This is a genomic window from Amycolatopsis sp. NPDC051102, from assembly GCF_040682815.1.
Classification (GTDB): Bacteria; Actinomycetota; Actinomycetes; order Mycobacteriales; family Pseudonocardiaceae; genus Amycolatopsis.
The window spans coordinates 1-43907 of the sequence record NZ_JBFBBT010000019.1 but is presented as its reverse complement, the minus strand read 5'-3'; the positions used below and the strand labels follow the sequence as shown (position 1 = coordinate 43907).

The 43907-nt window shown below is 71.3% G+C and carries 43 protein-coding genes and 1 pseudogene; 27 read left to right on the top strand and 17 right to left on the bottom strand.

Annotation, left to right across the window (positions count from 1 at the left end; genetic code table 11):
* Positions 1-97 precede the first annotated feature (97 nt).
* From AB0M93_RS36610 to AB0M93_RS36600, 3 genes and pseudogenes are all read right to left on the bottom strand, one after another.
* Positions 98-799: pseudogene (locus tag AB0M93_RS36610) on the bottom strand (FadR/GntR family transcriptional regulator); the annotation flags it as partial.
* A 50-nt stretch (positions 800-849) separates the two neighbouring features.
* Positions 850-1854, bottom strand: a complete 1005-nt coding sequence (locus tag AB0M93_RS36605; protein WP_364282651.1) for a beta-propeller fold lactonase family protein — start codon at positions 1852-1854, stop codon at positions 850-852.
* A complete protein-coding gene (locus tag AB0M93_RS36600) occupies positions 1847-2464 on the bottom strand; it encodes a bifunctional 4-hydroxy-2-oxoglutarate aldolase/2-dehydro-3-deoxy-phosphogluconate aldolase (protein WP_364282648.1) in 618 nt (205 codons plus the stop codon). Before AB0M93_RS36600 ends, AB0M93_RS36605 begins: the two co-directional genes overlap by 8 nt.
* Positions 2465-2546: 82 nt before the next feature.
* On the opposite strand from AB0M93_RS36600, the gene AB0M93_RS36595 reads away from it, so the two are divergent.
* The 9 genes from AB0M93_RS36595 (at position 2547) to AB0M93_RS36555 (ending at position 10783) form a co-directional block, all read left to right on the top strand.
* Positions 2547-3224: an SDR family oxidoreductase gene (locus tag AB0M93_RS36595; protein ID WP_364282645.1), complete on the top strand. Its 678-nt coding sequence runs from the start codon at positions 2547-2549 to the stop codon at positions 3222-3224.
* A 13-nt stretch (positions 3225-3237) separates the two neighbouring features.
* Positions 3238-4383, top strand: a complete 1146-nt coding sequence (gene dgoD / locus AB0M93_RS36590; protein ID WP_364282642.1) for a galactonate dehydratase — start codon at positions 3238-3240, stop codon at positions 4381-4383.
* A gap of 46 nt (positions 4384-4429) precedes the next feature.
* Positions 4430-5857 carry an adenylosuccinate lyase gene (gene purB / locus AB0M93_RS36585; protein WP_364282639.1) on the top strand — a complete coding sequence of 476 codons (1428 nt, stop codon included), beginning with the start codon at positions 4430-4432 and terminating at the stop codon, positions 5855-5857.
* Positions 5858-5971: 114 nt separating this feature from the next.
* Positions 5972-6793 (top strand): transporter substrate-binding domain-containing protein, encoded by an 822-nt coding sequence (locus tag AB0M93_RS36580; protein WP_364282637.1) that lies wholly within the window; start codon positions 5972-5974, stop codon positions 6791-6793.
* A gap of 1 nt (position 6794) precedes the next feature.
* The gene (locus tag AB0M93_RS36575; protein WP_364282634.1) at positions 6795-7559 is read left to right on the top strand and encodes an ABC transporter substrate-binding protein; all 765 of its coding nucleotides are present in this window, start codon (positions 6795-6797) and stop codon (positions 7557-7559) included.
* Between the two features lie 7 nt (positions 7560-7566).
* Positions 7567-8349, top strand: a complete 783-nt coding sequence (locus AB0M93_RS36570) for an ABC transporter substrate-binding protein (RefSeq protein WP_364282631.1) — start codon at positions 7567-7569, stop codon at positions 8347-8349.
* A gap of 7 nt (positions 8350-8356) precedes the next feature.
* Positions 8357-9121, top strand: coding sequence for an amino acid ABC transporter permease (locus AB0M93_RS36565; RefSeq protein WP_364282628.1), 765 nt, complete (start codon positions 8357-8359; stop codon positions 9119-9121).
* A complete protein-coding gene (locus AB0M93_RS36560; RefSeq protein WP_364243819.1) occupies positions 9118-9858 on the top strand; it encodes an amino acid ABC transporter ATP-binding protein in 741 nt (246 codons plus the stop codon). Before AB0M93_RS36565 ends, AB0M93_RS36560 begins: the two co-directional genes overlap by 4 nt.
* A 43-nt stretch (positions 9859-9901) precedes the next feature.
* The gene (locus tag AB0M93_RS36555; RefSeq protein ID WP_364282625.1) at positions 9902-10783 is read left to right on the top strand and encodes an MOSC N-terminal beta barrel domain-containing protein; all 882 of its coding nucleotides are present in this window, start codon (positions 9902-9904) and stop codon (positions 10781-10783) included.
* On the opposite strand, the gene AB0M93_RS36550 is transcribed toward AB0M93_RS36555, so the two are convergent.
* Positions 10666-11472, bottom strand: a complete 807-nt coding sequence (locus tag AB0M93_RS36550; RefSeq protein WP_364283020.1) for an SAM-dependent chlorinase/fluorinase — start codon at positions 11470-11472, stop codon at positions 10666-10668. The genes AB0M93_RS36555 and AB0M93_RS36550 overlap by 118 nt on opposite strands.
* A 47-nt stretch (positions 11473-11519) precedes the next feature.
* Here AB0M93_RS36550 and AB0M93_RS36545 point away from each other — a divergent pair, with 47 nt between their 5' ends.
* From AB0M93_RS36545 to AB0M93_RS36535, 3 genes are all read left to right on the top strand, one after another.
* The gene (locus tag AB0M93_RS36545) at positions 11520-12524 is read left to right on the top strand and encodes a phosphoribosylaminoimidazolesuccinocarboxamide synthase (RefSeq protein ID WP_364282622.1); all 1005 of its coding nucleotides are present in this window, start codon (positions 11520-11522) and stop codon (positions 12522-12524) included.
* On the top strand, positions 12445-12909 hold the full coding sequence (locus AB0M93_RS36540) for an NADPH-dependent FMN reductase (protein WP_364282619.1): 465 nt from the start codon (positions 12445-12447) through the stop codon (positions 12907-12909). Before AB0M93_RS36545 ends, AB0M93_RS36540 begins: the two co-directional genes overlap by 80 nt.
* 66 nt (positions 12910-12975) lie before the next feature.
* Positions 12976-13680 carry a DUF2334 domain-containing protein gene (locus AB0M93_RS36535; protein ID WP_364282616.1) on the top strand — a complete coding sequence of 235 codons (705 nt, stop codon included), beginning with the start codon at positions 12976-12978 and terminating at the stop codon, positions 13678-13680.
* Here AB0M93_RS36535 and AB0M93_RS36530 read toward each other — a convergent pair.
* Entirely contained in the window at positions 13677-14312 is a 636-nt protein-coding gene (locus AB0M93_RS36530; protein ID WP_364282613.1) for an MBL fold metallo-hydrolase, read from the bottom strand. The genes AB0M93_RS36535 and AB0M93_RS36530 overlap by 4 nt on opposite strands.
* 80 nt (positions 14313-14392) lie before the next feature.
* Entirely contained in the window at positions 14393-15331 is a 939-nt protein-coding gene (locus AB0M93_RS36525) for a DUF5937 family protein (protein WP_364282610.1), read from the bottom strand.
* Positions 15332-15392: 61 nt separating this feature from the next.
* Between AB0M93_RS36525 and AB0M93_RS36520 the strand changes: the two genes are divergently transcribed.
* Together AB0M93_RS36520 and AB0M93_RS36515 are read left to right on the top strand one after the other, a co-directional pair.
* Positions 15393-16532: an MFS transporter gene (locus AB0M93_RS36520; protein ID WP_364282607.1), complete on the top strand. Its 1140-nt coding sequence runs from the start codon at positions 15393-15395 to the stop codon at positions 16530-16532.
* 33 nt (positions 16533-16565) lie between these two features.
* On the top strand, positions 16566-18062 hold the full coding sequence (locus AB0M93_RS36515) for an aldehyde dehydrogenase family protein (RefSeq protein WP_364282604.1): 1497 nt from the start codon (positions 16566-16568) through the stop codon (positions 18060-18062).
* 93 nt (positions 18063-18155) lie between these two features.
* Here AB0M93_RS36515 and AB0M93_RS36510 read toward each other — a convergent pair whose 3' ends face one another.
* Complete coding sequence (locus tag AB0M93_RS36510) at positions 18156-19730, bottom strand: GMC family oxidoreductase N-terminal domain-containing protein (protein ID WP_364282601.1); 1575 nt, start codon at positions 19728-19730, stop codon at positions 18156-18158.
* A gap of 248 nt (positions 19731-19978) precedes the next feature.
* On the opposite strand from AB0M93_RS36510, the gene purS reads away from it, so the two are divergent.
* Together purS and purQ are read left to right on the top strand one after the other, a co-directional pair.
* The gene (purS, locus tag AB0M93_RS36505; protein WP_003056885.1) at positions 19979-20218 is read left to right on the top strand and encodes a phosphoribosylformylglycinamidine synthase subunit PurS; all 240 of its coding nucleotides are present in this window, start codon (positions 19979-19981) and stop codon (positions 20216-20218) included.
* Positions 20215-20892, top strand: a complete 678-nt coding sequence (gene purQ / locus AB0M93_RS36500; RefSeq protein ID WP_364282598.1) for a phosphoribosylformylglycinamidine synthase subunit PurQ — start codon at positions 20215-20217, stop codon at positions 20890-20892. The genes purS and purQ overlap by 4 nt, the downstream gene beginning before the upstream one ends.
* A gap of 101 nt (positions 20893-20993) precedes the next feature.
* On the opposite strand, the gene AB0M93_RS36495 is transcribed toward purQ, so the two are convergent.
* Both AB0M93_RS36495 and AB0M93_RS36490 read right to left on the bottom strand, forming a co-directional pair.
* Positions 20994-22739: an ABC transporter ATP-binding protein gene (locus AB0M93_RS36495; protein ID WP_364282595.1), complete on the bottom strand. Its 1746-nt coding sequence runs from the start codon at positions 22737-22739 to the stop codon at positions 20994-20996.
* Positions 22736-24370: an ABC transporter ATP-binding protein gene (locus AB0M93_RS36490; RefSeq protein WP_364282592.1), complete on the bottom strand. Its 1635-nt coding sequence runs from the start codon at positions 24368-24370 to the stop codon at positions 22736-22738. Before AB0M93_RS36490 ends, AB0M93_RS36495 begins: the two co-directional genes overlap by 4 nt.
* Before the next feature lie 502 nt (positions 24371-24872).
* Here AB0M93_RS36490 and purL point away from each other — a divergent pair.
* Entirely contained in the window at positions 24873-27155 is a 2283-nt protein-coding gene (gene purL, locus AB0M93_RS36485; RefSeq protein WP_364283017.1) for a phosphoribosylformylglycinamidine synthase subunit PurL, read from the top strand.
* Between the two features lie 171 nt (positions 27156-27326).
* Here purL and AB0M93_RS36480 read toward each other — a convergent pair whose 3' ends face one another.
* The 5 genes from AB0M93_RS36480 to AB0M93_RS36460 form a co-directional block, all read right to left on the bottom strand.
* Positions 27327-28430 carry a pentapeptide repeat-containing protein gene (locus AB0M93_RS36480; RefSeq protein ID WP_364282589.1) on the bottom strand — a complete coding sequence of 368 codons (1104 nt, stop codon included), beginning with the start codon at positions 28428-28430 and terminating at the stop codon, positions 27327-27329.
* Between the two features lie 4 nt (positions 28431-28434).
* Complete coding sequence (locus tag AB0M93_RS36475; RefSeq protein WP_364282586.1) at positions 28435-29337, bottom strand: hypothetical protein; 903 nt, start codon at positions 29335-29337, stop codon at positions 28435-28437.
* 200 nt (positions 29338-29537) lie between these two features.
* Entirely contained in the window at positions 29538-30407 is an 870-nt protein-coding gene (locus AB0M93_RS36470) for a lysozyme (protein WP_364282583.1), read from the bottom strand.
* Positions 30408-30599: 192 nt separating this feature from the next.
* Entirely contained in the window at positions 30600-31409 is an 810-nt protein-coding gene (locus tag AB0M93_RS36465; RefSeq protein ID WP_364282580.1) for a lysozyme, read from the bottom strand.
* A gap of 90 nt (positions 31410-31499) precedes the next feature.
* Positions 31500-32204: a type VII secretion system-associated protein gene (locus tag AB0M93_RS36460; RefSeq protein ID WP_364283014.1), complete on the bottom strand. Its 705-nt coding sequence runs from the start codon at positions 32202-32204 to the stop codon at positions 31500-31502.
* A gap of 56 nt (positions 32205-32260) precedes the next feature.
* Between AB0M93_RS36460 and AB0M93_RS36455 the strand changes: the two genes are divergently transcribed.
* Entirely contained in the window at positions 32261-32641 is a 381-nt protein-coding gene (locus AB0M93_RS36455) for a sterol carrier family protein (RefSeq protein ID WP_364282577.1), read from the top strand.
* Between the two features lie 16 nt (positions 32642-32657).
* Here the strand turns inward: AB0M93_RS36455 and AB0M93_RS36450 are convergent, their stop codons facing one another.
* Positions 32658-33491 carry an SAM-dependent methyltransferase gene (locus AB0M93_RS36450; RefSeq protein WP_364282574.1) on the bottom strand — a complete coding sequence of 278 codons (834 nt, stop codon included), beginning with the start codon at positions 33489-33491 and terminating at the stop codon, positions 32658-32660.
* A gap of 164 nt (positions 33492-33655) precedes the next feature.
* Here AB0M93_RS36450 and AB0M93_RS36445 point away from each other — a divergent pair, with 164 nt between their 5' ends.
* The 6 genes from AB0M93_RS36445 to arfB all read left to right on the top strand — a co-directional run bounded on the left by AB0M93_RS36445 (position 33656) and on the right by arfB (position 38523).
* Positions 33656-34534 (top strand): helix-turn-helix transcriptional regulator, encoded by an 879-nt coding sequence (locus tag AB0M93_RS36445; RefSeq protein ID WP_364282571.1) that lies wholly within the window; start codon positions 33656-33658, stop codon positions 34532-34534.
* Between the two features lie 248 nt (positions 34535-34782).
* Positions 34783-35022, top strand: a complete 240-nt coding sequence (locus AB0M93_RS36440; protein ID WP_103347895.1) for a DUF397 domain-containing protein — start codon at positions 34783-34785, stop codon at positions 35020-35022.
* Positions 35009-35314, top strand: coding sequence for a hypothetical protein (locus tag AB0M93_RS36435; protein WP_364282568.1), 306 nt, complete (start codon positions 35009-35011; stop codon positions 35312-35314). The genes AB0M93_RS36440 and AB0M93_RS36435 overlap by 14 nt, the downstream gene beginning before the upstream one ends.
* Before the next feature lie 117 nt (positions 35315-35431).
* Complete coding sequence (purF, locus tag AB0M93_RS36430) at positions 35432-36958, top strand: amidophosphoribosyltransferase (protein ID WP_364282565.1); 1527 nt, start codon at positions 35432-35434, stop codon at positions 36956-36958.
* Positions 36959-36987: 29 nt separating this feature from the next.
* On the top strand, positions 36988-38058 hold the full coding sequence (gene purM, locus AB0M93_RS36425; RefSeq protein WP_364282562.1) for a phosphoribosylformylglycinamidine cyclo-ligase: 1071 nt from the start codon (positions 36988-36990) through the stop codon (positions 38056-38058).
* A 48-nt stretch (positions 38059-38106) separates the two neighbouring features.
* The gene (gene arfB / locus AB0M93_RS36420) at positions 38107-38523 is read left to right on the top strand and encodes an alternative ribosome rescue aminoacyl-tRNA hydrolase ArfB (protein ID WP_364283011.1); all 417 of its coding nucleotides are present in this window, start codon (positions 38107-38109) and stop codon (positions 38521-38523) included.
* Here arfB and AB0M93_RS36415 read toward each other — a convergent pair.
* Positions 38520-39254, bottom strand: coding sequence for a GNAT family N-acetyltransferase (locus AB0M93_RS36415; protein WP_364282559.1), 735 nt, complete (start codon positions 39252-39254; stop codon positions 38520-38522). The genes arfB and AB0M93_RS36415 overlap by 4 nt on opposite strands.
* Before the next feature lie 373 nt (positions 39255-39627).
* Positions 39628-40536, bottom strand: coding sequence for a Gfo/Idh/MocA family oxidoreductase (locus tag AB0M93_RS36410; protein ID WP_364282556.1), 909 nt, complete (start codon positions 40534-40536; stop codon positions 39628-39630).
* Positions 40537-40613: 77 nt separating this feature from the next.
* Here AB0M93_RS36410 and AB0M93_RS36405 point away from each other — a divergent pair, with 77 nt between their 5' ends.
* Genes AB0M93_RS36405 through AB0M93_RS36395 form a run of 3 tightly spaced genes read left to right on the top strand, consistent with a single transcriptional unit; the run spans position 40614 to position 43886 of the window.
* On the top strand, positions 40614-41237 hold the full coding sequence (locus AB0M93_RS36405) for a hypothetical protein (RefSeq protein ID WP_364282553.1): 624 nt from the start codon (positions 40614-40616) through the stop codon (positions 41235-41237).
* A complete protein-coding gene (locus tag AB0M93_RS36400; RefSeq protein ID WP_364282550.1) occupies positions 41227-42291 on the top strand; it encodes a CbiQ family ECF transporter T component in 1065 nt (354 codons plus the stop codon). The genes AB0M93_RS36405 and AB0M93_RS36400 overlap by 11 nt, the downstream gene beginning before the upstream one ends.
* Positions 42288-43886: an ATP-binding cassette domain-containing protein gene (locus AB0M93_RS36395; RefSeq protein ID WP_364282547.1), complete on the top strand. Its 1599-nt coding sequence runs from the start codon at positions 42288-42290 to the stop codon at positions 43884-43886. Before AB0M93_RS36400 ends, AB0M93_RS36395 begins: the two co-directional genes overlap by 4 nt.
* Positions 43887-43907 lie beyond the last annotated feature (21 nt).

The following is a 43907-nucleotide window of genomic DNA, read 5'->3' as shown; positions in this document are numbered from 1 at the left end:
GGGGCCCCGCTGCGGCCCGCGGGGGCCCGCGCGCGCCCCCCCCCGGGCGGGGGGGGGGGGGTGTGTCCGGCCGGAACCCCCCCCCAAACCCCCCCCACGACCGCGTGCGCTGAGCTTTCTCCAGGTCCTCGCGGGCCTTCGTGACGAGGGCGAGCATCGCCTGTTCGGCCGCGGCCGGGTCGCCCGCGACGATCGCGTCGAACACCTTCCGGTGGTTCGGCACCGGGTCCTCCGCCACCGCGGAGCCGTGCACGAGCTTGTCGCGCTCGGCCAGCCCGATCGCGATGACCCGTTCCATCCGCATCAGGAAGTTGTTGTGGGTGGCGGCCATCAGCCGCCGGTGGAAGGCGAGGTCGGCCTGGACGCTCGCCTCCGGGTCGTCGCCCGCGGCCGCCATGTCGGCCAGCGCCTCCCGCAGCGCTTCGACGTCCTCTTCCGTCGCGCGCCCGGCGGCGATCCGCGCGGCGGCGGGCTCGACGACCGCGCGCACCTCGGTGAGCTCGTCGAGCAGGACCGGGTCGTCGGCGGCCGCGGTCTGCCAGCGCATGACGTCGGTGTCGAGCATGTTCCACTTCTCGCGCGGCTGGACGAAGGTGCCCCGCTTCTGCCGCGCGTCGATCATGCCCTTGGCGGCCAGCACCTTCAGCGCCTCCCGCAGCGCGGTCAGGCTGATGTCGAGCTCTTCGCGCAGGGCAGGCAGGTCCAAGACCGTGCCCTCGCCCCACTCGTCGGAGAGGATCCGGCTGGCCAGGGTTTCGACGGTCTGGCCGTGCAACCCGCGTGGCCGGTGTTCGCTCAATGGAGGGACCCTCTCAGCCGGCAGGTGATGTCCGCATTATGAATGCCGGGTCAAGGCAGCGACACCGGCAGCACGAACGTCGGCGACCCGGTCGGGTAGTACCGCAGTTCGGCGTCGCCGGACGCGCTCAGCGTGAACGCCGTGATCGCGTCCTCCGATTGTGCTGCCACGTAACAAGTCCCGTCCAGCAACGCGAAGTGCCGCGGGTTCGCGCCGCACGGCTGGTCCGCCACCGCGGCCGCGTCGTCCAGCGCGAACTCCGTCACGCAGTCCGGCCCGCGGTTCGACACGTACAGCCGCGAGTCGGCCAGTTCCAGGTGCGCCACCAGGTTCGGTTTCACCGGGGACAGCGTCGAAGGCGTCGACGAGACCACCTCGAACGCGCCCGGTGAGGTCTCGCGGACCGTCACCAGCGTCCCCGCCAGCTCGCCGACGACGTAGGCCAGGTTCGTGCCCGGCCGCCGCACCAGCTGACGCGGTCCCGTGCCCGGCGGCAGCGACGACACCGCCAGCGGTTCCAGCTCGCCCGACGACGTCAGCGTGTAGCTGCGGATCTCGTCGGTGCCGAGGTCGACCGCGCTCACGACGGAACCGTCCGGTGACGGCACCGCCATGTGGACGTGCGCGGCTTCCTGGCGGTCGGCCACCGGGCCGCTGCCGCTGTGCCGGACCAAAGCCGTCCGGGCCACCAGCTCGCCGGACGCTGACAGCGAGAACACCGCCACGCTGCCGCCGGTGTAGTTGGCGCACAACAGGAACCGGCCGTCCGGCGTCACCGCCAGGTGACACGGGTGCGCGCCGCCGGTCTCCGCGGTGCCCAGCACCGACAGCTCACCCGACGGCGAGAAGGTCAACGCCGTCACGCCGCCCGCCTCGGTTTCGTTCGCCGCGTACAGCACCGGCAACGACGGGTGCCGTACGAGCCACGACGGCGATTCCAGTGGCAGGGAACCGATCTCGCCGAGCGCACCCGAAGGCGACCGCGTGAGCGTCGTGATCCCCGTGCCGTTCCCGGCGTCACCGGTGTAGCACCCGACGAAGACCAGTTCAGCCATGCGCGCTCCTCAACAGCGTCTCGACCCGGGCGGCGATCTCCGCCGCGGTGCCGCGGGTCAGCGCCGAGCCGATCCCGCAGGCCACCGCCCCCGCGGACAGCCAGCCTGGCACGTCCTCGGGCGCGATGCCGCCGGTGGGTACCAGCGGCGCCTGCGGCAGCGCCGCCTGTACGTCCGACACCCACGACGGCCCCAGTGCCGAGGCCGGGAACACCTTCACCGCGTCGGCGCCTGCCTCCAGCGCGCGCACGATCTCGGTCACCGAGCCGGCGCCGGGGAAGGCCGCCGCGCCGTACCGGTGCGCGGTCCGGATCACTGCGGTGTCCACCGACGGCGACACCAGGAACCGCGCGCCCGCGCGGATCGCCAGCACCGCGGACGTCTCGTCGAGCACCGTGCCCGCGCCGATCGTCGCGTCCGGGTAGGCGGCGGCGAGCCCGGAGATCGCGTCCAGCGCGCCGGGGTTGGTCAGCGGCAGTTCGATCGAGCACAGCCCGGCTTCGAGGGCCGTGCGGGCCGCTTCGACCGCGGACTCCGCGTCCCGCGTGCGCACGATGCCGACGACGCCCTGGCACAGTGCGTCCGCGGTGATCTCCCAGCGATACCTCATGGGCGCACCCTACCTTGTGAAATCTTATATTAGGAATTATTGTCGCACCGGCTGGAGCGCCCGTGCGGGAAGGAGTTCGGCGATGCCCACAGCGGTGGTGACCGGAGCGGCGTCCGGGATCGGCAAGGCGACCGCCCGGAGACTGCTCGACGACGGCTACCGCGTGCTGGGCGTCGATGTCGCCGAACTCCCCGGCGGCGTCACGCCGATCCGGGGTTCGGTGGCCGACGAGGCGACCTGGGCGGCGATCGGCGAGGTGGACGCCCTGGTCAGCAACGCCTACGTGCCCAGTACCGGGCCGCTGCACGAGATCGATCGCGCCGAGTGGCAGCGCCAGCTCGACGTCAACCTGACCGGGACTTACCTGGCCGTGAAGGCGTGCCTGCCGTCGTTGCGGGAAAGGCGGGGCGCGATCGTGCTGGTTTCGTCGGTGCACGCGCACTTCGGGCTCCCGGGCCACCCCGCGTACGCCGCGAGCAAGGGCGCGCTCGTCGCGCTGGCCCGGCAGCTCGCCGTCGAATACGGGCCCGAGGTGCGGGTCAACTCCGTGCTGCCGGGCCCGGTGCTCACCGCGGCGTGGGACCGCATCCCGCCGGCGGACCGCGAACGCAGCGCGCGGGCGACGCCGGCGGGGCGGCTCGGCCGGCCGGAGGAGGTCGCGAACGTCATCGCGTTCCTGCTGTCGGACGCCGCGTCGTTCGTCACCGGGGCCGAACTGACCGTCGACGGCGGCTGGTCCGCCGCCAAGGATTCCGCGTAGCTGGGAGACACGGGTGAAGATCACCGCCGTTGAGACGTTTCTGGTCGCGCCGCGCTGGCTGTTCCTCAAGGTCAGCACCGACGAGGGGATCAGCGGCTGGGGCGAGCCGGTGGTCGAGGGCCGCGCGGGGACCGTGCGCGCGGCCGTGCACGAGCTGTCCGAGCTGCTGATCGGCCAGGACCCGCTGCGCATCGAGGACCACTGGCAGGTGTTGCGCCGCGGCGGTTTCTACCGCGGCGGCCCGGTGCTCTCCAGCGCGCTGGCCGGGTTCGACCACGCGCTGTGGGACATCGCCGGCAAGGTCCGCGACGCGCCGGTGCACGAACTGCTCGGCGGCCCGGTCCGCGACCGCGTCCGGGTGTACAGCTGGGTCGGCGGCGACCGGCCCGCCGGCATCCGCGAAGCCGTGTCCGCGCAGGTGGCGGCCGGGTTCACGGCGGTGAAGATGAACGTCGCCGGCCCGCTGACCGCGATCGCGTCGCCCGCGGAGGCCGATGCCGCGGTGGCCCGCGCGTGGGAGGCGCGGGAGGTGCTCGGCCCGCACCGCGACCTGGCGATCGACTTCCACGGCCGGGTTTCGCCCGCGATGGCGCGGCGGCTGGTCAAGCTGCTCGAGGACGTCCAGCCGATGTTCGTCGAGGAGCCGGTCCTCCCGGAAACCCAGGGCGACGCGCTGCGGTCGGTCGTCGAGGCGTCCACGGTGCCGGTCGCGGTCGGCGAGCGGCTCTACTCGCGCTGGGAGTTCAAGCCGGTCCTCGACGCCGGCGTCGCGGTGGTCCAGCCCGACCCGTCGCACGCCGGCGGCATCTCCGAACTGCGGCGGATCGGGGCGCTCGCCGAGATGTACGGCGCTTCGCTGGCGCCGCACTGCCCGCTCGGGCCGATTTCCCTGGCGGCGTCGCTGCAAGTGGCCTTCGCGACCCCGAACTTCCTGATCCAGGAACAGAGTGTGGGCATGCACTACCACGAGGGCCGCGAACACCGGTACCTCGCCGATCCGTCGATCTTCGCCTTCCAGGACGGCTACGCGGCCCGCCCGCTCGGCCCCGGTCTCGGTATCGAAGTGGACGAAGAGGCGGTGCGCCGCGCGGACGAGGTCGGCCACGCCTGGCGCTCGCCGGTGTGGCGGCACGACGACGGTGGCTTCGCCGAGTGGTGAAACCCCGGGCCACCGCCGCGCTGACCTGCGCAGGTATCGTGAGGGCGTGACGGACAAGCCCCGCATTCCCAACGTGCTCGCCGCCCGCTACGCCTCGCCGGAGCTGGTCTCGCTCTGGTCGCCGGAGCAGAAGGTCGTCCTGGAGCGGCAGCTCTGGCTGGCCGTCCTCAAGGCGCAGAAGGACCTCGGCGTCGACGTGCCGGACGGCGTCGCCGAGGCGTACGAGCGCGTGCTGGAAGACGTGCGGCTGGACTCGATCGCCGCCCGCGAGCGCGTCACGCGGCACGACGTCAAAGCCCGGATCGAGGAGTTCAGCGACCTCGCCGGGCAGGAGCACATCCACAAGGGCATGACCTCGCGCGACCTCACGGAGAACGTCGAACAGCTGCAGCTGCTCCGCTCCCTGGAGCTCGTGCGCACCCGCGTCGCCGCCGTGCTGGCGCGGCTGGCCGCTCTCGCCGTCGAGCACACCGACACCGTCATGGCCGGCCGCTCCCACAACGTCGCCGCGCAGGCCACCACCCTGGGCAAGCGGTTCGCCACGGCGGCCGACGAACTGCTGGTCGCCTTCGAACGGCTCGACAACCTCATCGAGCGGTACCCGCTGCGCGGCATCAAGGGCCCGGTCGGCACCGCACAGGACATGCTCGACCTGCTCGGCGACGAGTCCACTTTGGACCAGCTCGAAGACCGCGTGATGCAGCACCTCGGCTTCAACCGCCGGTTCGTCAGCGTCGGCCAGGTGTACCCGCGCTCGCTCGACTTCGACGTGCTGTCCACTGTGGTCCAGCTCGCCGCGGCGCCGTCCAGCCTGGCCAAGACGATCCGGCTGATGGCCGGCCACGAGCTGGTCACCGAGGGCTTCAAACCCGGTCAGGTCGGCTCGTCCGCCATGCCGCACAAGATGAACACCCGTTCCTGCGAGCGCGTCAACGGCCTCGCCGTCGTGCTGCGCGGCTACCTGTCGATGATCGGCGAGCTGGCCGGCGACCAGTGGAACGAGGGTGACGTCTCCGATTCCGTTGTCCGCCGGGTCGCGCTGCCGGACGCGTTCTTCGCGCTCGACGGCCTGCTGGAGACGTTCCTCACGGTGCTCGCCGAGTTCGGCGCCTTCCCGGCGGTGATCGAGCGTGAGCTGGATCGCTATCTGCCGTTCCTCACCACGACGAAGGTGCTGATGGCGTCGGTGCGCGCGGGTGTCGGACGTGAGACGGCCCACGAAGCGATCAAGGAGCACTCGGTCGCCGTCGCGCTCGAGATGCGCGAAGGCCGCGCCGAGAACGACCTGCTCGACCGGTTCGCCGCCGACGACCGCATCCCGCTCGACCGCGGTGAGCTGGACAAACTCTTCGCGGACCGGATCTCGTTCACCGGGACGGCCGGGCGGCAGGTGGCGCAGGTGGCCGAGCGCGTCGCGGCGGTGCTCGAGCGGTTCCCCGAGGCCGCGGGCTACGCGCCGCAGCCGATCCTGTGAGCTGACGCACCCGTCCACGGAGTGGAACAAATCCACTCGAACGGGCGAAATCCCTAATCTCGATCGCTGACCACGGAGCGCTGCGAAGCGCCAGTCCCCACCATGGAAGAAGCGATGAGATCCACGCTGTCCAAGATCACCGCCGTCCTCACCGCGGGCGCGCTGACCATGACACTGGCCGCCTGCGGTGGTTCGAGCGCGGGAGCGACCACCCTGCGCGTCGGCACCCTGAGCGACGCCCCGCCGTCGATCTACCTGGAGAACGGCCGCTTCACCGGCTACGACAACGAGCTGCTGCGCGACATCGCCAAGCGTGAGGGCTTCGAGGTCGAGTTCGTCGGCACGGAGTTCGCCGGGCTGCTGGCGGGCGTCGCGAACGGCAAGTTCGACATCGGCAGCTCGACGATCTCCAGCACCGAGGCGCGCAAGAAGACCGTGGCCTTCTCCAACGGCTACAACACCGGCTTCACCACGGTCGTCACGGCGAAGGGCGCGAACCTGAAGGACGTCGCTTCGCTGTCCGGCAAGCGCCTCGGCGTGGTCCAGGGCTCGGTGCAGGACGAGTTCGCCGGCGGCAAGGTGGCCGGCGCCCAGGTCGTCCGCTTCCCCGACTACAACGCGGGCTTCGCGCAGCTGAAGAACGGCACCCTCGACGGCTGGGTCGTGCCGCAGGACATCGGGCAGAAGTACCTGGACCAGAACCCGGCTGTGCCGCTGGAACTCGGGTACACGGTCGAGGACAAGGACACCCCGTCGGCGTTCGCCGTCGCGAAGAAGAACGTGGACCTGCTGAACAAGCTCAACGACGGGCTCGCGAAGGCCGTCGCCGACGGCACGGTCGCGCGCATCTACGCGCAGTTCTACAAGAACACGCCGCTGTCGAAGGAACTCCAGCAGGGCGGCCCCGGCCTGCCCGTGAAGAACCTGGGTGCGTGACATGAAGAAGCTGATCGTCACCGTGCTGGCCGCCGCTCTCACGCTGACCGCGTGCGGCGGTTCGGACAGCGCTTCCCCGGCCCTGCGCGTCGGGACGCTGAGCGACGCGCCGCCGAACATCTTCCTCAAGGACGGCAACTACACCGGCTTCGACAACGAGCTGCTCAAGGCCATCGCGGCCAAGCAGAACCTGAAGCTGGAGTTCGCCGCCACCGACTTCTCGGCGCTGCTCGGGCAGGTCGCGTCCGGCCGCTACGACATCGCCAGCTCGGCGATCGCGCAGACCGACGAGCGCAAGAAGACCGTCGACTTCTCCGCGGCCTACGACTTCGAGACCATGAGCATCCAGGCCAAGCAGGGCACCCCGGTGACCGACGAAAAGGGCCTGGCGGGCAAGCGCGTCGCCGTCATCCAGGCCACCGTCGGCGACCACTGGCTGACCAGCACGGTCCCGACCGCGCAGGCCGTGCGGTTCCCCGACTACGCCGCCGCGCTGACCGCGCTCAAGACCGGCGCGGTCGACGCGTACATCCTGGACCAGAGCATCGCCGAGAAGAACGTCACCGACAACCCGGACGCCAAGCTGGTCGTCGTGAAGAGCTTCACCACCGACGTGCCGCACGGTTTCGCCGTGAAGAAGGGCAACAGCGAGCTGCTCGGCAAGATCAACGACGGGCTCAAGCAGGTGATCTCCGACGGGACCTGGCTTAAGCTGCACCAGCAGTTCCTGCCGACCGCTCCGGTGCCGGCCGGGTTCCAGGGTTAGGAGAAGCATGAAGAAGACACTGGTCACGGCGATCGCGGCGACGCTGCTCGCGGCGCTGACCGCGTGCGGCGGGGGTTCGGGCAGCGGCGGTGACAAGACCCTGCGCGTCGGCACGCTCAGCGACTCCAAGCCGAACGCCTACCAGGAGAACGGCACCTTCACCGGCTTCGACAACGAGCTGCTGAAGGCCATCGCGGCGAAGGAGAACCTGAAGCTGGAGTTCGTCGCGACCGACTTCTCGGCGCTGCTCGGCCAGGTCGCGAACGGCACGTTCGACATCGGCAGCTCGGCGATCTCCCAGACCGACGCCCGCAAGAAGACGGTCGACTTCTCGGCGCCGTACAACTACCAGGCCCTCGGCATCGAGGCGAAGGAAACGGCCGGCATCACGGACGAGAACTCCCTGTCCGGCAAGCGGATCGGTGTCGTCCAGGGCACGGTCTCGGACACCTGGCTGGGCACCAACGCCCCGGCCGCGCAGGCCGTCCGGTTCCCCAACGACGCCGCGGCCCTGGCCGCGCTGAAGACCGGCGCCGTCGACGGCGCGGTGTTCGACCAGGCCACCGCCGAGGACTACGCGAAGAACAACCCGGACGCGAAGCTCAAGGTGACCAAGGCGATCACCACGACCATCCCGCACGGGTTCGCGTTCAAGAAGGGCAACACGGACCTCATCAACAAGGTCAACGACGGCCTGAAGAAGGTCATCGCGGACGGCACCTGGGTCAAGGTGCACGACCAGTTCGAGCCCAGCGCGCCGGTGCCGGCCGAGTTCAAGCCGGGGCAGTAATCCCCTCATGGAGCAATTCTTCGACACCTTCCTGAACTGGGAGTACATCTGGCAGGTCTTCCCGGACCTGCTGAAGACCGGCCTGCTCAACACGCTGATCCTGGCGGTCACGTCCGCGCTGATCGGCACCGTGCTCGGCATGGTGCTGGCGGTGATGGGCCTGTCCACGAAGATCTGGCTGCGCTGGCCGGCGCGGGTGTACACCGACATCTTCCGCGGGCTGCCGGCGATCCTGACCATCCTGGTGATCGGCCAGGGTCTCGGCACGCTCGCGCGGGACGTCGTCGGCACCAACCCGTACCCGCTGGGCATCCTGGCGCTGAGCCTGATCGCGGCCGCCTACATCGGCGAGATCTTCCGGTCCGGCATCCAGAGCGTCGACAAAGGACAGCTGGAGGCCAGCCGCGCGCTGGGGATGAGCTACGGCAAGGCGATGCTGCTGGTGATCATCCCGCAGGGCGTGCGGCGGGTGCTGCCGGCGCTGGTGAACCAGTTCATCTCGCTGATCAAGGACTCCAGCCTGGTGTACTTCCTCGGCCTGCTGTCCGAGCAGCGCGAGCTGTTCCGGATCGGCCAGGACCTGGCGGCCAACACCGGCAACCTGTCGCCGCTGGTCGCCGCCGGGTTCGTCTACCTGGTGATCACCGTGCCGCTGACGCACCTGGTGAACTACATCGACAAGAAGCTCCGGACCGGCCGCAAGGTGCGCGCGGACGAGCCGGGCGAAGGTGATGAGCTGGACCTGGTCGCCAGCGGGAAGGTCAGCTCGTGACGACGGCGGTGCGTTCGTCCAGTGTGGAACTGCGGGACATCCACGTCAGCTTCGGCACGCTGGAGGTCCTGCGCGGGGTGGACCTGCGCGTGGAAAGCGGCCGGACGACGTGCGTGATCGGGCCGTCGGGCTCGGGCAAGTCGACGTTGCTGCGCTGTGTGAACCGCCTGCAGGAGCCGGATTCCGGCGACCTGCTGCTCGACGGCGAGTCGGTGATCCGGTCGGACCCGGACGCGCTGCGCCAGCGCGTGGGCATGGTGTTCCAGCACTTCAACCTGTTCGGCCACCGCAGCGTGCTGGACAACATCGTGCTGCCGCTGCGCAGCGTGAAGAAGCTGGGCAAGGAGGAGGCGGCCGAGATCGCCCGCGCCCGCCTGGCCGAGGTCGGCCTCGCGGACAAGGCCCCGTACCGCCCGAGCGCGTTGTCGGGCGGCCAGCAGCAGCGCGTGGCGATCGCGCGGGCGCTGGCGATGGACCCCGAGGTGATGCTGTTCGACGAGGCCACCAGCGCGCTCGACCCCGAGCTCGTCAAGGGCGTGCTGAACCTGATGGCCGGCTTGGCCGAGCGCGGCCTGACGCTGATCGTGGTGACGCACGAGATGGGCTTCGCCCGCAGCGTCGCCGACGAGGTGGCGTTCATGGACGCGGGCCGCATCGTCGAGCAGGGGCCGCCGGCCAAGATCTTCGACGAGCCGCAGAGCCCGCGCCTGCAGCGGTTCCTTTCGCAGGTCCTCTGAAACGGAGACGCTTCGACGGCCGCGACCCGGGTAACCTGCGGAGATGGCGAGAATCGCGCGGCTGACGTACTACCCGGTCAAGGGCTGCGCCGGCACCGACGTGCCGTCCGCCGAGGTGACGCCGGCCGGGCTCGCGCACGACCGGGTCTTCCAGCTCGTCACGCCGGAAGGCGGCGTGCTCACCCAGCGGCCGCACCCGGTGCTGGCGGCGGTCCGCCCGCGGGTGCTCGGTGACCGGCTCGCGCTGTCCGCCCCGGGCCGGGACGACGTCGTCTTCCCCATCCGGCTCGACGGCCCGCGCCGCCCGACGTCGACGTACGGCTGGCAGGGCGACGGCGTCCGCCAAGGCGAAGCGGCCGACGAGTGGTTCTCGGACCTGCTCGGCCGGCCCGCGGAGCTGATCCGCATCGCGCCCGGCCACGACCGCGTCACCGGCGGCCACACCCCGGGCACGGCCGCGTTCGCCGACGGGCACGCGCTGCTCATCACCTCGGAGTCCTCATTGGACACCCTGAACGAGCGGATCGCCGCCGGGCAGGGCGACCCCATCCCGATGGACCGGTTCCGCCCCAACATCGTCATCGCCGGCTGGGCGGAACCGCACCGCGAAGACGGTGCCCGCGAACTGTCCGCGGGCACCGCGAAGTTCGGCTACGCCCAGCAGTGCGTCCGCTGCACGGTCCCGATGATCGACCAGGAAACCGGCGCCAAGGCCGGCCCCGAGCCGATCCGCACCCTCGCGACCTACCGGCGCGGCCCGGACGGCGGGGTGGTCTTCGGAGTGCAGGCCGCGGTGCTGCGGCCGGGTCAGGTCGCCGTCGGTGACGCGGTGATCGTGCACTCCTGGGCCGGCCCGAGCCCGAGCACCGCGGACGCGGAGCCGCCGTTGACCGCGACGGCGAGCCGTCCGGCCGAATCGGTGTAGAGCACGCTCGCGCCCGGGGGCACGTCCGCGAACGTCCGCCCGATCACCGTCGTCACGGCCACCCGCTCGCTGTGCACCGAAACCGCACCCGACAGGCCCGAAAGCTCGAGGTCGGCCGGGGTCGCGGCGAGCTGGACGTTGCCGAAGTGGTCGACCGTCAGCACCTCCGACACGAGCTTCCCGGGGAACGCCGCCACGAACGGCTCCGGCATCGAGACCAGGTCGTCCACCGGGTCGCCGAAGTCGGCCGGTGCGACCCCGAGCGCGAGGTGGGCGGCCGCGGGCGCGAAGACGTCCCGCCCGTGGAAGGTCGCCGACGTCGCCGACAGCCGCAGCGAGGGCTCGGCCAGCTCGTAGGCCGCCTGGACCCCGCCGAGGGCCTGGGCGGCCGGCAGCAGAAGGCCGTTGTCCGGCCCGACCAGCAGGCCGTCCCGGGCGACGACGACCACGCCGAGCCGGCTGGTGCCGACGCCGGGGTCGACGACGGCCACGTGGACCGCCGCCGGCAGGAACGGCACCGTCTGGGCCAGCGCCATCGCCCCGTGCCGCACGTCCTGGGGCGGCACCTCGTGCGTCACGTCGATCACCCGCACGGCGGGTGCCAGCCGCGCGATCACGCCGTGGCAGGCCGCCACGAAGCCGTCGCGCAGGCCGTAGTCGGTCGTCACCGAGATCCAGTCGTACGCCATGCCAGCATCATCCATGGTGGCAGAGGGTGCCCGTTAGGGTTCGGTGCGTGACACCCCTCCCCACGACCCGGAGGCTCGCTTCCGGCAAGGTTCGTGACCTCTACGCCGTGGGCGACGACCACCTGCTGGTCGTCGCCTCCGACCGCATTTCGGCCTTCGAACGCGTCTTTCCCACCCAGATCCCGGACAAGGGCCGGGTGCTCACCGCGATGAGCGTGTTCTGGTTCCGCGAACTCGCCGACGTCCTCCCGAACCACCTGGTGGCCTGGGACGGGCCGCTGGTTCCCGCGCCGGTCCGCGGCTGCGCGCTGCTGGTCGAGCGGCTCGACATGCTGCCGGTGGAGGCGGTCGTCCGCGGCTACCTCACCGGAAGCGGGTACTCCGATTACCGCAGGTGGGGCAAGGTGTGCGGGCTGACGCTGCCGCCCGGGCTCGCCGAGTCGGCGCGGCTGCCCGAGCCGATCTTCACGCCGTCCACCAAGGCACGGTCGGGGGACAAGGACGAGAACATCGACTTCGGCACGTGCGTGTCGGTGCTGGGCCGGGCGCTCGCCGAGGAGGTCCGGGAGGCGTCCCTGGAGCTGTACCGCCGGGGCGCCGCGCACGCGGCCGACCAGGGCCTGCTGCTGGCCGACACGAAGTTCGAGTTCGGCATCGGGGCGAACGGCGGGCTCGTCCTCGCGGACGAGCTGCTGACGCCGGATTCGGCGCGCTACTGGCTCGCCGACGGCCACCGGCCCGGCGTTCCGCAGCCGTCGTTCGACAAGCAGCACGTCCGCGACTGGCTGGTCGACCCCGCGTCCGGCTGGGACTGCGTGTCCGCGTTGCCACCGCTGCCCCCCGAAGTGGTGACGGCCACCCGTGACCGCTACATCGAGGCGTACCAGCGCATCACCGGGCTTTCCCTGGCAGACTGGCCCCGTGATCCTGCTGATCTGCGGCAGCCTGCGAGCAGGCTCGGTCAATGCGGCGGTGCTGGGGACCGTCGCGACGCTCACGCCGACCACGACCTACACCGGCCTCGGCGAGCTGCCGCACTTCAACCCCGATGACGACCGCGACCCGCTGCACCCGGCGGTCGCGGCCCTGCGGGCGGCGATCGAGGAGGCGTCCGCGCTCCTGATCTGCACCCCGGAGTACGCGGGCGGGCTGCCCGGCTCGTTCAAGAACCTGCTGGACTGGACGGTCGGCGGCGGCGAGATCTACGGCAAGCCGGTGGCCTGGATCAACGCGTCGTCGATCGCGGCCCCGACCGGCGGCAAGGACGCGCACGACTCGCTGCGCAAGGTCCTGACGTACGCGGGCGCGAAGATCGTCGAAGAGGGTTGCGTGCGGATCCCGATCTCGCGCGCGGACGTGGCCGACGGCCAGGTCGCCGACCCGGACCTGCGCGGCCGGATCGCCGTGGCGGTCCAGCGGCTGCGCGAAGGGGTCTGACCCTTCCGGTAACGGTCGCCCGCCCGTTCTGCGCAGTTCACGGCGACGTCAGCCGCGTGCGTCCCAATGGTGGTCGTGGATGCTCGCTTGCTGGTTTCGCTGTCGGGAATCACCCCGCGCACGCTGCACCGGTGCGCCGACCTCGCGGCCGAGCTCGACCGCCGCCGGGTGCCGCTCTCGCTGCTGTACGCCGCCCGCACCGGCGAAGGCCCGGTGACGGAGTGGGTGCGCACCCGCGCCCGCGGCGGTGATTCCGTGCTCCTGCACGGCTACGACCACACGGTGACGCCCACCCACCGCACGGTGTACCTGGGCAAGAAGGCCGAGTTCGCGACGCTGCCGGCGCACGAGGCCCGGCTGCGGCTGATCGCGGCGAAGGCGTCGCTGGACACCGCGGGGCTGGCGGTCGACGGCTTCGCCCCGCCGCGCTGGATCGCGTCCCAGGGCACGCTGCAGGCGCTGGCCGAGCACGGCTTCCGGCTGTGCGCGGACCTCGGCGCGGTGCGCGACCTCGTCACGGGCGAGGTGCGCCGCGCGCGGGTCCAAGAGTTCACGAGCCAGTCGCACCGCACGGAGACGGTGCGCTGCTTCGCGCTGGTACTGGCGGCGGCGCGCGCGGCCCGCCGGGGCGGGTTGGTCCGGCTGGGGGTGGAAGCCACGGACCTCACCCGCCCCGGTCTCCGCCAGGCCCTGCTCGACGCGGTGGACGTGGCGCTGGAGAACCGCGCGTTCGGCGCAACCTACGGTTCGCTGCGCACGGTGGCGGCCTAGAACTTCGCCGGTTCGCCGCGGTCGAGCACCTTGACCTCGGTGCCTTCGGGCGCGAGGTTCCCGAACAGCCCGTAGTGCATGGCCGGGTTGGCGAGCACGGCTTCGTGGATGGGCACGGCCACCCGCGGCGCAACGGCCCGCAGGTAGTCGACGGCTTCCCCGGCCTTCAGCCACGGCGCCCCGGTGGGCAGCCCCAGCACGTCGATCTTCTGCTCGGGCACGAAGAACGAGTCGCCGGGGTGGAAGAAGGCCCCGTGGTCGAAGACGTACCCGATGTTCGGGATGACGGGGATGTCGGAGTGGATGACGGCGTGCTCCCCGCCGACGGCGTTGATCGAGGTCTCGCCGATGGTGAAGGCGGCACCCACGTCGGCGACGTCGAACTCGAGCCCGAGCTTCTCGACCTCGGGCGCGGAACCGGGATCGACGATCAGCTTGGCCCCGGGGTTGGCTTCGAGCACCTTGGGCAGCCGCTCGACGTCGAGGTGGTCGAAGTGCTGGTGCGTGACCAGCACGGCGGACAGCTCCCGCTCCCCCTCGAAGCCGGTGGAGAACACGCCGGGATCGATCAGGATCCGCTCGGAGCCGGTCTCCAGCAACAGGCAGGCGTGTCCGAAATGGACGATACGCATCGATGGCTCTCCTTCACAGGTAACCATTTCAGCCTAGTCCTGATCGCCGCCACCTGGCCAACACGCGCGGCCGCCGACGTTCACAGGCTCCCGGCGAGCAGCGCGTCGCCCAGGTCGGTCCGCCGGTACAGCACCCGGTGCCCCCGCCGCTCCGACGTCAGCAACCCCGCCGCGCGCAACGCCGTCAGGTGCGCCGAAACCGTTGCCGGGGCCAGCCGGTACCGGCGGGCCAGCTCGGTTGTCGCCGACGGGGTGCCCAGCGTCGTCAGCAGCAGCGCCCGCGTCCGGCCGAGGACCTCCACCAAGGGGTCCGGGGGCGTCGTCGCCGACGTCCACAGCGATGCCACGCCGCGGGCCGGGTACAGGACCGAAATCTGCCACGGCGGCACCGTCACGACTCCGACGTTCGGCCACGCGAACACCGCCGGGATCAGCAGCAACCCGCGTGAATCGATCTCCAGCCGCTCGCGGGCGCGGACGTCGACCAGCACCGACGTCCCGGTGAGGCGGATCCGCGGGTGCAGGCCGGCCAGCATCGACGCGAGGCCGCCCGAACCCAGCCGGCTCGTCCGGTGCGCGATGTCCGCCGCCAGGAGTTCGCGCAGGCGCGGCCACTCCGGGGCGAGCAGCGCGAGCCACACCGTCTCCAGCTGGTCGGCCAGCAGGTCGCGGGCGGCCGCCGGGTCGTCCGGGAGCGCCGACAGATCCGCGTCGACCATGCCGAGCTCCAGCGCCACCTGCGCCGGCGGGGTCGCCCGGACCACTCGCAGCTGCGCTTCGGCCGTCGTCTCCGGGCCGTCGGGCGGCGGGCTCAGGAACTCCGTGATGTAGTGCCGCGCGCTCAGGACCGCGGCCAGCTCCGGGACGTCGAGCGCGGGCGCGTCGGACACCCACGGCAGGTGCGCCGGGTGCCCGCGGACGCCCAGCAGCGTCTGGACGGCGCCCAGCACCTCCTCCAGCGGCGAAATCGCGAACCGGACGCGCTGGCTCCCGGCCGCCGTCAGCACGAGTTCGATCACCGGTGATTCGCTCTCACCCGAATCAGTGTGCCGCAGGACGCCGGCCGGAGAGCGTGGTGCCATGTCGTTGTTCACCCACCGCGCCTACTGGCGCTGGTCGGCCGGGGTGCAGTTCGCGCGGCTCCCGGCGACCATGGCGCCGCTCGCGTTCACCCTGCTCACCACGGCCACGACCGGGTCGTACCGGCTGGGCGGTGTGCTGATGTCGGCCTACGTCGCCGCCGAGATGGCGTGCGCGGTGCCGGTCGGCCGGCTGCTCGACCGCGTCGGCCCGGTCCGCGGTCTGACCGCGCTGTTGCTGCTGACCGCGGCCGGGTTCGCCGCCCTCGCCATGGCCGCCGGCGCATCCGCCCCGGTGCTCGTCGCGCTCGTCCTGCTGCCCGGGATCTCGGCCGGAGCGTTGTCCGGCGGGTTCCGGACGCTTTTGGCCGACACCGTCGACGACGCCCTGCTGCCGCGCGCCATCTCCGTCGACGCGATGCTCCTCGAGGGCGTGCTCATCGGCGGCCCGGCGCTGGTCGCGCTGCTCGACCTGGCCGGCACGGTCGTCCCGCTGGTCGCCATGGCCGCGGCTTGCGTAGTGGCCGCCATGCTCGTCCCGCGCCGCGCGGCGGCGCACGATCGGGTGGACTCCGCCGGCGACGTCCCGCCCGCACGGCTCGGCACGTACCTGCCGTGGCTGTGCTGCGCGTTCACCGTCGGGCTGCTGCTGTCGACGATCGAGGTCGCGCCGCTGCCGCTGGTGCAGCGCCTCGGCGCGCCGGAGGCGGCCGCACCGGTGGTGATCGCCGTGCTGAGCGGAGCGAGCATCGCGGGCAGCGCGCTCTACGCGTGGCGCGGCAAGACCGGCGACCCCCGGCTGTTCCTCGGCGGGTTCGTCGTCGGCGGGCTCGCGCTCGCCGCGGATTTCGGCTGGCCGGGACTGGTCGCGTCGGTCGCGGTCATCGGCGGCTGCACCGGCCCGCTGGTCGCCGCCACCTCGGTCAACCTGCAGCGTCTGCTGCCGAAGAACCGCAGGTCAGCGGGGTTCTCGCTGAGCTTCACCGTGCAGGCGGCCGGCTTCGGGCTCGGCTCGCTGGCGGTCGGCGTGCTGCCGTTGTGGCTCGCTCCGTTGTTCGGTGTCTTTGCCGCGGCGATCGCCGGTGCAATGCTGGTGCGGAAGCCCGCACGAGCTATTGGCACGGTGTCAGTAACGTCGTAACCTGGGCTGACCCTCGAACCACGGGAGACGCCGATGACTGCCGTCCAGCCGAAGCCGACGTCGGTCGGCGAGACCTTCGACTCGCTCAGCCCGGCGACCGACGAGGTGGTCGGAACGTACCCGATCCACTCCGCGGAAGACGTCAAGGCGGCCGTCGAACGGGCGCGCGTCGCGGCGGAGTGGTGGGCGGGCCTCGGGTTCGCCGGACGCGCCGAGCGGCTCAAGGGCTGGAAGGGCGTGCTGACGCGGCGGCTGCCGCAGTTGTGCCAGGTCGTCCGCGACGAGACCGGCAAGCCGATCGCCGACGCGCAGCTCGAGAGCGTGCTGGCCATCGAACACATCGCGTGGGCGGGCAAGCACGCGAAGAAGATCCTCGGCAAGCAGAAGCGCTCGGCCGGCCTGCTGATGTCGAACCAGGCGGCGACGGTGGAGTACCAGCCGCTGGGCGTGGTCGGCGTGATCGGCCCGTGGAACTACCCGGTGTTCACCCCGCTGGGCTCGATCGCGTACGCGATCGCGGCGGGCAACGCGGTCGTGTTCAAGCCCAGCGAGTACACGCCGGGCGTCGGGAAGTGGCTGGTCGACGCGTTCGCCGAGATCGTGCCGGAGCAGCCGGTGCTGCAGCTGGTCACCGGCTTCGGCGAGACGGGCGCGGCGCTGGTGACGTCGGGCGTGGACAAGATCGCGTTCACCGGTTCGACGGCCACGGGCAAGCGCATCATGGCGGCGGCGGCCGAGACCCTGACCCCGGTGGTGATCGAGGCGGGCGGCAAGGACCCGGTCCTGGTCGACGCGGACGCCGACCTCGACGCGGCGGCCGACGCGACGGTGTGGGGCGCGTTCTCGAACTCGGGCCAGACCTGCATCGGCGTCGAGCGGGTGTACGTCCACGAGAAGGTCCACGACGAGTTCGTGGCGAAGGTGGTCGAGAAGTCCAAGGACGTCCGCGCGGGCTCGGACGAGGCGGCCCAGTACGGCCCGGTGACGATGCCGTCCCAGCTGGGCGTGATCAAGCGCCACATCCACGACGCGCTGGCCCGCGGCGGCAAGGCGGTCCTGGGCGGCGAGGACGCGGTCGGCGACCGGTACGCGCAGCCGACGGTGCTGGTGGACGTCCCGGAGGACTCGGAAGCGGTCACCGAGGAGACGTTCGGCCCGACGGTGACGATCGCCAAGGTCCGCGACATGGACGAAGCGGTCGAGCGCGCGAACAACACGAAGTACGGCCTGGGCTCGACGGTGTTCTCGAAGTCCCGCGGCGTGGAGCTGGCGGAGAAGCTGCGCACGGGCATGACGGCGATCAACGCACCGCTGTCGTTCGCGGGCATCGCCTCCCTGCCGTTCGGCGGCGTCGGCGACTCGGGCTTCGGCCGCATCCACGGCCCGGAGGGCCTGCGCGAGTTCGCCCGCACGAAGGCGATCGCCCGCCAGCGTTTCACGGCCCCGCTGACGTTGACGTCGTTCACCCGCAAGGAATCGACGGACGCCCTGGTGGCCAAGCTGGTGACCATCCTCCACGGCAAGCGTTGAGCCGTCCGGGGCTGTGGACAACTCCCGTCCGCAGCCCCGGAACTGTCGGTCCCCGCCGCTAGACTGGATACCGGGGGGCCGAGGCCCGCGCCGCTACACCGACCGCCCCCGGATCAAGTCGGCCGCCTTCTCCGCAACCATGATCGTCGGCGCGTTCGTGTTCCCCCGCGGCACCACCGGCATCACGGACGCATCGACCACCCGCAACCCCTCCACGCCCCGCACCCGCAGCTCCGGATCCACCACCGAACCGATCGCACAAGTCCCCACCGGGTGGTAGAGCGTCTGCGTGTTCTCCCGGATGTGCTCCGCCAGCTCGGCATCACTCAAGTCGTGCCGCGAAGGCAGGAACGGCTTGTCCAGGAACCGCCGCAACGGCCCTGACTTCCCGATCTCGATCAACGCCCGCAACCCGGCGATCATCGTCTCCATGTCGCGGGGCTCCGAGTAGTAAGCCGGGTCGATTTCCGGCTTCCACAACGGATTCGCCGACTTCAGCCGCAGCCGTCCACGGCTCGCCACGTCCACCAGCGTCGCCGCCGACGTGAAGCCCGGGACGGTCGGTTCGCGCAACCCGTTGTCGTAGAACAACGTCGGTGCCACGTGGATCTGCATGTCCGGCGCCGGCAGGCCGTCCGTGGTCGGGTAGAACGCGCCCGCTTCACCGATGTTCGACGCCAACGGGCCGCGTTTCGTCAGCTGGTACCGGATCAAGCCCCGCGGAGTGGCCGCGTCGACCAGGTCGGTCGTGCCCCGCGTGGACCAGATGATCCCGCACGCCGGGTGGTCGTGCAGGTTCTCGCCGACGCCGGGCAGTGCGGCGACGACGTCGATGCCGTGCTCCCGCAGGTGTTCGGCCGGTCCGACGCCGGAAACCATCAGCAGCTGTGGCGAGTTGACCGCCCCGCCGCTCAGGATCACCTCCGCCGAAGCGCGCGCCGTGCGCTCCACGCCGTTGTCCAAATAGGACACCCCGACTGCGCGGGTGCCCTCGAAGACGACGCGGGTCGCGGGCGCGAGGGTCTTGACCGTGAGGTTCGGCCGCTCGAGGGCCGGCCGCAGGTAGGCGTCCGCCGTGGACCACCGGCGGCCCTTCTTGCAGGTCACCTGGTAGACGCCGGCGCCTTCCTGGCTCTCGCCGTTGAAGTCGTCGGTGCGCTTGAGGCCCCACGCGACGGCGGAGTCGACCCAGGCGTGCGACAGCTCGTGGGTGAACCGGCGGTCCTCGACGTGCAGCGGGCCGTCGGTGCCGTGCAGCGGCCCGCCGAGCCGCTGGTTGCCTTCGGCGCGCTTGAAGTACGGCAGGACGTCGTCCCAGCCCCAGCCTTCGGCGCCGTGGGAATCGCGCCAGCCGTCGTAGTCGGCGCGGTTGCCGCGGATGTAGATCATCGCGTTGATCGACGAGCAGCCGCCGAGCATCTTCCCGCGCGGCCAGTACGACGTCTTGCCCGTGTGCTTCTGCTCGACGGTCTCGTAGTTCCAGTCCCACTTGGTCTTGAACAGCGACGCGAACGCGGCGGGGATGTGGATCTCGTCCGCGGTGTCCTCCGCGCCCGCTTCGAGCAGCAAGACCTGGGCCGCGGGGTCTTCGGTCAACCGGTTCGCCAGCACGCAGCCCGCGCTGCCGGCGCCGACGATGACGTAGTCGTAGGACTCCTGGACGGCCACGGTGCCTCCTGTTGGCGAGAAGTCAACGACCCATCATGGCGCAGCCCCGCGCCTGGAGCCAGTGAGGCTTATTCAGCCGTCGGCCGCCGCATGGCTTTTGCGGTGACCAGCGGCCCGCGTGCGGGGCGCGGCGGCCTAGCCAGAATAAGCCTCAGTCTAGGTTTCCCGGTGGGGCCCGCCAGGGGGACGAGAGGGTGAACTATGCTCGCGGGGTATCCACGACCTGCGTGAATAAGGAGCAGCCTGCCGTGGCCCGAGTCGTCGTCGACGTCATGCCGAAGCCCGAAATCCTCGACCCGCAGGGACAGGCCGCGCTCGGCGCCGCCGGCCGCCTGGGGTTCACCGGGATCACCGAGATCCGCCAGGGCAAGCACTTCGAGATCGAGGTCGACGACACGGTCGACGACGCGACGCTGGAGAAGATCGCCGAAGGCTTCCTCGCGAACCCGGTCATCGAGCAGTGGACCATCAAGCGGGTGGACGCGTGAGCGCGCGCATCGGCGTCATCACCTTCCCGGGCACGCTGGACGACGGCGACGCGGCGCGCGCGGTCCGCTACGCCGGCGGCGAGGTGGTGCCGCTGTGGCACGCCGACGAAGACCTGCACGAGGTCGACGCCGTGATCGTCCCCGGCGGGTTCTCCTACGGCGACTACCTGCGCGCGGGCGTGATCGCCCGGTTCGCGCCGGTCATGACGCCGGTGATCGAGGCGGCACGCGCGGGCATGCCGGTGCTCGGCATCTGCAACGGGTTCCAGATCCTGTGCGAGGCCGGCCTGCTACCGGGCGCGATGATCCGCAACCAGGGCCTGCACTTCATCTGCCGCGACCAGTGGCTGCGGGTGGAGAACACCGACACGGCGTGGACCACCCGGTACGAGGCCGGCGCCGAGATCCTCATCCCGATGAAGAACATCGACGGCTGCTACATGGCCGAGCAGTCCACTTTGGACGAGCTGGAGGGCGAGGGCCGCGTGGTGTTCCGGTACGTCGGCGGCAACCCGAACGGGTCGCGCAACGACATCGCCGGGATCCGCAGCGAGAACGGCCGGGTCGTGGGCCTGATGCCGCACCCGGAGCACGCGATCGACGCGCTGACCGGGCCGTCGGACGACGGGCTGGGCATGTTCTTCAGCGCGGTGGACGCGCTCGTCAAGGCCTGAGGGCGGCCCTCGGCCCCCGGTAACCATTCTACCGGCGGGCACCGACAGTTCCGGGGCTGCGGACGCGGGTTGTCCACAGCCCCGGGCCCTGTCCCCGGGCCTCAGCTGGCCGCCGCCACCAGCCGTGCGTACGAACCGCCCGCGGAGAGCAGCTCGTCGTGCGCGCCCAGCTCCGTGATGCGGCCGCCTTCGACCACCGCGACCCGGTCGGCCGCCGCGGCCGTGTGCAGGCGGTGGGCGATCGCGATGACCGTCCGGCCCGACAGCACGTTGTTCAGCGACCGCTCGAGGTCCCGCGCCGAGCCCGTGTCCAGCAGCGACGTCGCCTCGTCGAGGACCAGGGTGTGCGGGTCCGCCAGCACCACCCTGGCCAGCGCCAGCTGCTGCGCGATCGCCGCCGGCACCGGGTGCTCGCCCGAGCCCAGCTTCGTGTCGAGCCCGGACGGCAGGGACGCCACCCAGTCCGACGCACCCACCGAGTCCAGCGCCGCCAGCAGCTCGTCGTCCGTCCAGTCACCGCCTTCGCGGCGGGCGGGCAGCGCCAGGTTCTGCCGCAGCGTCCCCGAGAACACGTGGTGCTCCTGGGTCAGCAGCAGGACCTCGCCGCGCAGCACGTCGTCGGCCAGCGCCGAGACGTCCTGGCCGCCGATCCGCACCGAGCCCGACGACGGCGCCGCGATGCCGGCCAGCAGCCGGCCGAGCGTCGACTTGCCGGCACCCGACGGCCCGACGATCGCGAGCCGCTCGCCGCGTGGCACCCGCAGGTCGATGCCGTGCAGCACCTCGCGGTCCGCGGTGTAGGCGAACCGGACGTCGTGCACGTCGATGTCGCGGCCGCGCGGCACGTCGGTCACCTTCGGCGTCTCCTCGGCCGTGACCGTGTGGACGCCGAGGATCCGGCGCGCCGCGGCCGCCGCGACCTGCAGGTCCTCCAGCCAGAACAGCGCCTCGTTGAGCGGCGCCGCCATCGCCTGGACGTACAGCAGCATCGTGGTGATCTCGCCGAGCCCGGCCCAGCCGCGCGTGTACGCGAGCAGCCCGAGCGGCAGCATGACCGCCAGCGGCAGCACGTAGCTGATCTCCAGCGACGGCAGCCACCGCAGCTGCAGCACCCGCATCCGGCGCTCCCCGAAGATGCTCTGGTCCAGCGCGTCGTACGCGGCGCCGATCCGCCGCTCGGCCAGCCCGAGCGCCTCGACCGTGCGCGCGCCCTCCGCCGTCTCGTGGACGCTGGTCGTCAGGTCCGCCCAGCGGTCGAGCATCCACTGCATGACCGCCGGGATCCGCCGCTGGTACCAGACGTTGACCGGCACCAGCAGCGGCAGCGCCACCAGCAGGCCCAGCGCGAGCAGCGGCGACGTCAGCACCATCGCGACGACCGTGAACACCACGGTCACCGCCGCGACCAGGATCTCCGGCCCCGCGAACCGCGCCGCGTGGTCGATCCGGCCGAGGTCGGTGGTCGCCCGGCTGAGCAGGTCACCCGTCCCGGCCGCCTCGACCGTGCCGAGCGGCAGCTGCAGCGCCGTCCCGACGAACTCCTCGCGCGTCTCGGCCAGCACCAGCTCGCCGAACACCGCACCGCGCATCCGCGCGATCTTCCGCGCCAGCGCCTGCAGCACGAGGATCCCGACGAACGCCGCCGCCAGCACGTCGACGCCCCCGGTCGTGGTGCCGGCCGCGACGTCGTCGACGAGCGCGCCGAGCAGCTGCGGCCCGGCCAGCCCGATCAGGGTGGCCACGGCCAGCGAGCCCAGCAGCAGGCCGAACTCGCGTTTGTGGATCGCCGCCGTCTTCAGCGCCCAGCGGCGGACGTCCCGCCGGGACGCCGTGGGAAGCCGTTTCATACTGTCACTACCTTCGCCGTGAAGACTTCGTCGGCCACGTGTGTCCACAAGGGACTCTGGCTGAACACCACCGTCGTCCGGCCGCGGCGCAGCGCCGCAACGCGTTCGGTGATGCGGGCCTCCGTGTGCGCGTCGACCGCCGACGTCGGTTCGTCGAGCACCAGCACGTCGGCGTCGGTCGCCAGCGCGCGGGCCAGGTTCAGCCGTTGCCGCTGGCCGCCGGACACCTCGCGCCCGCGTTCGCCGATCACCTCGTCGACGCCGTTGGGCAGGGCGTCGACGATGTCGTCGGCGTCGGCCGCGTACAGCGCTTCGGTGATGCTCACGTCGCCAGGGCGCGCCGGGGCCAGCTGCTCGCGCAGCACGCCCGAGAACCAGATGTCCTGGTTGTGCGCGTAGACGACCCGCCGCCGCAGCTCCGCGAGCGCGACGTGGTCCGCCCGCACCCCGCCGACCAGCACTTCTTCGCCCTCGGCCGGGTCGGCGAACCGGGCCAGCCGGTCGGCCACCGCTTCGCCGTCGGCGCCGAAGTCGACCACCGTCAGCCGACCCGGCGCGACCCGGACACCGGACGCGGTGTCCACCAGCTCCAGCGCCCCCTCGGGCAGCGGTACCGGCGTCTCTGGGTCCGCCAGCTTGGGGCGGATGGCCAGCAGCGCGACGACCTTCCGCGACGCGACCAGCCCGGACGTGATCGAGCCGACCGCCTCGGTCGCCGCGGTGACCGGCCAGATCAGGAACGCCGAAACGCCGTAGAAGGACACCAGCTGCCCGACGCCGATCTCGCCCGCCACGGCCAGCCGCGCGCCCAGCCAGGTGATCACCACGGTGACCAGGCCGGGCAGCGCGATTTCGGCCGCGGCCAGCCACGCCTCGGCCTGGCCGACCTCGATGCCGGACCGCCGCACCCGCTGGCTCGTCTCGCGAAAGCGCGCGAAGAACCGCCGCTCACCGCCGATGCCGCGCAGGATCCGCAGTCCCGACACGATGTCCGCGCCGAGCGCGTTGACGTCTCCGCGCTTCTCGCGCTGCTTCGCCTTGCGCTTCTGCAGCGGCGCGAGCAGCGGCCCGATGCCCAGCACCGCGAGCGGCACGCCGATCAGCGCGACCACGCCGAGCAGCGGCGACGTCGAAATCAGCCACACCGCGACCACGACGAACGCCAGCAGCGAGCCGAACGCCCGCCCGGTCATTTCGATGGTGTTCCCGATGTGGTTGACGTCGGTGGTGCTGATCGCGACGAGGTTGCCGGTGGTGGTGTGTTCGCGAAGCGCGGCGCCGACGCGCGTGGTGTGCGCCGACACCGTCCGCTGCGTCGAGCCGGCGCCGTGCAGCCACAGGCCGTAGTTGAGGAAGTGCAGCCAGGTCCCGGACAGCGCCTGCACAACGCCGAGCGCGGCCGCGGCCAGCGCCCAGCGCCAGACGGCGGCACCGTCGTGCGCACCGACCGCACCGATGCCCTGGCCGATCACCAGCGGCACGAGCGCACCCGGAAGTGCCCAGACGACACCGATCGCGGCCGCACCGAGCACCGAGCCGAGCCGGGCCCGGAACACGGCGAGCAGGAACCGGCTCGCGGTCGGCCGCGCGGGCAGCCGCAGCGGCGGGAAGGGATATGTGGCGGAAAGCACGATTCCCGACGGTAAGCCGACGCCCGGGAGAAGGCGACCGATTTTCCGGGACCACGCCCACCGGGGCGACCTTTCGCGCCCACACGTGCACCCGCTCGGGGACTCCCCGTGCACCCGCCGCCGGCGCTGTCCGCCGGGCCTCACCGCCCCGCCCGCCTTGGGGGACCCCCGAATTCAACGCTACTCGCGGGCACCGACAATTCCGGCCCCGCGCACGCGCGTTGTCCCCAGAGTGCGCCAATGCGCCCGAGTTGTCCCCAGCGGCGCCGCCCAGCCGCCCGGGGGACCCCCGGTTTCAACGTTACTCGCGAGCACCGACAATTCCGGCCCGCACAGCGCCCCCACACGCGAGTTGTCCACAGGAGGCGCCCCGCCCCCGACCTTCCTCGATGTCGCCTCGCTCACACCGCACCCGGCCCGTCCGATTTCGGCGGCCCACCGTCCGGGGCACCACCGGGCGGCACGTATCCTGACGGCCGTGGCGAACCCTGACACGGACACCGTGACCAGCACCGTTGACACCACCGAGCGCGCCGGGGCGACCCCGGACCACACCCAGCCCTACCGCGAGCTCGGGCTCGCCGACGACGAGTACGCGCGCATCCGCGAGATCCTCGGCCGCCGGCCCACCGACGCGGAGCTGGCGATGTACTCGGTGATGTGGAGCGAGCACTGCTCCTACAAGTCGTCGAAGAAGCACCTGCGCTACTTCGGGGAGACCGCCACCGACGAGATGAAGGCCAAGATGCTGGCCGGCATCGGCGAGAACGCGGGCGTCGTCGACATCGGCGAGGGCTGGGCGGTCACCTTCAAGGTGGAGAGCCACAACCACCCGTCCTATGTGGAGCCTTATCAGGGCGCGGCGACCGGCGTCGGCGGCATCGTCCGCGACATCATGGCGATGGGCGCGCGGCCGCTGGCGGTCGCCGACGCGTTGCGCTTCGGCCCGGCCGACGCCCCCGACACCAAGCGCGTGCTGCCCGGCGTGGTCGCCGGCGTCGGCGGCTACGGCAACTGCCTCGGCCTGCCGAACATCGGCGGCGAGCTGGTGTTCGACCCGTCCTACTCCGGAAACCCGCTGGTCAACGCCCTGTGCGTCGGCGCGATGCGCGTCGAGGACCTGCACCTGGCGTTCGCGTCCGGCACCGGCAACAAGATCATCCTGTTCGGCGCCCGCACCGGCCTCGACGGCATCGGCGGCGTTTCCGTCCTGGCGAGTGACACCTTTTCGGGTGACGAGTCGGCGTCGGGCCGCAAGAAGCTGCCGAGCGTCCAGGTGGGCGACCCGTTCACCGAGAAGGTGCTCATCGAGTGCTGCCTCGAGCTGTTCGCGCAGAAGCTCGTCGTCGGCATCCAGGACCTCGGCGGCGCCGGCCTGTCCTGCGCGACGTCGGAGCTGGCCGCGGCCGGCGACGGCGGCATGCACATCTATCTCGACCGGGTTCCGTTGCGCGCCACGGGAATGACGCCCGCGGAGGTGCTCTCCAGCGAGTCGCAGGAGCGCATGTGCGCGGTCGTGTCGCCGGAGAACGTCGAGGCGTTCATGGCGGTGTGCCGCAAGTGGGACGTCATCGCGACCGACATCGGCGAAGTCACCGACGGCGAGCACCTGGTCATCACCTGGCACGACGAGGTCGTCGTCGACGTCCCGGCGCACACGGTCGCTCACCAGGGCCCGGTGTACGACCGGCCGATCGAGCGTCCGTCCACTCAGGACGCATTGGTTGCGGACACGTCGGCGTCGCTGCCGCGTCCGTCCACTCCGGACGAACTGCGCGCGGACGTGCTGAAGCTGATCTCGTCGCCGAACCAGGCGTCGAAGGAATGGGTGACGTCCCAGTACGACCGGTACGTGCGGGGCAACAGCGTCCTGGCGCAGCCGTCGGACTCCGGCATGATCCGCATCGACGAGTCGACCGGCCGCGGCGTCTCGGTGTCGACGGACTGCAACAGCAAGTTCGTGTACCTGGACCCGTACCGCGGCGCGCAGCTGGCGCTGGCGGAGGCGTACCGCAACGTGGCGACGGGCGGCGCGACACCGGTGGCGGTGTCGGACTGCCTGAACTTCGGCGCCCCGACCGACCCGGGCGTGATGTGGCAGTTCGAGCAGGCGGTCCACGGCATCGCGGACGGCTGCGTCGAGCTGGGCATCCCGGTGACGGGCGGCAACGTGAGCTTCTTCAACCAGACGGGTTCGACGGCGATCCTCCCGACCCCGGTGATCGGCGTCCTCGGCGTGATCGACGACGTGACCCGCCGCATCCCGACGGGCATCGGCGCGGAGGCGGGCGAAACCCTGCTGCTGCTGGGCGAAACGCACGACGAACTGGACGGCTCGGCCTGGGCCCGCGAGCTCCACGGCCACCTCGGCGGCGTGCCGCCTCGCGTCGACCTGGCTCGCGAGAAGCTGCTGGGCGAAATCCTGGTGGCGGGTTCCCGCGACGGAATGATCTCGGCGGCCCACGACCTTTCCGACGGCGGCCTGATCCAGACCCTGGTCGAGACGGTCCTCATCGGACAGTGCGGCGCCCGGGTCTTCCTGGACGCGGACCAGGACCCGTTCGTCCAGCTGTTCTCGGAGTCGTCGGCCCGCGTACTGGTGGCGGTCCCGCGCACGGAGGAGCTGCGCTTCACGGAGATGTGCACGGCCCGCGGGCTGCCGTGGCGCAAGACGGGCGTGGTGGACCCGGAGTCGGGCACGCTGGAGCTCCAGGGCATCACGGAGTTCACGCTCGACGAGCTGCGCGAGGCATGGGAAGGCACGCTCCCGGCCCTGTTCGACTGACGTTGCCGACCTGTCCACAGCCCGGTGCGGTTGTGGACAGGTCGAGGACGCCCGGGCATTTCCGGGGGTTTCGTCGGCACCCACCGATAGACTGGACTTGGGGACGCCCCCCTAGGGAGGGCGGGGGCCGCTTGAGGGCCTCCGAGGACCGCGGCGGCGCAGGTCCGCTACTCAACCCACCTTCGCCACGATCCGAGCCTCCCCATCGCTCAGCTCCTCCAGTCGCCAAACCCCCGGCAGCCGAACATCCTTCTCCGCCCGCACAAGCGTGTTGTACAGCGAAACCGACTCCGGCAGCGTCCCGAATCGCAGGTCGGTCTGCCCGTGGAAGCAAGCTCGCCGGAGATCAAGGGAGCTCGTCACCTTCACCCCGGTGAACAGCGCGTCGTCGGCGAACTGTGCGTCCTTGAACGTGGTCGGGCCGGCGAAGGTCGTGTCCGTGAAGTCGGTGAGCTCGGCGAAGTGGGTTCCGCTGAACCAAGCGTGGCTCTCGAAGACCGCGCCCCGGCAGCGGAAGTACCCGATGAGCCGGCCGACGTCGGTGCCCGCCGCCGTGAAGTACACCTTGTCCTTGAAGCGGCAGCCACTCAGGTTGGTGCTGCTGTGCAGGGCTGCGTACCTCAGCAGCAGTCCCCCGATCCGGCGGCCGGAGAAATCCAGGTACTCGACGACGGCCCCGGTGAGGTCCAGGTCGTAGTCCGGGGCGTCCGGCGCGTCGGCCGGCGGGAGCAGATCCTTGATGAGGCGCTGCGCGGTGAGGCGCACCTGGAGCTCCTCCTCCTGCTCCGGCGTGCCCCGGGTGCCGCCGCGTTCTTTGCGGTCGAGTTCCTTGTTGTACCGCGGGTGCTCGAACGGACGGCGCAGGTACGAACACAGCACGTCCAGCACCGTCTGCGTGTATTCCGGCCGGCTGCGCGCCAGGCCCGCCAACGCGTGCAACGCGCCCACCCGCACCTGGTCCGCCGCGTGGCCGAGCAGCTCGACCGCTTTCGCGAACCGCTCGTCCGCGACCCGGGCACGGTCCTGCTCCGCCCGCTGCGACTCGAGTTCGTGGCGCTGCCGCTCGATGTCCTGGCGTCGTTCCTCGACGCGGCGACGCCGGTCGTTGAGCCAGAGCGCGTACAGCGCCACGATCGCGCCGCCCGCCAGGCCGCCCGTTTTCAGCGCGTCACTGCGGCTGGTGGCGGGGTCGGTCAGCAGCCAGCCGCCGACCCCGAGCAGCAGCACCACCGATGCGAGGAACGTCCACGCCAGCGGCGATCGCCACAGCTTCACCGGCTCAGGACACCAGCATGGTGCTGACGCAGAAACCCTTGTTGTCGAAGTTCGTCGCGCTCAGCGTGCCCTTGACCGGCTTGCCCGCGGCCGTCCCGGTCACCTGGCCCTCGACCAGGTACTTGTCGGTCGGCACGTCGCCGAGCTGCAGCTGCAGCGGCGGCTTGAGGAACGTCGAGAGCCACGACTCGAGCAGCTCCTTCGAGTCCGCGCAGCCCAGCGCGACGGCGCCGGCGTTGTCGCCCGCGTTCAGCTTGTCGATGAACCCCTGCAGCACGACCTTGGCGTCCGCGCCGCCGCTACCACCGCTGTCGGGCGGCGTCACCTTCGCGGAGGTAGCCGTCTTCCGGGGGGCAGTCGGCTTCGTCGGCTGGGCGGACGTGCTCGACGCCGGGGCCGCGGCCGTGTTCTCGTCCTTCGACAGGAAGAACCCGGGCGCGACGAACCCGGTGATGCCCAGGGCGAGCACGACGACCACGGCGGCGCCGATGGCGATCCACATCCCGGTCTTGCTCTTCTTCGGCGGCGCGGGCGGCCCGCCGAAGCCCTGCGAGTAGCCGCCGGTCGCCGGGTCCCAGCCGGACACCTGGCCGCCCGCGTTCGGGTCCCACGCCTGCTGGCCGTACTGCTGCGCGTTCGGGTCCGCCCACGCCGACTGCTGCTGCGCGTTCGGGTCGGCCCAAGCCTGCTGCGCGTACGGGTCACCCCACGCCGGCTGCGGGTTCGCCGGGAAGCCGCCCGACGGCTGCGGGTACCCCTGCTGCGGGTACTGCTGCGTCGGGTACGGCTGGTTGGGGTCCCACCCGCCCTGCTGCGGGTACGGCTGCTGCGGGTAGCCGCCGGACTGCGGCTGCTGGCCGTAGGGGTCGGGCTGACCGGGCTGGCCCGGCTGAGGCGGGTAGGTCATCTGTCCATGCCTTCCGGGCGCTGGGGGGTGTTCGTGCGCTTCCGACGTCCGGTGGACGCGTGCGGTTCCCCCGGGCGTGGCTGCAGCATTCTGCAAGCTCGGACGGTACGGCATGGAACCGGCTCCCGGTCGTGGCGACGCGAAACCGCGTTCCGGGTGGCGGAGCCCGGTCGGCACGATCCGGGAGCCGGTGGGGATGGTCAGCCGTTGGCGAGTGCCTGGAGCCGGTCGTAGGCACCGTTGAAGGTGTCCTGGTCGAGCGGGCTCGAGGTGTACTGCCAGACGGTGTAGAAGCCCCAGTTGTAGGGCAGGGCGCCGACTGTCGACGAGTACCGGGCGACCCACAGCGGCGCTGTGCTGGAGAAGTCGCCGCTGACGCACTGGCCCCACCAGTTCGCCGACGTGTAGATCACCGGGTACCGGCCGGTCTTCGCGTGGTAGGTGTCGTGGAAGTCGAGGATCCACGCCGTCATCGCCGCCGGGCTCAGCCCGTAGCAGGTCGCGCCGTACGGGTTGTACTCCATGTCCAGCGCCCCGGGCAGCGTCTTGCCGTCCTTCGACCAGCCGCCGCCGTGGGCGACGAAGTACGTCGCCTGCGCCGCGCCGCTCGAGGTGTTCGGCGTGGCGAAGTGGTACGCGCCCCGGATGAAGCCCTGGTTGTAGGAGCCGTTGTACTGCTGCGCGAAGTACGGGTTCGTGTAGCTGGTGCTCTCCGTGGCCTTGGTCCAGACGAACCGCTTGCCCTGGTTCCACCAGCTCGCCCAGTCGACGTTGCCCTGGTAGCTGGCGACGTCCATACCGGCCACTGTGGCCAGCACCTGGTTCGGGATGGCCTGCGCCGGTTGCGGTTGCTGCGCGGCCTGCTGCGTCTCCGGCGTCGACTTGTCACCTTCGACGCGCCGGATCTGCGACCCCAGCTCGTGGTTGTGCGTGGCGATGTCCGCGTTGATCGCGGCCACGGGGTCGACTTCGGGGGAGAAGGTCGTCGCCTGGGCCGTGCTGCCGAGCAGGAGCAGCGTGGCCGGGACGACCAGGGCGGCGAACAGCCGCCTTCTTCGGGAAGTGGACATGTCGGATCCCTTCACAGATACCCTCGCGACGAGCGGCTTACTGCAGGTAGCCGCCCGTGCACGATTGTTAGGGACGACGTGCCGTTTGTCACTCAGTTCCGTGAAATTGGGTATACGTGTGGGTGATTTTCTCCGGAAGTCGATCTTCAATTGGTTGGTGGTTAACACCTATTATTCGCAACTTTCGGCCGTTCAGCCCAGTGCGAGCGCGAGCAGCCGGTCCGCCGGGCCGTTGAACCAGTTCTGGTCGCCGGGCAGCGGGCCGCTGTCGGCGAACTGCCAGATCGTGTGGATGGTCCAGCTCGCCGGCAGCTCGCCGATGAAGGTGTTGTAGCGCGCGATCCACAGCGGATTGCCGCCGAAGCCGGCGCTGTTCGCGGTGCAGCGCTTCCACCAGCTCGTCGACGTGTAGATCGTCGGCAGCCGGCCGGTCACCGAGAAGTAGGTGTCGGAGAACTCGCGGATCCACGCGACCATGCCCGCGGCGTCCTTGCCGTAACAGGTTTCGCCGTAGGGGTTGTACTCCGCGTCGAGCGCGCCCGGCAGCGTCTTGCCGTCGGCCGACCAGCCGCCGCCGTGGGCCAGGAAGTACCGCGCCTGCGACGCGCCGTCGGAGATGTCCGGCCGCGCGAAGTGGTAGGCACCGCGGATGATGCCGGCTTGGTAGGAGCCGTTGTACTGCTGCGCGAACTGCGGGTTGACGAACCCGGTGCCCTCGGTCGCCTTGACGTAGACGAACTTGGCGCCCGACCCCGCCGCGCCGGACCAGTCGACCGGGCCCTGGTGCCCGCTGACGTCGTGGCCGAGCTGCTGGTCGTCACCCCCGTACAGCACGTCGGGGGCTTCGCCGACGCCCTCGACCTTGGCGATCTGCGAACCCGCGTAGTGGTCCTCGGCGCCGGCGTAACCGTCCGCGGCGGTCGCCGGGGACTGCCCGGCGAGCAGCAGCACAGCGGCGGCGAAGGGGACCAGCGAACGACGTTTCACCCTCTTGCACCCCATCGCTTTCGAGAGACTTCTTCAGCCTCACGATGCACCCGAGCCGCCGGATCGGCGACTCGGGTGGTCACCCGATGGAGTTGGATCCGCAGGTCAGCGGCGTTCCTCGGCGAGCGCCTTCAGCAGGTGCTCCGCCGGCACGACGGCGGTGATCAGGTCGTGCGGGTTGATCGCGACGGGGTGGCCGCCGAGCAGGCCGACGATGTCGCGGCCGAGCACGGCCCGCGCGTGCGGCCACTCGCTCGGCACCAGCGACTTGCGCGTGTACGCGGGCACCATGACCCGGCCGTCGGTGTTGTGGAAGCCGATGACGGTCCGCTGCACCGGCGACATCGCGTAGACGAACAGCGTCGCGTCGAGGACGACCTTCGGCAGGTCCGACGGCGGGCGGTGCTCGGTGCGGACGAGCTGCAGCAGGTGCTCGAGGTCGTTCGCCGGGTCCGGGAAGCCGAGCGCCTTGGGCGAAGGGCGGTAGCGGTCGTTGGGGTGGAAGTCCGCGACGACGTCGCCGGCGCCGTTCACCGGGTAGGCGCCGACGACCGCCCAGGACGGCACCGGGCCGTTCGGGTCGAAGGCCTCGTCGATGACGTAGAGCCAGCTGTTGGGGTTGGTGCGGGCGTTCGCCCGCATCTCCGCGGTGATCTCGGGCGTGCCGTGCTTGCCGGTGCGGCGCGCCTGCTGGCCTTCGCGCCGCGCGGCGCGGTTGTGCTTGCCGTGCCTGCCGGGGCGATCGGCTCCGCTTCCGGTGGGCTGCTGCGAAACCATCCGATCCGCCTCGTCCCGCTGCGCCATCGTCATCCCCACGTTCTCGGGTGTACCTGCCAAGTCTTGGTGCGCCACTCTACTGTTTGCCCATGGCCTCTTCGCGTTCGGTCGACCCCGGACAGTTACGTGCGGCGGTGCTGGCGATTTCCCCGTGGCTGCAGGGCGATGCGCCCGATCCGGCGCGCCCGGAACTGGCCGCGGCGGTCCGGCTGTCCCTGCGCGCGCTGGCGGCCGACGCGCCGGGCCGGACGGTCGAAGTGCGGGTGCCGCCCTTCGCCGCGGTGCAGTGCGTCGAGGGTCCGCGCCACACGCGGGGCACCCCGCCGAACGTGATCGAGACCGACCCGCGGACGTGGCTCGAACTGGCGACCGGGCGACTGGACTGGACCACGGCGGTGGGGGACGGCCGGGTGTCCGCGTCGGGCACCCGGGCCGACCTGTCCCACTGGCTCCCCCTCGTCCGGCTCTGACGGAGGGGAGCGCGGGTCACGGCTTGCGGCCGACTCCGCCGGCGATGGTCCGCTGCGCGACGTTGAGGTCCTTGAGCCGCGGGCCGTCCGGCCACCAGTCGGCGCACAGGGTCACGCCCGGGTCGACCATTTCGAGCCCGGGGAACAGCGCCTCGATCTCCTTCTGCGTCCGGAAGGTGCCGGAGCCCATCGGGCTGTGCAGGAAGAAGTCCTCCATCCGGCGCGCGGTCGCGGAGTCCTCGTTCTCGGGGTCGAAGAAGTGGCTGATCCCGACGAAGGAGCCGGATGGCAGCGCGTCGACGTACTCCCGCATGATCTGGGCGGGCCGGTCGTGGTCGCCGTTGTAGTGGTGCAGCGTGCCCATCTGCAGCAGGACGAGCGGCTGGCTGAAGTCGATGTGCTCGCGGACGACCTCGTTCTCGAGGATCCGCTGCGGCTCGAAGATGTCCTCGGAGACGAAGTGGGTGTGCTCGTTCTCCTCGAGCAGCGCCCGGCCGTGGGCGAGGACCACCGGGTCGTTGTCGACGTAGACGACCTTGGTCTCCGGGTTGATCCGCTGGACGACCGAGTGGGTGTTCTCCGCCGTCGGCAGGCCGGAGCCGAGGTCGAGGAACTGGGTGATGCCCGTCTGGCTGGCGAGGAAGCGGCAGGCGCGGATGAGGAAGCCGCGGTTCTCGAAGGCCAGGTCCTGGGCTTCCGGGGCGGCCTTCTGCACCTTGTGCAGGACCTCCCGGTCGATCTCGTAGTTGTCCTTCCCGAGCAGGAAGGCGTCGTACACCCGGGCGATGCTCGCTCGGGTCGGGTCGACCCCGACGGGAACTCGTTCGGTCCGGGTCGCGGCGTCGGGCATCTTGAACCTCGCAAGTTCTGTGTCGAAAGTCTCGTACTGTACGTAGAGTAGGACTCCACACGCATGCGGTAAACCGGGTCACCTCTTTGCGCAGGACGGCCCAACGTGTACTTTCGGTAGTCGGGCTAGAACCCCCTGGTGACGTGAGCGCGGAAGGTCCGGGAATGAACGCGGTGAACGCGTCCGCAGGTGAACAGAACATCGGCCCCACGGCACGCCGGATGATCCTGGGCTCCCAGCTCCGCCGGCTCCGTGAAGAGGCCGGCATCACCCGTCAGCAGGCCGGTTACAACATCCGTGGGTCCGAGTCGAAGATCAGCCGGCTCGAGCTGGGCCGCGTCGGCTTCAAGGAACGCGACGTCACCGACCTGCTCACGATGTACGGCGTCGACGACCCGACCGAGCGCCGGACGTTCCTCGAGATGGTCAAGCAGTCGAACGAGCCGGGCTGGTGGCGGCGCTTCGGCGACACCATGCCGAACTGGTTCACCGACCTCGTCGGCCTCGAAGAAGCCGCCGCGCGAATCCAGATCTGGGAGCCGATCTACGTCTCGGGCCTGCTGCAGATCGAGCCGTACGCGCGGGCGATCTTCAGCCACGGCCGCCCGGAGATGGCCGACGAGCGCGTCGACCAGCTGGTCGCGCTGCGCATGCGCCGGCAGAAGATGTTCAGCAGGCCGGACGCCCCGCGGGTGTGGATGGTGCTCGACGAGTCGGTGCTTTATCGCCCGATCGGGGGAATGAAAGTCCTCAAGCAGCAGATCGAATTCCTGCTCGAGATGAGCGCGCTGCCGCACGTGTCGGTCCAGGTGCTGCCGTTCACGCGCAGCGGTCTGTCCGCCGAGCACGCGTTTTCGCTGCTGCGGTTCGGCGAGCCGGAACTGCCGAACATCGCGTACGTCGAATACCTCACCGGCGCGCACTACATCGAGAAGCGCGAAGAGATCGAAAAGTACAGCCGCGCGCTCGACATGCTGGCCGTCGACGCGGAGACGCCGGAGAGAAGCCGGTCGATGCTCGCGAAGCGGCGTCAGGAGATCTGAAACCGCCGTACCAGCGCCGGGGGCCGCAAGATCGGTGACTAACGGTAGCGATTGCGCCATTCGTGCGGGCGTCACTCACCTATTGGGTTAACCGGAACCGTCGGATTCTTTACCGTCAGAGAACTTTGCAAGAACTTCTGCACGTGCATTTACCGCTGCATGCGAACGTGCTAGCCTCCGACACGCGGGCAAATGCACATGCAGATGCATCGGCCCGAAAGGATCTTCCGCATCGAAAGGTGGGAACCATGGCTGAGCGATTCGAAAACGGCATCCCGGCCGATCGGCTGTCCGGTGCCCAGTGGCGCAAGGCGAGCTACAGCGGCGCGGTCGGCAACTGCGTCGAAGTCGCTCCGCTGACCAACGGGGAGATCGCGATGCGCAACTCGCGCTTCCCGACCGGCCCGGCCCTCGTGTACACCCGCGCGGAAATGGCCGCCTTCCTGGCGGGTGCCAAGGACGGCGAATTCGACGATGTCCTCGGCTGAGGCCGTCGCCCCCGTCTTCGACATCGAAACCGGACTGCAGGAGCTGGTGGCTCGCGGTTACCAGTTCGTCCACCCGGCCGACGAGCGCGGTGAGGTCCTCGCCGTCGTCGGCGTGCGGGTGCACGACGACGTGGTGGACGTGGTCCGGCTCAACGCCGAAGACGACGTTGTGGCGACCAGGATGCCCGGCACCGAGGAGAACATCCTCGAGCCGGAGCGGTGGCTGTGGCGCCGCCGCGGCGAGGGCGCCAAGGTGCTCACGGAGATCCTCTCCCTGCCGGACGCGTGCTAGACGTGCAGGCTCACGCCCCTGTCCGAAGTGGTCAGAACCACGTCGGGCGGGGCCGGGCCGGCGATCGGACCGTTTACACTGAAATCGGCCTGACCACGTCTTCCCAGGAGCTCCTCGGTGGTTTCCGACCCGCAGCTCGTGTCCGACCAGCCCGAACCGGAACCCCGTGAGGAGTGTGGCGTCTTCGGCGTCTGGGCTCCCGGGGAAGAAGTTGCGAAGCTGACCTACTACGGCCTGTACGCCCTGCAGCACCGGGGCCAGGAGGCCGCCGGCATCTCCGTCTCCGACGGCTCGCAGATCGTGGTCTTCAAGGACCTCGGCCTGGTGAGCCAGGTTTTCGACGAGCAGATCCTGCAGTCGCTGCAGGGCCACATCGCCGTCGGGCACTGCCGGTACTCGACCACCGGCGCGACCATCTGGGAGAACGCGCAGCCGATCTTCCGCACCACCGAGACCGGCAGCGGCCTCTCCTTTGCGCACAACGGCAACCTCGTCAACACCGCCGAGCTGCGCGAACGCACCATCGAGGCGGGGCTCAAGCCGCACGCGGGCCTGACCGGCTCGTCGAGCGACTCGGACCTGATCTGCGGCCTGCTCGCCGCGAACGCCGCTGACAAGGGCATCGAGGCGGCGGCCATGGAGCTGCTGCCCACCCTGAAGGGCGCCTTCTGCCTGGTGTTCTCCGACGAGAACACGCTGTACGCGGCCCGTGACCCGCACGGCGTGCACCCGCTGGTGCTCGGCCGGCTGGAGCGCGGCTGGGTCGTCTCGAGCGAGACGGCGGGCCTCGACATCGTCGGCGCGTCCTTCGTCCGCGAGGTCGAGCCGGGCGAGCTGATCGCCATCGACGCCGAGGGCCTGCGCTCGTCGCGGTTCGCGAACCCGGACCCCAAGGGCTGCGTCTTCGAGTACGTCTACCTCGCCCGCCCGGACACCACGATCGCCGGCCGCGGTGTGCACGCCACCCGCGTCGAGATCGGCCGCCGGCTCGCCAAGGAGCAGCCGGTCGAGGCCGACCTGGTGATGCCCGTACCGGAGTCCGGGACGCCGGCCGCGATCGGCTACGCGCAGGGCTCAGGCATCCCCTACGGCACCGGCCTGGTGAAGAACGCCTACGTCGGGCGCACGTTCATCCAGCCGTCGCAGACCATCCGCCAGCTGGGCATCCGGCTCAAGCTGAACCCGCTGCGGGACGTCATCCGCGGCAAGCGCCTCGTCGTGGTGGACGACTCGATCGTCCGCGGCAACACCCAGCGCGCGCTCGTCCGGATGCTGCGGGAGGCCGGCGCGCTCGAGGTGCACGTCCGGATCGCGTCACCGCCCGTGCGCTGGCCGTGCTTCTACGGCATCGACTTCGCCTCGCGGGCCGAGCTGGTCGCGAACGGCGTCGACACCGACGGCATCCGGCGCTCGATCGGAGCCGACTCCCTGGGCTACATTTCCCTGGACGGCCTGGTCGCGGCGACGGAACAACCGAAGTCGCGGCTGTGCACGGCGTGCTTCTCCGGCGAGTATCCGATCCCGCTGCCGGAGGACGCGCTGATCGGGAAGCACCTGCTCGAAAGCCTCGACGCGGTCAATGGCGCGGCGACCCCGGTCAGTCCCGCCGGGTACGGTGCCGAAGACGCCGTCCGGCGTCCCTAGCAGTTCCTTCCAGAGGGAGTCCTTCCACCGTGAGCGAGTCCACGAGCGCCACGTACGCCGCCGCCGGAGTCAGCATCGACGCCGGTGACCAAGCCGTCGAGCTGCTCAAGCCGCACGCCGCGCGGGCCACGCGCCCCGAGGTCCTGGGCGGCGTCGGCGGCTTCGCCGGGCTCTTCTCCCTGAAGCTCGACAAGTGGAAGGAGCCGGTGCTCGCGTCGTCGACCGACGGCGTCGGCACCAAGATCGCGGTCGCGCAGGCGCTGGACAAGCACGACACCGTCGGCATCGACCTGGTCGCCATGGTGGTCGACGACCTGGTCGTGACCGGCGCCGAGCCGCTGTTCCTGCAGGACTACATCGCCGTCGGCAAGGTGCACCCGGAGAAGATCGCCGCCCTGGTCGGCGGCATCGCCGAGGGCTGCGTCAAGGCCGGCTGCGCGCTGCTCGGCGGCGAGACCGCGGAGCACCCGGGGCTGATGGGCGAGCACGACTACGACATGTCGGCCACCGGCGTCGGCGTGGTCGAGGCGTCCCAGCTGCTCTCGCCGGAGAAGGTCCGCCCGGGTGACGTCGTGCTGGCGCTCGGCTCGTCGGGTCTGCACTCGAACGGGTACTCGCTGGCCCGGCACGTGCTGCTGGACATCGCCCGGATGCCGCTCGACGGGCACGTCGAGGAGTTCGGCCGCACCCTCGGCGAGGAGATGCTGGAGCCGACGCGGATCTACGCGAAGGACTGCCTGGCGCTGGCCGCCGAGACCGAGGTCCGGACGTTCGCGCACATCACCGGCGGTGGCCTGGAGGCGAACCTCGCCCGCGTCATGCCGCGCGGCTTGGTCGCCCGGCTCGAACGCGGCACCTGGACGCCGGCGCCGGTGTTCGCGCTGATCGGCCAGCGCGGCAAGGTCGAGCGGGCCGAGCTCGAGAAGACGTTCAACATGGGCGTCGGCATGGTCGCGATCGTCGGCGCCGAGGACGTCGACCGGGCGCTGGCCATGCTGACCGCGCGGCACGTCCCGGCGTGGATCCTGGGCGAGGTCCAGCCCGCCGGCGACGTCGACGGCCCGCGCGCGGTGCTGTCGGGCGACCACCCGCGGTTCTGAAACGCGGTTGATCAGGCTGTCACACTGGTTGACGTGGCAGCCGAAGACGTGGTGGTCGGCTCCCGGTTCGTGATCCCGGGAGCCGAGTTGAGCGAGCGCTTTTCGCGGTCGTCCGGCCCGGGCGGGCAGGGCGTGAACACCACGGACTCGCGCGTCGAGCTGTCCTTCGACGTCGCTTCCTCGCCGTCCATCCCCGAGCACCTGCGTGACCGGGTCCTGGCCGGCCTCGAATCACGGCTGGTCGACGGCGTCCTGACGATCGCGGCGAGCGAACACCGCTCGCAGCTTCAGAACCGCGAGGCCGCGCGCGGCCGGCTGGCGAACCTCCTGCTCGACGCGTCGGCGCCGCCGCCCGCCAAGCGACGCCCCACGAAGCCGTCTCGCGGTTCGAAGGAGCGTCGCCTGGCGTCGAAGAAGCGCCGGAGCGACGTGAAGCGTGGCCGCTCCGGCCGCTTCGACGACTAGCTCAACGACAGGTGCACGCACTCGCCCGCCGGCCGGTAGCCGACGCGGGCGTAGACGTTGCTTATCCCCAGGTCACCGGGGGTGAGGAACGCCGTGTGGGCACCGGCCTCGTGGACCGACCGGGTGAGGTGCGCGGTGAGCGCCGCAGCGATCCCGCGGCCGCGGTACGCCTCGAGCACGGCGATCCCGGCGACCTCGGTGGTGCCGTCGACGATTTCGAGCGCCAGGCCGCCGCCGACGACCGTGCCGGTCGCGACGTCCTCCGCCAGGAGGTACCGCACGCCGGTGCTCGGCTGTTCGGCTTCGCCGGGTTCCGCGGGTTCGCCGAACGCGATGTTCTGCGCCGACCGCATGCGCCGGAAGTCCGCGCCGGTCTCCGGCGCACGCAGGCGGATGCCCGCGGGGGCCGGCCTGTCGACGCGCTGGTCCGGCGCACAGGTCATCAGCGGCACCCGCCGTTCGAGCCCGTACCCCGCCTCGACCAGCAGTTTCTCCAGGTCGGGGGCGACGTCGGTGAAGTACTCCAGGCGCGGGAGCAGGTCCCGCCGCCGGTACGCCCCGGTCAGGGCGTCGATCTCGGCGACGGCCGGCTTCGCGCCGTCGTCCGGGATCGCGTAGTTGAGCATCGGGTGGGGCGTGTCCGGCGAGAAGGTGGCGAGGAACGGGCCGACCCGCTCGGTCACCCGCCCGCGTGGCGCCGTCTTGCGGACGTAGGTCTGGATGGCAGACATGAGAGCCCTTCGAGAGCACGTCAAGGAACCGCCGCCGGTGACCGGCGTGCGGGCAGAGCGCTGGGCGTCGGGCCTAGCGGGGGCCGACGCCGGGGACGGCGCCAGGCATAGGCAGTCATTCCTTGAAGTCGAACGGGCTCTTCCCGGCCATGGTCGCACGGCCGGCAACCGGATTTCCGGCCGTCATGGATCAGATATCGCGTACCCGCACCATCCGGTGATCTTTCCGGTGGCGCCGTTTGTCCGCTCGTGGTTCGGTCAGGAGGCGGCAAACCGTCCACAGTGGATGCTGTGGACAACCCTGTGGATGAATTCTGGGCGTCGGCAGGAAACCCTTGCGGCGCAGGGCAAGTACGCGAAGCGTGCCTGTGTACTACTTCGCGGCCAGTCGGCGTGCCTGCTCCAGCAGCGCCTGCAGATGCAGCCCCCGCCGGACGTCGCACGGGTGCGTCGTGGTGCCGCTGGCGATCATCGCCGCGAAGTCGTCCAGCAGCGCGGTGTAGGACTCCTGCGCGGAGCCTGGTTTGCGCCCGAGCGTCCGGTAGCCGTGCTGGCCCCAGACCGCGACCTCGACGACGGTCGGCTGCACGGGCAGCCGCAGCGAGAGCGTGGCCGTGCTGACGACGCCGCCCTCGTGGGCGAGCATCAGGTGCCAGAGGTCGCCGGGGCTCTGCCGGGCCGCCACGACCTCGGTGATCGGGCCGAGTGCGGCGTCCAGCATGTCGAGCGCGTGCGGGCCGATGTCGTACAGCGCGCCGCCGTCGTCCTGCCGCCACGCCGAGCCGGCGTACTGGCCGCCGAGCAGGGCGCCGGACAGCCAGCGCGCGCCGCCGCCCGCCCAGCCACCTGCCTGGGCGAGGCCGGCGAGCCACTCCTGGGTCTGCGCGGAGTAGCGCAGGGTCAGCACGACGAGCGCGGCGACGTCGGCCGCCGCGACCGCGTCCGCCAGCCGTTGCGCGCCGGCGAGGTCGGCGGCGATCGGCTTCTCCAGGATCAGGTGCTTTCCGGCTTCGGCCGCGCGCACGCCCAGCTCCGCCTGAACCGACGGCGGGACGGCGAACGCGACCGCGTCTACCTGCGCGAACAGCTCCTCGAGACTGGCCGCGGCCGCCGCGCAGTGCGTCTCCGCAAGCGCTTGCGCCGCTTCCGCCCGCCGCGCCCAGACCGCCGTCAGCGCGGTGCCGGGGTGATCCGCCAGGCCGGGCGCGTGCACCGTCGCCGCCCACGGGCCGGCGCCGACCAGGCCGACGCGCAGCTGTCCGTCCGCGATGAGCTGTCCCACGGCCCGCAGTCTAGGTGTGTCCCGCGTCGCGCCGGAACCGCACCTTCGGCGGGTGCCGGCGTGGTTAAAGTGCCTGCATGATCGCCTCCCGCTTCGCCGTTGTTTGCGCCCTCCTGTTCGGCGCCGCCTTCGTGGGCGCCGCCCCCGCTTCGGCGACGGGCACGGAGGGGGCGTGCCCCGAGGGCGGCGGCGTCACGGTGGTCGTCGACTTCGGCGACCTGGAGCCCGCTTCGCTGGTCCGCTGCGCCCCCGGGACGCCCGCGAACGGCATCGCCGCCCTGCAGGAGGCCGGGATCGAGGTGGCGGGCTCGCAGAAGTACGGCCTCGCCGTGGCCTGCCGGATCAACGGCAAGCCGGGCCCCGACGTCGAGTCCTGCGCGGGGATGCCGTCGGCGACGGCGTACTGGAGCTATTGGCACGCCTCCGCCGGGGGCAGCTGGACGTCGAGCCAGGAAGGCGCCCAGACGGCGAAGCCGGCCCCCGGCGGGTTCGAAGGCTGGGCGTTCGCGCGGCCGAAGTCGGCGAACGACCTGCCGTCGCCGCCGCGCGTGCCGCCGGTCCGGCAGGCGGCCACGCCGGCTCCCGCGCCCGCCGCCGACCAGGGCAGCTCGTTCCCGTGGGGCCTGGTGATCGGCGCCGTCGTGATCCTGCTGGTCGGCGGCGCCGCGATCGTCGTCGCCCGTCGCCGGCGTGCGCAGTAGGGCGCTGCACCCCGGTGCCTGGTGGGCCTGGGCGCTCGCGCTGGCCGTCGCCGCGAGCCGCACGACGAACCCGCTGCTGCTCGGGCTGGTCATCGCCGTCGCCGGGTTCGTCGTCGCGAACCGGCGGAGTGACGCGCCGTGGGCGCTGGCGTTCCGGCTGTACGTCTACGTCGGCGCGTTGATCGTCGCCTCGCGCGTGCTGTTCCGGATCCTCGTCGGCGGCGAAGACGGCGGACACGTGCTGTTCACGCTGCCGCGGATCCCGCTCACAGCCGGGTTGTCCCTGCTCGGGCCGACGTCGGCGGAGGAGCTCCTCGGCGGCTTCTACGACGGCCTCCGGCTGGCGGCGATGGTGGTCTGCGTCGGCGCGGCGAACGCCCTGGCCAACCCGAAACGCCTGCTCAAGGCGGTCCCCGGCGCGTTGTACGAGGTGGGCACGGCGGTGACGGTGGCGCTGACGGTCGCCCCGCAGCTCGTCGAGAGCGTGCAGCGCGTGCGACGGGCCCGGCGGCTGCGGGCGGGCCGGACTCGCGGGGTGCGGGCGGTCAAGGGCATCGTGGTGCCGGTGCTGGAGGACGCGATGGACCGGTCACTGCGGCTGGCGGCCGCCATGGACTCGCGGGGCTACGGGCGCCGGGAGTACCTGAGCCTGCGGCTGCGGGCGCTGATCGCTGCCTGCGTCCTGGCCGGCCTGGCCGGCGTGTGCGTCGGCGTCTACGGCGTGCTCGACGGGACGGCGCCGGTCTGGCTCGGGGTGCCGTTGCTGGCGGCCGGGCTGGTGGTGGCCGTCGTGGGGTTCGTCGTCGGCGGGCGCCGGGTGCGGCGGACGGCGTACCGGCCGGACCCGTGGCAGTGGCCGGAGACGCTGGTCGTCGCGGCCGGCGTCGCGGCGTGCGTGCTGCTGTTCGTGACCGCGCGGGTGGACCCGGACCGGCTGTTCCCTTCGCTGAGCCCGCTGCGCTGGCCGGAGGTTTCCTGGGTGCACGTGGTGTCCCTGCTGGTCGCGGCGCTGCCCGCGGTCATTGCGCCCCCGGTTGCGGAGGTCGTCCGGTGATCGAGTTCTCGCGGGTCACGGTGACCTACCCGGACGCGGCCCGTCCGGTGCTTTCGGACGTGTCGCTGGTGGTCGAAGAGGGCGAGTTGTGCCTGGTCGCGGGGCCGACCGGGGCCGGCAAGTCGACGTTCCTCGGCGCGCTCAACGGGCTCGTCCCGCACTTCACCGGCGGCCGGCTGGCCGGCCGGGTGCTCGTGGCCGGGCGCGACACGTCGGCGTTCCCGCCACGCGAGCTGGCGTCGGTGGTCGGCGTCGTCGGGCAGGACCCGCTGGCCGGGTTCGTGACGGACACCGTCGAGGAGGAGCTCGCGTACGCGATGGAGCAGCTGGCGGTGCCGCCGGACGTCATGCGCAAGCGGGTCGAGGAGACGCTGGACCTGCTGGGCATCGCGGAGCTGCGCAACCGTCCACTTCGGACGCTGTCGGGCGGCCAGCAGCAGCGCGTCGCGATCGGCTCGGTCCTGACGGCCCACCCGTCGGTGGTCGTGCTCGACGAACCGACGTCGGCGCTGGACCCGACGGCGGCGGAGGACGTCCTGGCGGCGATCACCCGGCTGGTGCACGACCTGGGGACGACGGTGATCGTCGCGGAGCACCGGATGGAGCGCGTCGCGCAGTACGCGGACCGCCTGCTGTACCTGCCGGGCGACGGTTCGGTGCAGTCGGGGACGCCCGCCGAGATCCTGACGACGTCGTCGATCGCGCCGCCGATCGCCGAGCTCGGACGGCTCGCGGGCTGGTCACCGCTGCCGTTGTCGGTGCGGGACGCACGGCGGGTCGCGGGCCCGCTGCGATCGCGGCTGCAGAAATTGTCGGTGGTGGGTCGTAGTCTCTCCGTGACCGGTTCGGCACTGGACGTGAGAGGGGTGGTGGTCCGATACGGAGATGTCCTGGCGGTGCGTGGGGTCGACCTGCGTGCCGGACCGGGAGAGGTGGTCGCGCTGATGGGACGCAACGGCTCCGGCAAGTCGTCGCTTCTCTGGGCGGTGCAGGGCAGCGGGCCGAGGTCGGCGGGGAAGGTCGACGTCGGCGGCGCGGACCCTGCCTCGCTCAAGCCACGAGTGGCCCGTCAGCGCGTCGGCCTGGTCCCGCAGACCCCGGCCGACCTGCTGTACCTCGATTCGGTGGACGCCGAGTGCGCACAGGCGGACACCGAGTCCGAGGTACCGGCAGGAACGGCCAGGGGCCTGCTGGACAGGCTCGCCCCGGGAATCGCCGGTGAAGCGCACCCCGGCGATCTCTCGGAAGGGCAGCGACTGGCGCTGGTGCTGGCGGTCCAGCTGGCGGCGGCCCCACCGGTGGTCCTGCTCGACGAGCCGACCCGAGGCCTCGACTACCACGCGAAAAGGCGCTTCGCCGCGATCCTGCGAGAGCTGGCCTCGCAGGGCCGCGCGGTGGTGCTGGCCACCCACGACGTCGAGTTCGTGGCCACGGTGGCCACCCGCGTGGTGGTCATGGCCGACGGCGAGCTGGTGGCGGACGGCCCGACGAGGGAGGTGATCGTCGCATCACCGGCATTCGCCCCACAGGTGGCGAAGATCCTGGCCCCGGAGCCGTGGCTGACGGTCGACGAGGTCACGGAAGCGCTGGCATGAGGGCGAGGGAGGAGGGGAGGG

What these genes read in the sequence shown, in the direction of transcription:
- AB0M93_RS36605 (WP_364282651.1), bottom strand. Translation starts at nt 1,854, where the DNA reads ATGGCTGAACTGGTCTTCGTCGGGTGCTACACCGGTGACGCCGGGAAC.
- AB0M93_RS36600 (WP_364282648.1), bottom strand. Translation starts at nt 2,464, where the DNA reads ATGAGGTATCGCTGGGAGATCACCGCGGACGCACTGTGCCAGGGCGTC.
- AB0M93_RS36595 (WP_364282645.1), top strand. Translation starts at nt 2,547, where the DNA reads ATGCCCACAGCGGTGGTGACCGGAGCGGCGTCCGGGATCGGCAAGGCG.
- AB0M93_RS36580 (WP_364282637.1), top strand. Translation starts at nt 5,972, where the DNA reads ATGAGATCCACGCTGTCCAAGATCACCGCCGTCCTCACCGCGGGCGCG.
- AB0M93_RS36575 (WP_364282634.1), top strand. Translation starts at nt 6,795, where the DNA reads ATGAAGAAGCTGATCGTCACCGTGCTGGCCGCCGCTCTCACGCTGACC.
- AB0M93_RS36570 (WP_364282631.1), top strand. Translation starts at nt 7,567, where the DNA reads ATGAAGAAGACACTGGTCACGGCGATCGCGGCGACGCTGCTCGCGGCG.
- AB0M93_RS36565 (WP_364282628.1), top strand. Translation starts at nt 8,357, where the DNA reads ATGGAGCAATTCTTCGACACCTTCCTGAACTGGGAGTACATCTGGCAG.
- AB0M93_RS36555 (WP_364282625.1), top strand. Translation starts at nt 9,902, where the DNA reads ATGGCGAGAATCGCGCGGCTGACGTACTACCCGGTCAAGGGCTGCGCC.
- AB0M93_RS36550 (WP_364283020.1), bottom strand. Translation starts at nt 11,472, where the DNA reads ATGGCGTACGACTGGATCTCGGTGACGACCGACTACGGCCTGCGCGAC.
- AB0M93_RS36535 (WP_364282616.1), top strand. Translation starts at nt 12,976, where the DNA reads ATGGTGGTCGTGGATGCTCGCTTGCTGGTTTCGCTGTCGGGAATCACC.
- AB0M93_RS36530 (WP_364282613.1), bottom strand. Translation starts at nt 14,312, where the DNA reads ATGCGTATCGTCCATTTCGGACACGCCTGCCTGTTGCTGGAGACCGGC.
- AB0M93_RS36520 (WP_364282607.1), top strand. Translation starts at nt 15,393, where the DNA reads ATGTCGTTGTTCACCCACCGCGCCTACTGGCGCTGGTCGGCCGGGGTG.
- AB0M93_RS36515 (WP_364282604.1), top strand. Translation starts at nt 16,566, where the DNA reads ATGACTGCCGTCCAGCCGAAGCCGACGTCGGTCGGCGAGACCTTCGAC.
- AB0M93_RS36495 (WP_364282595.1), bottom strand. Translation starts at nt 22,739, where the DNA reads ATGAAACGGCTTCCCACGGCGTCCCGGCGGGACGTCCGCCGCTGGGCG.
- AB0M93_RS36475 (WP_364282586.1), bottom strand. Translation starts at nt 29,337, where the DNA reads ATGACCTACCCGCCTCAGCCGGGCCAGCCCGGTCAGCCCGACCCCTAC.
- AB0M93_RS36470 (WP_364282583.1), bottom strand. Translation starts at nt 30,407, where the DNA reads ATGTCCACTTCCCGAAGAAGGCGGCTGTTCGCCGCCCTGGTCGTCCCG.
- AB0M93_RS36465 (WP_364282580.1), bottom strand. Translation starts at nt 31,409, where the DNA reads ATGGGGTGCAAGAGGGTGAAACGTCGTTCGCTGGTCCCCTTCGCCGCC.
- AB0M93_RS36460 (WP_364283014.1), bottom strand. Translation starts at nt 32,204, where the DNA reads ATGACGATGGCGCAGCGGGACGAGGCGGATCGGATGGTTTCGCAGCAG.
- AB0M93_RS36455 (WP_364282577.1), top strand. Translation starts at nt 32,261, where the DNA reads ATGGCCTCTTCGCGTTCGGTCGACCCCGGACAGTTACGTGCGGCGGTG.
- AB0M93_RS36450 (WP_364282574.1), bottom strand. Translation starts at nt 33,491, where the DNA reads ATGCCCGACGCCGCGACCCGGACCGAACGAGTTCCCGTCGGGGTCGAC.
- AB0M93_RS36445 (WP_364282571.1), top strand. Translation starts at nt 33,656, where the DNA reads ATGAACGCGGTGAACGCGTCCGCAGGTGAACAGAACATCGGCCCCACG.
- AB0M93_RS36440 (WP_103347895.1), top strand. Translation starts at nt 34,783, where the DNA reads ATGGCTGAGCGATTCGAAAACGGCATCCCGGCCGATCGGCTGTCCGGT.
- AB0M93_RS36435 (WP_364282568.1), top strand. Translation starts at nt 35,009, where the DNA reads ATGTCCTCGGCTGAGGCCGTCGCCCCCGTCTTCGACATCGAAACCGGA.
- AB0M93_RS36415 (WP_364282559.1), bottom strand. Translation starts at nt 39,254, where the DNA reads ATGTCTGCCATCCAGACCTACGTCCGCAAGACGGCGCCACGCGGGCGG.
- AB0M93_RS36405 (WP_364282553.1), top strand. Translation starts at nt 40,614, where the DNA reads ATGATCGCCTCCCGCTTCGCCGTTGTTTGCGCCCTCCTGTTCGGCGCC.